We start from the raw sequence: 57671 nt of genomic DNA, 5'->3' as shown, positions 1-57671 counted from the left end.
CGCCGATCACGGCCACCTGCTTGATATCGCGCACCGGCGTATCGGAAGGCACATCGGGAATCTTGCTCGCCGCGCGTTCACCGAAGAACGCGTGACGCAACGCGCGGCTTTCCGGCGTCTGCACGAGTGCGATGAAGCAGTCGCGTTCGAAAGCGAGGCCCTTATCGAAGCCGTTTTGCACGCCCGCTTCCACGGCGTCGATACATTTCTGCGGCGCGGGGAAATTCTTCGCGACCGCCGCGACGCTGTTGCGCGCGAACTGAATGAAGCCGGCGGCGTTCGGATGCTCGATCTTGCGCTCGCGCACCTTCGGATGCGGGCCGGGTTTGGCACCCACCTTGCGGGCGAACGCGAGCGCGGCTTCGGCCAGATCGCCTTGCGCGAGTTCATCGAACAGACCGGAATCGGCGAGCTTCTCCGACATGACGGGCGCGCCGGAGACGATCATGTTGAGCGCGGCTTCGAGACCGATGGCGCGCGGCAAACGCTGCGTGCCGCCCGCGCCCGGCAGAATGCCGAGCTTCACTTCCGGCAGCGCGATCTGCGCACCGGGTGCGGCGATGCGGTAATGCGCGCCGAGCGCGAGTTCCAGACCGCCGCCCATCGCGACGCTGTGAATCGCCGCGACCACCGGCTTCGCGCTGCCTTCCACGGTCTTGATGACGGTGGCGAGCGTCGGCTCCTGCATCGCTTTCGGCGTGTTGAATTCGGTGATGTCGGCGCCGCCCGAGAACGCTTTGCCCGCGCCAGTCAGCACGATCGCCTTGATGGCCGGATCGTTCTGCGCGCGCTCGATCCCGTCGACGATGCCCGCTCGCGTCGACAGGCCGAGGCCGTTGACGGGAGGATTGTTCAGCGTGATGACGGCCACGCCGTCATGGGTTGTGTAGTCCACTGCCATCTGCCTGCCTCCATGCGATCCATGCAATAAGGCGTCGCTCAGGCGCGCCGCCCTTCCGGTTCATCGAGTCGGAGTGTCGATCCGATTCATTGTCTGATTTTCCGGGGTCAGCAGGCAGAATACACAAAAAAGCACGCTCGTTCAATTTGTCAGGAGACGGGGTTTCCCCTGGCAAGCGGCGTGAGCGGGCAGTCCTTTTCGTCTTCGAGCGCGGACGGCAGAACATGGTCGCGGAAGATGTCGCGCAGCTTGAGTTTTTGCAGCTTGCCGGTCGCCGTGTGCGGCAGTTCGTCGACGAAGGCGACGTCGTCGGGAATCCACCATTTTGCGACCTTGCCGTCGTAGAAGGCGATCAGCTCCTCGCGCGTCACGTTGAAGCCACGCCGCTTGACGACCACCAGCAGCGGCCGCTCGGTCCATTTCGGATGCGCGCACGCAATACAGGCCGCTTCGGCCACGGCCGGATGCGCGATCGCGACGTTTTCGATGTCGATCGAACTGATCCATTCGCCGCCGGACTTGATTACGTCTTTCGAGCGGTCCGTGATGTGCAGAAAGCTGTCGCGGTCGATGGTGGCGACGTCGCCGGTCGGAAACCAGCCGTCGATGAGCGGCGAGTCGTCCTTGCGGAAATACCGGTCGATCACCCAGGGCCCGCGCACATGCAGATCGCCGAACGCCACGCCGTCCCACGGCAGATCGCGGCCGTCTTCGCCGACGATTTTCATATCGACGCCATAGAGCACATGTCCCTGCTTCTCCAGCAATTTGCGCTGCTCTTCCAGCGGACGCTGGCTTTGTTCCCACGTCAGCTTCGCGAGCGTGCCGAGCGGCGACATTTCGGTCATGCCCCACGCGTGGATTACCTGCACGCCGTAGTCGTCTTCGAACGTGCGCAGCATGGCCGGCGGACACGCCGAGCCGCCGATCACCGTGCGATTGAGCGACGAAAAGCGCACCTTCGCCTCGCGCAGATAATTGAGCAGGCCGAGCCACACGGTCGGCACGCCGGCTGAATACGTGACGCGTTCGCTTTCCATCAACTCGTACAGTGACTTGCCGTCGAGATCCTTGCCGGGGAACACGAGCTTTGCGCCGGTCAGCGGCGCCGAGTGCGGAATGCCCCACGCGTTCACATGGAACATCGGCACGACGGGCAGCACGCAGTCGCGCGCGGACAGACTCATGGCGTCGGGCAAGGAGGCGCCGAACGCATGCAGCACCGTCGAGCGATGCGAATACAGCGCGCCCTTCGGATTGCCGGTGGTGCCGGACGTATAGCACAGGTACGACGCTTGCCGTTCGTCGAGCGGCGGCCATTCGTAATCGCCGTCCTGCGCGGTGACGAGCGTCTCGTAACTGAGCGCCGGGGTCTGCATGGCGGGCCGATGCGCTTCGTCCGCGAGCGCGATCCAGCCACGCACTCTCGGGCACTGCGGTGCGAGGACATCGACGAGCGGCGCGAACGTGGTGTCGAACAGCACGTAGGCGTCGTCCGCATGATTGATGATGTACGCGATCTGATCGGGAAAGAGACGCGGATTGATCGTGTGACAGACCGCGCCGAAGCCGGTCGTGCCGTAATACGCTTCCAGATGCCGGTAGCCGTTCCATGCGAGCGTGGCGACCCGTTCGCCGGGTTCGACGCCGAGCGCGATCAAAGCCTGCGCGAGCTGCTTCGCGCGCTTTTCGCAATCACGATAGGTATAACGATGCAGGTCGCCTTCGATCCGCCGCGATACGATTTCAGTGCTGCCGAAATGCCGCGCGGCGTGCGCGAGCAACGAAGGCACGGTGAGCGGCACGTCCATCATCTGGCCAAGCAGCGGCGTCGTCATAAAGGGTGGTCTCCTCGGCTTGATTGTTTCAATCGGTTTGCAGCTCGGGGGGCGCGCCTCAGCCTCGACGCGCCGTCAGCAAAATGCAGAGGAAATGCGGCAAACGGCTCCTGCAGGCTCGATGCGGCAGGGATACAGGGCCGGCCAGCAGCTCCGCGGGCGCGGACTTACAATATCGGTTAATCCAGAGGCGCTCAACATGTCGTTTTCCCCAAGCATTGCAGGGTTATCCGGGCCTTTGTCGGCTCTTTCCGACTCGCTCACCAATGTGCCCGAGAGCGCGTTCGCACGGCTCGGCAGCGTCTTTATGACGCGTCTGCCCGCGGCGCCGCTCAGCGCGCCGTACGTGGTCGGGTTCTCCGCTGAAACCGCCGCGCTGCTCGGATTAGAGCCCGGTCTCGAGAACGATCCGGGCTTCGCCGAGCTGTTCTCCGGCAACGCCACGCGTGAATGGCCGGAGCAGGCGCTGCCTTACGCATCGGTGTATTCAGGCCACCAGTTCGGTGTGTGGGCGGGCCAGCTCGGCGACGGCCGCGCGCTTGGCCTCGGCGAGGTCGAACATAACGGCCGGCGCTTCGAGCTGCAGCTCAAAGGCGCGGGGCGTACGCCCTATTCGCGCATGGGCGACGGCCGCGCGGTGTTGCGTTCGTCGATCCGCGAGTATCTATGTTCGGAAGCGATGCACCACCTCGGCATTCCGACCACGCGCGCGCTGTGCGTGATCGGCTCCGATCAGCCGGTGCGGCGCGAGACGGTCGAAACGGCCGCCGTGGTCACGCGCGTGGCGCCGAGCTTCGTGCGCTTCGGCCACTTCGAGCATTTCTATTCCAACGATCGCACCGATGCACTGCGTGCGCTCGCCGATCATGTGATCGAACGCTTCTATCCGCATTGCCGCGAAGCCGACGATCCGTATCTCGCGCTGCTGAACGAAGCGGTGATCTCGACCGCCGACCTGATGGTCGAGTGGCAGGCGGTCGGCTTCTGCCACGGCGTGATGAACACCGACAACATGTCGATCCTCGGTCTCACGATCGACTACGGCCCATTCGGTTTCATGGACGGCTTCGACGCCGGCTACATCTGCAACCACTCCGATTCACAAGGCCGTTACGCGTACAGAATGCAGCCGCAGATCGCTTACTGGAACCTCTTCTGCCTCGCGCAAGGCCTGTTGCCGCTGCTGGGCGAAAAGCATGAGGAAAGCGTGCGCGGCGACAAGGCGATCGAAGACGCGCAGCGCGTGCTCGGCGGCTTCAAGGACCGTTTCGCGCCGGCACTGGAGCGGCGCATGCGCGCGAAACTTGGCCTCGAAACCGAGCGTCCCGGCGACGACGCCCTCGCCAATCGCCTGTTCGAAGTGATGCACGCCAATCGCGCGGATTTCACGCTGACCTTCCGCAATCTGGCGCGCGTATCGAAGCACGACGCGAGCGGCGACGCCGCGGTGCGCGACCTGTTCCTCGACCGCGCCGCCTTCGACGCGTGGGTGAACGACTATCGTGCGCGGCTGTCCGAGGAAACACGCGACGACACCGCCCGCGCCATTGCAATGAACCGCGTGAACCCCAAATTCGTACTTCGCAATCATCTGGCGGAAACGGCAATCCGCCGCGCGAAAGAGAAGGATTTTTCCGAAGTGGAACGACTGGCGGCCGTGCTGCGCCGTCCGTTCGACGAACAGCCCGAGCATGAAGCGTATGCCGGGTTGCCGCCGGACTGGGCGAGTTCGCTGGAAGTGAGCTGCTCGTCGTGACGCGACGCATACCGGCTGATTTCGCGCGATTCCAGCCGATCGCAGCCGATTGTGTGTACACACGCAGCGAGCCGAATCCGCCTGAGCATCTAGCCTCCCCCAAAACAAGCCCGAGACAGGAACCCGACCATGAACAAGCCCGACGAACTCAATACCGACGCCCCCGCCGTGCAGAAAGACGACGCCGAATGGCGCAAGCAGCTCTCCGACATCGAATATCAGGTGACGCGCCACGCGGCCACCGAGCGCCCGTTCACAGGCCGCTATCACGACCACTGGGACCGCGGCATCTATGACTGCGTCTGTTGCGGCACGCCTCTGTTCGAATCGGACACCAAATTCGACGCCGGTTGCGGCTGGCCGAGCTACTTCAAACCGATCGACGGCGAAGTGATCGCCGAGAAAACCGACCGCTCGCACGGCATGCTGCGCATCGAGGTGCAATGCAAGAACTGCGGTGCGCATCTGGGCCATGTATTCGAAGACGGACCTGCGCCGACCGGCCTGCGCTACTGCATCAATTCGGCTGCGTTACAATTCGAGCCCAAGTAACGCAGCGCGGAGTCCGGCGCGTTGCCGGCCGGCGTCTGCTCGATCGCGCGCAAGCCGGCCGCGACACCCTCATCCGGCTTGCGAGCCGGTCGATCCGGTCGACCCGTTCCGCACCGCGTCCCTATTCTCCGACTCGCTCTCCGATTCCCCGACCAGATAATGAAATTCCTGTTCGATCTGTTCCCGATCATCCTGTTTTTCGTCGCCTTCAAGATCTGGGGCATTTTCACGGCGACGGCAGTGGCGATCGTCGCCACGCTGGTGCAGATCGCATGGGTGGCTTTCCGCCACCGTAAGGTCGACCCGATGCTGTGGGTGAGCCTCGGCGTCGTCACCGTGTTCGGCGGCGCCACGCTCGTGCTGCACAACGACACGTTCATCAAATGGAAGCCGACCGTGCTGTACTGGGCTTTCTCGGTCGCGCTGATCGTCTCGCAACTGGCCTTCAACAAGAACCTGATCGAGGCGATGATGGGCAAGCAGATCACGCTGCCGCATGCGATCTGGGGCAAGCTGAATGTGGTGTGGGCGATCTTTTTCGTGCTGCTCGGACTCGTCAATCTCTTCGTCGCGTACAACTACACGACCGACCAGTGGGTCAATTTCAAGCTGTTCGGCGCAACCGGCTGCCTCGTCGTGTTCATCGTCGGACAGAGTTTGTGGCTGTCGAAGTATATGAAGGAAGAATGACATGTCGAGCAACGCCGATGTATTCATGCACGCTACCACCGCCGAGCGCGCCGCGCTGATCGAGGCCCGCCTCGTCGCCGCTCTCGCGCCGGTCACTTCCATCCAGATCACCGACGACAGCGCGCAGCACGCAGGCCATGCCGGCGCGTCGGCCGGCGGTCATTTCAGTGTCACGATCGTGGCTGCCGCATTTGCCGGCAAGGCCCGCGTGGCGCGGCATCGCATGGTGTATGATGCGCTGGCCGATGCCATGCAGCGCGGCATTCACGCCCTTGCAATCACGGCGTACACGCCCGAAGAATTCGCTTTGTTGCCCCGCTAGGAAAATTTTCGATGACCTTGAAGAAAACCCGCCTCTGGGTATTGCTGGCTGCATTTGCGGCCGCACCTGCATTCGCACAGAACATCGCCGTCGTGAACGGCACGCCGATTCCGAAAGCGCGTGCCGATGCGCTGATCGATCAACTGGTCCATCAAGGCCAGCAAAATACGCCGCAACTGCAAACGGCTGTCCGCGAAGAACTGGTGAACCGCGAGATCCTGATGCAGGAAGCGCTGCGCCGTGGCTTGCCGAACCGTCCGGACATCAAGGCGCAAATCGCCGTCGCCCAGCAAACCGTCGTGCTGCGCGCGCTGATCGAAGATTTCGTGAAGAACAACCAGCCGACCGACGCCGAAGTCACCGCACGCTACAACGCGCTGATCAAGGACGCAGGCGGCAAGGAATATCACCTGCACCACATTCTCGTGGACAACGAACAGCAGGCCAAAGACCTGATCGCGAAGATCAAGGCCGGCGCGAGCTTCGAAGACCTGGCCAAGCAATACTCGAAGGATCCGGGATCGGGCAAGAACGGCGGCGATCTGGACTGGTCGGACCCGAAGGCCTACGTACCTGAATTCGCGGACGCAGCCACGCATCTGCATAAAGGCCAGATGACCGACACGCCGGTGCATACGCAATTCGGCTGGCACATCATCCGTGTCGACGACGTGCGCAGCATTACGCCTCCGCCGCTCGAACAGGTGCGCCCGCAGATCGTGCAACAGATCCAGCAGGAAAAACTGCAAGCGTTCGAAGAAGGTCTGCGTAAGAACGCGAAGATTCAGTAAGCGGGGTTGGCCGCTGGATCGACGTGGCGCTTCGGATTAGCGCTTCTGTTGATCAGCCGCATTCGATTCTGCGCAAAGCGCTGTTCGGTCAACGACTGAACAGCGCTTTTTCATTTGGGATTGGGATTGACCCGCCCGGCGTAACCGCCGCACCTATTTGCGCAAGGCTGCACTCATCTCCGCAAGCGGCATCGCCACGATCGAGTCGAGCAGCCGGACTTCGCCGGCATTCGGCCGCGCGATCTCGTCGACGGTGCGCCGTGTGTCGGCCACACGTGCGTCGAGCGTGACGAGCATGTCATCCAGCAACTTTTCCGAGCCCTTTGGCGCGAGACGAAGCGCCTCGCCGAATGCAAGCATGTTCTTTCTGGACATGTCTGCGAACTGCGTGGCGTCTCCCACCGGCATGGTCAGGTCGCAGCGCGGCCAACGGTCCCGCTGTTGCGGCTGGTAGGTCGGCGTATGGTAGACGACCGTGCTCACCAGATCGTAAAACGGAGCCAGCATGTAGCCGCGAGGGCTGACAAAGAACGAGAGGTTCTTCAGATGCGAGTCGGCGTTGCCAATCAGCACGTTGAAGACCGCCCATCGAAAAACGTCGAGACGCGCCATTGCCCGAGTGCTCGTTTTTTCGATGGCATCACTGAGTACCTGCGCCGTTGCGTTCTGATATTTGAAGCTGCGGTCGTAGTTCAACAACTGCATGGCGTCGACGGTATGCAGTCGCCGAGCCGGCTCGCTGGCCGTGTCACGGTCAAAGCGATCGATCACGTAACAGGCCGAAGGCACGCGCAAAAAATGCGTAGGCGGTACGCGCACACCCATTGCGCGGGCGAGACGCATGCAGAAAAATTCGTTGATCGCCGAATGCGGATAGCCCGTGCTTCGCATGTCGGGCTTGAGCAGATGCATGGACGGCTCACTTCCCACAGGCTCGAAGAGCGCGTAATCCGGCGCGTCGCCTCGCAAGGTCAGAAGCAGTTTCTGTTGGGCACCCGCCGCGGACATGCGTTTAGGTGCCGTGGCGGTAAGCGCATGCTGCGGCATGGCCTGGATGCGCGCCTCCAGATTCGCGTATGACAAAGGCTGCAGACCGCTCGATGCCTCCTGTTCACCCTCTGCAAGCAGCGTCAAGGCACCCGCCGATTCACGGCCGTAATAAGCAAGCAGCCCCCACGCATCGCTCGCATCGACTTTGGCTTCGCGAGCGAGCGCAATGCGCATTTCCTCTTCCGGCAACAGGTTGTCGAAGAACCATTGCACAGGCCGCTGGCTCGAGGCGTCTATGAAAGGCTGGGCATTCAGCGGGAATGCGGGTGAAAGCGCAAACGCGTCCTCACGACCCAGCCAGTCCTTGTCGTAGGTAAATGACCAGATACCGTTGTCATCGCTGACGGTGCCCACGCGCAGGCCGTTCGCATAGGCGACGAGCGTTCTAGCGGCCATGCGTAGTCCGCCTGCGATGAAGCGCCTTGGTGGCCGAGTCTGGGGAAATGTCCACGGAAACTTGCGCGCGCAGCCTGATGCCCAGTTCGCTGAGGAGATGCAGCACCTTGCCGATCTGCGCTGTCGGCTTACCGGCCTCGATATGCGTGATGAACTTGGGAGACAAACCCGTCGCAATGGCGACGTCGTCGCGTGTCAGCCCTTGGGCGAGCCTCGATGCCCGGACAAGATCGCCGAGCGCCGTCATGTCGTCAATGAAAACGTCGGATTGCTGCACTGTCACCCCTTTGTACGTTCGTACCCGCTCGGGAACATTATGCCACGGTACAAGGGTGTTGACCTGATTTCGTACCCGAGCGGGTACGAAATGGCGTATTAGCGGCTTATGCGTCGATTTCGTACCCGATCGGGTACGAACAGCAGAAGATTGTGGAGCGCACGCCTTTCACGTACCAGAGCGGATACGCGGCGGGTGTCGCTCGTCTTTCTCACTACTGCGGCAAGACGGGCGGCGCGGGCCCTGACCGGCTTGCTCGCGCCACGGCGGCGCAGCCGCCGCGGCGCGTCACATCATCAACCCAGCCAGCGGCGCGCGTTCTGGAATACGCGCATCCACGGGCTCGCGTCAGTGCCGCCCTCGCCCCAGCCTTCCGGATGCCAGCTCATCTGCACCGCGCGATGGACGCGCTCCGTGTGCGGCATCAGCACCGTGAAGCGACCGTCCGGCGTCGTCACCGACGTGATGCCGTTCGGCGAACCGTTCGGGTTGAACGGATACTGCTCGGTCGCCTGACCACGGTGATCGACATAGCGCATCGCCACCGCGACCTTCGACGCATCGCCTTGCTGCGAGAAGTCCGCGTAGCCTTCGCCGTGCGCGATCGCCACCGGAATGCGCGAGCCTTCCATGCCGTTGAAGAAGATCGACGGGGATGCCTGCACTTCGACCAGCGAGAAGCGCGCTTCGAATTTCTCCGACTTGTTGCGCGTGAACTTAGGCCAGGCTTCAGCGCCCGGAATCATCGAGGCGAGGCTGCTCATCATCTGGCAGCCGTTGCAGATGCCGAGCGCGAATGTGTCTTCGCGGCCGAAGAACGCGGCGAACATGTCGGCCAGTTGCGCGTTGAAGCGGATCGCCTTCGCCCAGCCTTCACCGGCGCCCAGCGTGTCGCCGTACGAGAAGCCGCCGCACGCCACCGCGCCGGCAAAATCCGCCAGACTGGCGCGGCCGGTCAGCAGGTCGCTCATGTGCACGTCGTGCGCGTCGAAGCCGGCGCGGTCGAATGCGTAAGCCGTTTCGAGGTGCGAGTTGACGCCCTGCTCGCGCAGAATCGCCACACGCGGACGCGCGCTCCTGCCGATGAACGGCGCGGCGACGTCTTCCGTCGGATCGAAGCTCAGCACCGGCGTGATGCCCGGATCGGCCGCGTCGGCGAGCGCCTCGTATTCGGCGTCGGCGCAAGCCGGGTTGTCGCGCAGACGCGAAATCCGCCAGCTCACTTCGCTCCACGTGCGATGCAGTTCGGTACGCGGCGCTTCGTAAATCTTCTTGGCGTCCCGATAGATTTCGATCGTGTCGCGCTCGTTGAGCTTGCCGATCACATGCGAGCACGCCGACAGGCCGTGTTCGCGCAGTGCGCCCAACACCGCGTCACGCTCGGACGCGCGCACCTGAACGACCGCGCCGAGTTCCTCGGTGAACAACGCGCGGATCGTGCGGTCTTCGCGGCGGCCGCTGGTCTGCTTCGCCCAGTCCTTGGCGTCGCCGTAATCGGATTCATGGGTCGGATCGAGCACCAGCATGTCGACGTTCAACGACACGCCGACGTGGCCCGCGAACGCCATTTCGCACACCGTCGCCCACAGGCCGCCGTCCGAACGGTCGTGGTAGGCGAGCAGCTTGCCGTCCTGGTTCAGGGCCTGGATCGCGGCGAAGAAACGCTTCAGGTCTTCCGGATCGTCCACGTCCGGCACCGTGTCACCGACCTGCTGCGTGACCTGGGCGAGAATACTGCCGCCCAGGCGATGCTTGCCGCGGCCGAGGTCGATCGCGATCAGCACCGATTCGCCCACGTCGCTCGCGCGGCGCAGTTGCGGCGTGAGATGGCGGCGCACGTCTTCGACCGGCGCGAACGCCGAGATGATCAGCGAGACCGGCGCGACCACTTCCTTCGCGATGCCGCGGTCTTCCCACTTGGTGCGCATGGACAGCGAATCCTTACCGACCGGAATGCTGATGCCGAGCGCCGGGCACAATTCCATGCCGATCGCCTTGACCGTGTCGTACAGCGCGGCGTCTTCGCCCGCTGCGCCGCACGCGGCCATCCAGTTTGCCGACAGCTTGAGCTTGTCGAGCGACGCGATCGGCGCCGCCGCGATGTTGGTCACCGCCTCGCCGACCGCCATGCGGCCCGACGCCGGCGCGTCGATCACGGCAAGCGGCGTGCGCTCGGCCATGGTCATGGCTTCACCACGGAAGCCCGCATAGTCCATGGTGGTGATTGCGACGTCGGCCACCGGGACTTGCCACGGGCCGACCATCTGGTCACGCGCGGTCGTGCCGCCCACCGAGCGGTCGCCGATCGTGATCAGGAACGACTTGCTCGCCACCGTGGGGTGACGCAGCACGCTAGTCGCCACATCCGACAGCGCGAGGCCGGTGACGTCGACCGGTTCGAGCTTCTGCTCGACGCGTTTGACGTCGCGATGCATGCGCGGCGCCTTGCCGAGCAGCACTTCCATCGGCATGTCCACCGGCTGGTGCGCCGCGTCGTCGTTCAGTTCGGAGTCGATCAGCTTGAGTTGACGCTCGGCGGTGGCCGTGCCGATCACGGCAAACGGGCAGCGCTCGCGCTGGCACATGGCTTCGAAGGCCGGCAGATCGGCCGGCGCGATGGCCAGCACGTAGCGTTCTTGCGCCTCGTTCGACCAGATTTCGCGCGGCGATAAACCGCTCTCTTCCAGTTGAATCTTGCGCAGGTCGAAGCGCGCGCCCTTGCCGGCGCCGTCGACCACTTCCGGGAAGGCGTTGGAGAGACCGCCCGCGCCGACGTCGTGAATGCTCAGAATCGGGTTCTTCTCGCCGAGCTGCCAGCACGCATTGATGACTTCCTGCGCGCGGCGTTCGATTTCCGGGTTGCCGCGTTGGACCGAATCGAAGTCGAGTTCAGCGGTGTTCGTGCCGGTCGCCATCGAACTCGCCGCGCCGCCGCCCATGCCGATACGCATGCCCGGACCGCCGATCTGGATCAGCAGCGAGCCTTCCGGCAGATCGTGCTTGTGCGTGTGCTGGTCCGAAATGTTGCCGATACCGCCGGCGATCATGATCGGCTTGTGATAGCCGCGCACCAGACCCGCGACATTCTGCTCGTAAGCGCGGAAATAGCCGCCCAGGTTGGGCCGGCCGAATTCGTTGTTGAACGCGGCGCCGCCGAGCGGGCCGTCGATCATGATCTGCAGCGGCGAAGCAATGCGGTCGGGCCGGCCATACGCTTCGTGCTTGTCGTCCGGATTGCGGTGCGCGAGCGGCTGTGCGGCATCGCGCGCGTTTTCCCACGTCTCGACGCCGTCCGGCAGTTCCAGATTCGACACCGTGAAGCCCGCCAGACCCGCCTTCGGACGCGCGCCGCGGCCGGTCGCGCCTTCGTCGCGGATTTCGCCGCCCGCGCCGGTCGCGGCGCCCGGGAACGGCGAGATCGCGGTCGGGTGGTTGTGCGTCTCCACCTTCATCAAGGTGTGCGTGAGTTCGGTGCTGCGGCGATAGTGCTCCGGCAATTCGCTCGCGCCGAGGTCGGCGGGCGTGCGCGGGAACCAGCGCTCGGCCATGCCGCCCGCCATGATCGCCGAGTTGTCCGAGTAGGCGACGATCGTGCCTTGCGGATTGAGCTTCTCGGTATTGCGGATCATGTTGAACAGCGAGATGTCCTGCTTTTCGCCGTCGATGGTCCAGTCCGCGTTGAAGATCTTGTGGCGGCAGTGTTCGCTGTTGGCCTGCGCGAACATCATCAGTTCCACGTCGGTCGGGTTGCGGCCGAGCTTCGTGAACGCGTCCACCAGGTAGTCGATTTCGTCCTCGGCGAGCGCGAGGCCCAGTTCCGTGTTCGCCGCCACCAGCGCGCCGCGGCCCTGGCCGAGCACGTCGACGGTTTGCAGCGGCTTGGCCGGCAGTTCGTCGAACAGGTGCAGCGCGTGGTCGCGCGACGGCGACACGCTCTCGGTCATGCGGTCGTGCAAGGCTGCCGCGACGGCCGCGCGGGCTTCGTCGGAAAGCGCCTTCTTCCCGCCCAGCAGGCCGCTTTTCAGCGTGACCGTGTACTCGACGCCGCGCTCGATGCGGCGCACCTGCGTGAGGCCGCACAGATGCGCGATATCCGTTGCCTTGCTCGCCCACGGCGACACCGTGCCGAAACGCGGCACCACGAGGAAGGTCTCGGCCGTGCCGCGCTCTTTGGTTTCTTCGAGCGGATCGCCGTAGTGCATCAGCGCTTCGATCTTCGCGTTGTCTTCAGCGGAGAGCGGCGTCTGGGCGTTGACGAAGTGCAGATATTGCCCGCGCACGCCGGTGATGTTCGGATCGATGCGCGTAAGCGTTTCGAGCAGGCGGGTTTGACGGAAATCGGAAAGGGCCGAAGCGCCGGGGAAACACGAGAAGTGGGCCATGGACTTGACGTTGCGTCGCTAATGATGCCGATGAGTGATGCCGATGAATCGCGCGTGAAGGCGACGTGAGGCGGAACGGAAGTCCGAGATTATACCCCGGGAACGGGCTTCCGGCGGCCACGGGGCGTGTCCGGGCGGCCGGCGGCCGCGTGCTTGCGAATGTGTTCTTCCGATACGACATCCCGTCGACATGCCGATGCTTTAATCGACGCGCAAGTGGGGCAATTCTTTCGCCCGGACGCGTCGGCGGGGCTGCGTGATGCGCGAACCCGCCCGCGGCGCGAACCGCAAACTCATCTGAACAGGCATGTCATGAACGTAAACCGCTATGGCAGTACCCATCAGACTTCGCATCCGCTGGCTTCGATGCAGCCGCCGCGGGGCATGGCCGCAGCACCCACGCGGCAGGCGCCTCGCATCCATGCGCCGGACGAGACACTGCGTGCGCCGGTTGGCAATGCGCCGGACTGGACTCCACACGGCAAGACGGACGACCGGGCACCGAGGGTTGGAGGCGGGGCTGAGCCGCTTGAGCGCATCGCCGGCACAGCGGTGCCGTATACGCTGGACGGTTCGGGTGAGCGGGTCCGGGACACCAAGGACGCCAAAGGCAATCCGGTTCGCGACACGTGGGACGCGGATGGCAAGCACACTCGCGACAGCGTGGACGTCAACGGTGCCCCCATTCACGACACGTGTGACTCGGACGGCAAGCACACCCGCGACAGCGTGGACGCCAAAGGTGCCCCTATTCACGACACGTGGGACTCGGACGGCAAGCACACTCGCGACAGCGTAGACGCCAAAGGTGCCCCTATTCACGACACGTGGGACTCGGACGGCAAGCACACCCGCGACAGCGTGGACGCCAACGGCGAACGCATCCGCGAGAGTTGGGACGCAGACGGCGAACACATCCGCGAGAGTTCGAACGAAAGCGGAAAACATGTTCGCGACAAATGGGATTCGAGCGGCAACCATATACGCGACACTTGGGACGCGAACGGCAACCACATCCGTGACGTCTGGGACGTAAACGGCAAGCACAAACGCATCGCCTGGCACGAAAAGCCCGACAACATACCTCCTTCGACAGACGCCGAGGGTCTCACGCCCGAACCTGCGGGCCGCAACGGACGCCCGATGCCTCCACCCGTGGCCGGCGGCGCTCCGGCGTCATCGCCACTCCCGGGTCATGGCGACGGCGGCAGCGAGCTGCCGGCAACTGGCGGCGGCGGCCAGCCCTCAGCGCCAATTGGCAACGGTGGTGGTCAACCCTCCGCGCCCATCGGCGATGGCGGCGGCCAGCCCTCCGCGCCTACCGGCAACGGCGGCGCCCAACTCCCAGCGCCCATCGGCGATGGCAGCGGCCAGCCCTCCGCGCCTATCGGCAACGGCGGCGCCCAACTCCCCGCGCCCACAGGCGATAGTGGCGGCCAGCCCTCCATGCCCACAGGCGGCGATAGTGGCGACATCCAGGCGCCCGACAACAACAACGACCACACCGACTACGATCAACCGGCCCCCGGCTCCGCGCAGACCCCGGCGCTGATCGGATTCACGCCGGCGCAAGGCGGCATAGTGAACCGCGCCTATCAACACGTGAAGCGCATGATCGACAGCGCACTCGACAAGCTCGAATCCGGTCATCCGGACAGCAACTTTGCGCGCTGGTTCGGCAGCCCGACTCAGCGGAACGTGCAGAAAGTCGAACAGGTCTTCACCCGCATGCAGCACGCCATGTCGCACGACCGGTTCACCTTCGTCCTCGGCGCGGCGCACGACAACTCGGAGCTGGCGCACGTGCAATCCAGTTCGCCGCATCAGATCAACCTCAAACCGCATTTCTTCGATCACGCGTTCGGCGCCAACACGCCGGAAGCGACGATCGCCCATGAATTGAGCCATTTCCCGTACATCGGCAACACCAAGGATCACCTGTATGGTCCGGCCGCCGTCGCCGGCCTCGCGGCACGGAACAGCGACATAGCCACCGACAACGCCGAAAACTACGGCATGTTCATTCGCGCGCAGGCAACGGCATGAGCCTCTGAGCAGCACCGGCACTCGCCGCGTCCGCGACGGATCACGAAGGACGACGACGCGTCCCGTACGCTCCAGGGCCCTCGCCGTTCCGCCCGCCGCGGCCGGAGCCCGCGCCGCGCGCGTGGCAGGCGGGCCGGTTTGACTGCTATCATTCGCCCTTTCACCAGATCGGCGCGGACGGCCCGAGCAGGCCGGGCAGCGCGCCGCATGTCACGCTCAATGGGAATACGCCGCTTCGGCGCCCCGTCGGCAAATCGAATCAGAACATGGATGTCATCGTCATTGGCGGCGGGATTGCGGGCGTCGCCACCGCTTATCAACTGCGCGCGGCCGGCCACCGGGTATGCGTCGTCGAGCGCCACGCCACTGTCGCGCAGGGCGCGACCTACGGACACGGCGGCACCGTCCTGCCCACCCCGCTGGACGTCTGGTTCGGCCCGACCTTCATGGCGAGCCGTCAAAACGCCAAGAACGGCGTAGTCAATAAAACCGGTTTCAACGGACCGGCGCGCCAGCTGGTCAAACAACTCGCCGAACTGCAGGACCCCGACGCTTTCGGCCATCAATTCGGACTGCTGCGACCGCTGATCGAGCTGTCGCGCGACACCATGGCCGACATGGAAGCGCGCTTCGGGCTCGAGTTCGAACAGGCAAGCGGCGTGCTCTATCTGGTGCGCTCTGAACAGGAGTGGCAACAGACGCGGCCGGCCCTCGGCCTGCTCCGGCTCTTCGAAGTGCCGCACCACGAGTTGACACCCGAGCAATGCGCCGCGTTCGAGCATTCCGTACGCACGGAGCCGGAATTCGCGGGCGGCGTGCTGTTCGACCAGGAGCGCACGGCCAACTGCCCGCTGTTCACGAAACTGATCAAACAGACGCTGGATACCCAGGGCGACGTCCAGTTCATGCTGGGCTGCGAAGTCTCCTCGATCCGCCTCGAAGGCCAGCGCGCCGCGGTGGAGTTGGCGCCGCGGCCGGGCGCGGCATCCCGCTCGCGCGAAGTGGATGTGATCCACGCCGACGCCGTGGTCGTGGCCGCGGGCCACGGCAGCCTGCCTCTTCTCGAGCGCCTTGGCTTGCGGCTGCCGCTGCATCCGCTGCGCCTGCACACGCTGGTCGCACCGATCGCGCATGAGGAATGCGCGCCGCACGTCGCCATCGTGGACGCGGTGAAGCGGATCGCGATCAGCCGGATGAACCATCGCCTGCGAATCGCGGGCGGCGCGGTTTTGCAAAGCGCCGGCCAGATCGACAAGCCGCTGGGCGAAGCCGTGACGAAAGAAGCGCTCGCCCTGCTCGGCCAGGCCACGCACGACTGGATTCCGGGCGCGGCGCGCATTTCCGCGGCCTTGCCGTGGGAAGGCGCCAAACTGCTGTCGCCGGACGGCTTGCCGGTGATCGGCAATGCGCTGCATCCGCGCCTTTTCGTCAATGTCGGTCACGGCCCTGCGGGCTGGGGCCTCGCCTGCGGGGCCGGCAAACTGGTTGCCGACCTGATTTCGGGCGGCACGCCGGACGTTCCCGCGGACACGCTGGCCGCATTGCGCGCGGACCGCTTCCACTGACCGAGGCAGGCGCGCGCATGAGCGGGCTGCTTCCACTGACTGTGAGGCGGGCGCGCGCATGAGCGCGCCGCAAGAGGCGCCCGCCGGGCGCCTATCGGCACTACCATAGCGATTCCCAAGCTTTCTCACCTGGCTCCAGGTGAACCGCCGAGCCCCGCCATGACAGATGCCGATCACACGCCGCCAACGCTCATCAGCCCGCACAACCGCGCATTGCCGCTACTGACGCTGACTGATCTGCGAATCGCGGAATCCCAGGCGGCGACAGCGTTGCCGCAGCACACGCTGATGTCGCGCGCCGGGAAATCCGCCGCGAGCTTCCTGCAGGAGCAGATCACCCGTGACACCTCGATCGGCAAATCCAGACAGAAGGTGTGGCTCATCGCGGGGCCGGGCAATAACGGCGGTGATGCGCTGATTCTCGCGACGGAACTGCACGAAGCCGGCATTGCCGTCGAACTGTGCATGCCGGTCGAAGTGAAGCCGGACGACGCCCGCTGGGCTCTCGATACGGCGCGCGCGGCGGGCGTCGCGATCACCGTAACAGTGCCCGCCTCGCTCGACGGCTATACGTGGCTCGTGGACGGCATGTTCGGCATCGGTCTGACACGTCCGCTGGAAGGTGTCTTCGCGGACGTCGCGCGCCGCCTCTCGCAACGAACAAAAACGCGCCCCCGCAAAGGCGGCGTGCTGGCGCTCGACGTGCCGAGCGGACTCGACAGCGACACCGGCACGGTCGTAGCCAATGGCGACGGCGCCGCCGTCCATGCCACGCATACGATCACCTTCATCGGCGCCAAGCCGGGACTTTTCACCGCGCAAGGCCGCGACCTCGCGGGCGCGGTCACTGTCGCGCCGATCGGCGTGAACACCAGCGGCCGTACGGCCGTCCAATTGAACGCGCCCGAACTCTTCGCCGCCTATTTGCCGCCGCGTGATTTCGCGACCAACAAAGGCAGCTTCGGCAGCCTTGCCGTGGTCGGCGGCGACACCGGCATGTGCGGCGCGCCGATTCTCGCTTCGCGCGCGGCGCTTTACAGCGGCGCGGGCAAGGTACATGTCGCGCTTCTGGGCGAAGGCGCCCCACCCTACGACCCGCCGCACCCCGAACTCATGCTGCATGGGATCGACGCTCTACCGCTCGATCAGATGGACGCGCTCGCAGTCGGCTGCGGCATGGGTCACCGTGACCGCGCCACCCAGGTCATGCACGACGTGCTGCGCCTCGACGTGCCCAAGCTGTTCGACGCGGACGCGTTGAACCTGATCGCGAAAGATCCCGCGCTCGCCGCCGAAGTCACCGCGCGCGGCGTACAGGGCGACCCGTGCATCCTCACGCCGCACCCGCTCGAAGCCGCGCGCCTGCTCGGCACCGACGCGCCGGGCGTGCAGCGCGACCGCCTCACCGCGGCACGCGCGCTTGCCGCACGCTTTGCCAGCGTCGTGGTCCTGAAAGGCACCGGCACGGTCGTCGCGGCACCGGACGGCCGTCTCGCGATCAATCCGACCGGCAACGCCGCGCTCGCGACGGGCGGCACCGGCGACGTGCTCGGCGGCATCATCGGCGCGCTGCTCGCGCAACATCTGCCGCGCTACGAAGCAGCGCTTGCGGGCGTCTATCTGCACGGCCTCGCCGCCGACACGCTGAGCGCACAAGGCCACGGTCCCGCCGGCCTGACCGCGGGCGAACTGGCGCCGATGGTGCGCACCTTGCTGAACCGTCTGTTCTATCCGGCAGCGGAGGCCTGAAAGCGTTCGTCCCAACCTATGGGCGCACCGTCCAAAGCGCTGCCGCCCGTCACGCAACGCCGTTATACTGACTGACTGCGCCGCGCGTCGGAGCCAGCACGGGTAACGGCGAAGTTTCTCCCGAGATTTCGGCCGAAGCTTCGCCGCCACCCGCGGCGAACCCGGCCGCGCGGCATCGCTCTAACAGCATCGTTGCATCATCCTCGGCAGCGCTTCACGCGCGCGCCTTTCTTCGTGCCCCTTGGTTAGACGGACGCTATGACCCAGAACTCGCTCCCCTCCTGGTCCTCGCTGCAAACGCATTACGAGAAGATTCGCGATGCGCACTTGCGCGACTGGTTCGCCCCCGAGAACGATCCCGCTCCTACCCGTGCCGAGCGCTTTGCGTTCGCGGGCGGCGGTCTCGCGGCCGATTTCTCGAAGAACCGCATCACCGACGAGACGCTGAAACTGCTCGTGCAACTCGCGCGCGAAGCCGGCGTCGAAAAACGCCGCGACGCCATGTTCGCGGGTGAAGTCGTCAACCCGACGGAAGGCCGCGCCGCGCTGCACACGGCACTGCGCGCCACGGATCCGAAAGCGCCGTTCTACGACCAGATTCAGGCCGAGCGCGCCAAGATGGCCGCGTTCGCCGATCAGGTGCGCAGCGGCGAGTGGAAAGGCTATACCGGCAAGCGGATTCGCTACGTGGTGAACATCGGCATCGGCGGCTCGGACCTCGGGCCGAAGATGGTCGTGCACGCGCTGCATCATCTGGCCACGCCGGAGATCACCACGCACTTCGTGTCGAACGTCGACGGCGCCGATCTGTACAACGTGATGCAGCAGATCGATCCGGAAGAAACGCTCGCGATCATCGTCTCCAAGACCTTCACCACGCTCGAAACCATGACCAACGCGCGCTCGCTGCGCGACTGGTTCGTCGAGAAAGGCTGCCCGGAAAGCGCGCTGGCGAAACACTTCGTCGGCGTGTCGGCCAATCCCACGGAGGTGGTCAAGTTCGGCATCGCGAAAGAGAACGTGTTCGAGATGTGGGACTGGGTCGGCGGGCGCTATTCGTTGTGGTCGGCGGTGGGGCTGTCGATCATGATCGCGATCGGACCGCAGCAGTTCGGCGAATTGCTCGCGGGCGCCAACGAGATGGACCAGCATTTCCGCGACGCGCCGCTCGAAAAAAATCTGCCGGTGCTGCTCGGCATGATCGGCATCTGGTATCGCAACTTCTTCGGCTCGCAAAGCTACCTGGTCGCGCCGTATTCGGAAGCACTGCATTTCCTGCCCTCGTATCTGCAACAGCTCGAAATGGAGAGCAACGGCAAGTCCGCGCGCCTCGACGGCGCGATGGTCGACTATCCGACCGCCGCGGTGACGTGGGGCGAACCGGGCACGAACGGTCAGCATGCTTTCTTCCAGATGCTGCACCAGGGTCCGACGATCGTGCCGATCGATTTCATCGCCGTGTTGACGCCGGAGCATCCGCTCGTCAGCCATCATCCGAAGCTGCTCGCCAATTGCTTTGCGCAGAGTGAAGCGTTGATGCTCGGCCGCACGCTCGAGGAAGCGAAGAAAGTGGCCGGCGCGGACAAGCCGGAGCTGGCGCCACACCTTGTGTTTCCGGGTAACCGCCCGACCAGCACGCTGCTGGTCGATGCACTGACCGCACGTTCGCTCGGCGCATTGATTGCGTTGTACGAGCACAAGGTGCTGGTGCAAGCCTCCGTGTGGGATATCAACCCGTTCGATCAATGGGGCGTCGAGTTGGGCAAGATCCTCGGCAAGGTGGTCGAGGCTGATCTGACCGCGCCGAGCGTCGATGAAAAGAAGCATGACTCTTCGACGTCCGCGTTGATCGCGCGGGCACGCGCGGCGTTGAAGAAGTGACGGTGAGCGGCACGGCGCATCGCGCCGTCTAGTCGGTGGTGAGTCGGTGATGAATTTGCGCTGAATGTGTTTCGACTCTGCGCTGAAGCTGTTCAGTGCGCTCACCTGCCGACACAGTAGCTTCCGCAATGAAAAAGCGGGCCCCTGTGGCCCGCTTTTGCTTTGGCAGCGACGCCCGTCGCGCCCACGGCTCGCTCACACGAGACGCCCCGCCTCGATCGTCACCGTTGTATCGCAGCGGCGCGCCAGTTCGATGTCATGCGTGACGAGAATCAACGTCGCGCCGTTCGCGCGGTTCATTTCGAACATCAGATCGATCACCGCGTGACCAGTGGCCGCGTCGAGACTGCCGGTCGGTTCGTCGGCGAACAGGATCGCCGGATGCGTGACGAACGCACGCGCGAGCGCCACACGTTGTTGCTCGCCACCCGACAGCAGCTTGGGGTAGTGACCGGTCCGCTTGCCGAGCCCCACCTGCTCCAGCAAGCCACGCGCACGCGTCGCAGCTTCGCGGGTGCTGATGCCGCCCTGCAGTTCCAGCGGCAAGGTGACGTTTTCGAGCGCCGTTAAATGCGGCATGAGTTGAAACGACTGGAACACGAAACCGACGGAGCCGCTACGCAATGCGGCCCGCTCGTCTTCGTTCAGCTCGCCGAGTTCTCGGCCGAGCAGCCGAACCGAGCCCGAACTCGCGCTGTCCAATCCTGCGAGCAAGCCGAGCAGCGTAGACTTGCCCGACCCGGATGCACCGACAATCGCCACACTGCTGCCGGCAGCGATAGCAAGATCGATGTCGTCGAGAATCGTCAGTTCGCCCGTTGCATCCTTAACCTTCTTGCACAAACCCCGCACTTCAATGACTGGATCAGTTTTGTTTAGCATGGTGAAGCGTAGGTTGAAAGTGCGTGCCATGACGTCTCGCGCCACGGCGCTGACGAAGGCTTGCGGCTGCACCGTGATGGCCGCCACCCTGTTTTCAGCGAGCTTCGCGGCCCGGACCGACAATGCGCCCGAACCGGTCAAGCCGGTGATCGTCGTGCTCGGCGACAGCATCTCCGCCGAATACGGCCTGCCCCGCGACACTGGCTGGGTTGCGTTGATGCGCCAGCGCCTCACCGACGAGCGAATCGATTATAGCGTCGCCAATGCGAGCATCAGCGGCGACACCACAAGCGGCGGACGCGCTCGCTTACCCGCGCTCATGCAACGCCTGAAGCCGAGCATCGTGATCGTCGAACTCGGCGCCAACGACGCATTGCGCGGCGTGCCGCTTTCCACCACCGAAGACAACCTGCGCACGATCATCGAGCAGGCTCAGCAAGGTCACGCGAAAGTCGTACTGGTCGGCATGTATGTGCCACCCAATTACGGCCCCGACTACACGCAAAAGTTCCACGGCCTGTACGGCGAGTTGTCAAAGCAACTGCGCGTACCACTCGTGCCGTTTCTGCTTGCCGGCATCGCCGACAAACCGGAGATGTTCCAGGCCGATCAGATTCATCCCACCCAGCAGGCACAGCCAGTGCTACTTAACAACGTGTGGCCCGCAGTCAAGCCACTCCTTCGCACAAGTTCGCCGCGCTGAAAAGCCTGCTAACAACTTGATTCCAGAACTTCGGGAACGCGGATCGGTAAGTTCTATCTGACACTTTCGTAATCCCGTGTAGCCCGGCTCGATTTTGAGCGACTTTTGAGGAGATAACGTGAAATATTTACCGTTAATCGCTTTGACCGTGGCAATTTCCGCCTGTGCCGCTCAACCGCCTGCTGGCGTTCAGTCCGTTGGGCAAAGCCAGCAGCCGCCTAAGGCTGTTGCAACCTGCATCGCGCAAAAATGGGCAGACAGCTCGCAGCAACAAGTCGTGTCGCAAGACACGCTGGCTAACGATCAAGCCATGGACGTGTATGTTCCGGGTCAGCAGCCGCCTAACGGCGCCGCGGCTGTCGTACGCCCCTCGTACACCGGCAAGGGCACCTGGGTCGGCTTCCGCGCCAATGGCGCCGCAGGCAGCGACGCCACGAGTGCAATCAGCGGCTGCCTGTAACGCGCTGCTGCCAACCGTTTGACGAGCTTGCGCTCGTCAAATGAAAAAGCCCCGCCATAGCGGGGCTTTTTTGCGTTCGCGCGTAGGCTTACGCGTGGGCGTTACTCGCCCCTTGCTTGCGCATTGCTGCTGTCGAGCGAACCGTAGAACTTCACCTTGGAACGCGCGCGCACGGCTGCGACATACGCCTCTGCTTCAGATTGCGCATCGACCTGCGCGATCTGTTGCTGTGCGGCGGCCAAACGCTGCGGATCGACCGTCGTGCCGGCTACCACCGCGTTCACACGATAGATCGCATAGCCGTCGTCACCCAGATCCACGCCGACATAAGCGGGCAATTTTTGCGCGTCCGCCTTGTAGATTGCACTCAATGCAGCCGGCGGCACGCCCTGCGCGTCGTTGCGCGATACCTTGAGTGACGACGAGAAGCCCGTGGTTGCCTTCGACTTTTCGAACTCGGCGAGTTTGGCCACGCCGTCTTTGTGAGCCGCGTCATTCGATTGAACCGCGATCACCTTTTGACGCACGGCGTCCTTGACGGCCTCGAGTGACGGCACCGCTGCCGCCTTGTAGTCGGTCACGCGCGCCGCGATCAACGTATTGCCGCCGAGGTCGATGGCCTGCGTGTTGTTGCGCGCCGTCACCGCGTCGTTCGCGAACACCGCGGCGAGGAATTTCGCGTTGTTCAGCGGGCTGTCAGGTGCAAGCTTCGGGTCCGGCTGCGGCGTGACCGTAGCGGTTTGCAATTGCAGCTTGTACTTGTCGGCAGCCGGCTGGAGGCTCTTCGCCTTTTCGTAGACGATCGACGTGAAGCCTTCTGAATCGTCGCTGAAAGCCTTGCTTGCCAACTGCGTCTTCAGGTCTTTCGAGATCTGATCTTTCACTTCGTCGAACGGCTTCGTAACGGCCGGCTTCACGTCTGTCACCTTGACGACGTGATAGCCGAAGTCGGTCTGCACGATGCCGCTGACTTCGTCTTTCTTCAGCGCGAATACAGCGTCGTCGAACGCCTGGCCGCCCGCGATCATGCCGCGGCCGAAGTAGCCCAGATCGCCGCCCTTCGACGCCGAACCCGGATCCTGCGAATTCTGCTGTGCGATCTGCGCGAACTGGTCCGGATGCGCCTTGATCTGCGCGAGCAACTCGTCGGCCTTCTGCTTCGCCTTGGCCTTGTCGGCCGCGCTCGCGTCTTTCGGCGCTGCGATCAGGATGTGGCTCGCACGCACCTGACCGTCGGTACGGTAGTGCGCGATGTTGTCGTCGTAGAACTTTTTCAGGTCGGCGTCGCTCGGCTGCACGGAAGCGGCGAGCGTTGCCGGCGACATCACGAGATACTGGATCGTGGCGGTGGCCGGCGTGGCGAATTCATTGCGATGCGCGTCGTAATACGCTTGCAGTTGCGCGTCGGTAGGCTGCACCTGCGCCGCGTAATCGCGCGGATGGAACGCGATGCCCTGCACTTCGCGCTGCTGTTCCGCGAGTTCGGTCAGATGCTGCGCGAGCGTCTTCGACGTGAACGCACTGCCTTGAATGCTGGCCGGCAACTGCTGCGTGGCGATGCTGTAGCGCACGCGTTCGTCGTACTGGTCGGGCGTCATGCCTTGCATGGCGAGCAGCTGCTTGTAGCGGTCGACGTCGATCGTGCCGTCAGGATTCTTCAGCGACGAGATCACCGGATCGTTGAGCAGCACGCGACGCACGGCGTCGTCAGATGCGGTCAGGTGCAGGCGCTGCGTTTCATCGGCCAGCACACGCTGTTCGATCAGGCCGTCGAGCATCTCGCTGCGACGCTCCGGCGTGTCGAACGACTTCATGTCGAACTGAGCGCCGAGCATCTGACGGGCACGGTCGAGTTGCTGACGCATCGCGTTATCGTATTCAGCGCGCGTGATCTTGTGACCGTTGACGCTCGCGACGTTTGCACTTTCGTCAAAGAAGCCGCGAAAGCCCTGAATACCCACAAAACCCAACCCCGGCACAATGACGAGGATGAGCATAAACATCATCAGGCGTTTGTGATTGCGGAAAAAATCGAGCATGCGTGAGGAGTGCCAAAAACAGAACGCCCGATCTTACAACAGCGGGCAATAAAAAAGGCGAACCGGAGTTCGCCTTTCGAGGATACTGGCGGAGTGGACGGGACTCGAACCCGCGACCCCCGGCGTGACAGGCCGGTATTCTAACCGACTGAACTACCACTCCTTATGCAGCAACTGCGCTGCGCTGAAACATTCAGCCGAATCTGAAACTGGTGGGTGCTGAGAGGCTCGAACTCCCGACCTACGCCTTGTAAGGGCGCCGCTCTACCAACTGAGCTAAGCACCCGTTTCACGATTCAGTGCTGCCGCTGCGTGACTTCTGTCTACCGACTTCCCTCAAGCAGCGAGCCCATTAGTTTAGCGCATCCTTCAGAGCTTTGCCAGGCCTAAATTTAGGAACCTTTGCTGCCTTGATTTTGATGGCGGCGCCGGTGCGCGGATTGCGCCCGGTGCGCGCGGTACGCTTGCCGACCGCGAACGTGCCGAAACCGACCAGCGTGACCGAACCGCCCTTCTTCAACGTACCTTTGACACCACCGATCACCGCGTCGAGTGCACGGCCTGCCGCTGCCTTCGAAATGTCGGCTTCCTGTGCAATGTGATCGATCAATTCCGTCTTATTCATCCCAACCCCCGAGAATGTTATGGCGATCGTGACGGCGCTCTATAGCGCCTGATATCACGCGGCCGGCGGCCAACGCCGGGCGCAATCATTAGAATTGGCCGAAACCCTTGTGTCAAGCGGGGTTGAGCCTGATTCGAGTGGTTTTCAAGCGGGCTTTTTATAACCGGATGTTGCCGCAATTCGATGCGCACACAACCAATCGGCCGACGCATCAAGGCTTTGCTCAATAGATGGGAAAACGTGTCTCACGAAACTACTGGCCGACATTGAGCGAACAATAAAAAACCCGCGGCCGTGACCGCGGGTTTTGTTCCAGCAAGCAGCTTCGTTGCAGAGTGCGTTAGTGCTTCACGACTTCAGTTGCTGCGGCGTCTTTGCCAGGCTCCGCTGCAACCGGCGCAGCAGGTTTCGGCTCTTCATCCGGCAACGCCGACGGCACACGTTCGAGCGCAAGTTCGAGCACCTTGTCGATCCACCGGACCGGCACGATTTCGATTGCGTTCTTCACGTTGTCCGGAATCTCCGTCAGATCCTTGACGTTTTCTTCCGGAATCAGCACCAGCTTGATACCACCGCGATGCGCCGCCAGCAGTTTTTCCTTCAGGCCACCGATCGGCAGAACTTCGCCACGCAGCGTGATTTCGCCCGTCATTGCGACATCGGCACGCACCGGAATACCGGTCAACACCGACACCAGCGCGGTCGTCATCGCGATACCGGCAGACGGACCGTCTTTCGGCGTCGCGCCTTCCGGCACGTGGATGTGAATGTCCTGCTTCTCGAACGCTTCGTCCTTGATACCGAGACGACGCGAGCGCGAACGGACCACCGAGCGTGCCGCTTCGACGGATTCCTTCATCACGTCGCCCAGCGAACCCGTGCGGATCACATTGCCCTTACCCGGCATCACCGCGGCTTCAATGGTCAGCAGATCGCCGCCCACTTCCGTCCACGCAAGACCCGTGACCTGGCCAACCTGATTTTCCTTCGCAGCCAGACCGAAGTCGTACTTGCGCACGCCAAGGAACGTGTCGAGGTTGCTGCCGTCCACCTTCACCGCGCCTTCCGCCTTCTTCAGCAGAAGCATCTTCACGACCTTGCGGCAGATCTTCGAAATTTCACGCTCGAGCGAACGTACGCCCGCTTCACGCGTGTAATAACGAATGATGTCGCGGATCGCGGTTTCCGTCACATCGACCTCGCCGTCCTTGAGGCCGTTGTTCTTCTTCTGCTTGGGCAAAAGATAACGTTGCGCGATGCTGACCTTCTCGTCTTCCGTATAACCCGACAGACGGATCACTTCCATCCGGTCGAGCAACGGCGGCGGAATGTTCAGCGAGTTCGACGTCGCCACGAACATCACGTCCGACAGATCGAAATCCACTTCGACGTAGTGATCGGCGAACGTATGGTTCTGTTCCGGATCGAGCACTTCCAGCAGAGCCGACGACGGATCGCCGCGGAAATCCTGACCCATCTTGTCGACTTCGTCGAGCAGGAAGAGCGGATTGCGCACGCCGACCTTCGTCAGGCTTTGCAGAATCTTGCCGGGCATCGAACCAATGTACGTACGACGGTGGCCGCGAATCTCGGCTTCGTCGCGCACGCCGCCGAGCGCCATACGCACGAACTTGCGGTTCGTGGCGCGAGCGATCGACTGACCCAGCGACGTCTTACCAACACCCGGAGGCCCAACGAGGCACAGGATCGGCGCTTTAACCTTGTCGACACGTTGCTGGACCGCGAGATACTCGAGAATGCGTTCCTTCACTTTCTCGAGACCGAAGTGGTCTTCGTCGAGCACGCGCTCCGCATTCGAGAGGTCGTTGTTGACCTTGCTCTTCTTGCGCCACGGCAGGCCGATCAGCGTGTCGATGTAGTTACGCACGACGGTCGCTTCAGCCGACATCGGCGACATCAGCTTGAGCTTTTTCAGCTCGGCGTCGGCCTTCTTCTTGGCTTCCTTCGGCATGCGGGCAGCCGTGATGCGCTTCTCGAGTTCTTCGAGGTCCGCACCTTCTTCGCCTTCGCCGAGTTCCTTCTGGATCGCCTTGACCTGTTCGTTCAGGTAGTACTCGCGCTGGCTCTTCTCCATCTGGCGTTTGACACGCCCGCGGATGCGCTTTTCAACCTGCAGGATGTCGATCTCAGCTTCGAGTTGCGCGAGCAGATGCTCGAGTCGCTCGATGACCGGGAACATTTCGAGGATGTGCTGCTTCTGGTCGAGCTTGAGCGGCAGATGCGCCGCGATCGTGTCGGCCAGACGACCGGCTTCGTCGATACCCGACAGCGACGTCAGGATCTCCGGCGGGATCTTCTTGTTCAGCTTCACATACTGGTCGAACTGCGACACGATCGCGCGGCGCAGCGCTTCGGTTTCAGCGCTGTCGGCGTGGTCGGGTTCGAGCGGCATGACTTCGCACGAGAACTGCGTTTCCTGTTCTTCGATGGAAAGCGTTTTCGCGCGCTGCAAGCCTTCGACCAGCACCTTGACGGTGCCATCGGGCAGCTTGAGCATTTGCAGGATGTTAGCAACGCACCCTACTTCGTACATGTCCTTTTCGGTCGGCTCATCTTTCGCAGCCGTTTTTTGGGCGACGAGCATGATGTGCTTGCCGCCTTCCATCGCTGCTTCGAGAGCCTTGATCGACTTCGGGCGGCCTACGAAGAGCGGAATCACCATGTGCGGGAAGACGACTACGTCACGCAGCGGGAGCAGCGGGAGCGTAATGCGTTCCGGCGGAAGGAGTTGGGTTCCTGACATTTCATTTCCCCATGAGTGGAATCAGTTCGTTCGATAGGTGAGGCCAGCAGAAAAGATTGCAAGCCTCCGCGTGTGGGAAAAGTTCAGTGACTCCGAAGGTTCAGTGACTCCATAGTGAAAACAACCATCCTGACCACACGATAAACGAAAAAAGCCGTTCACGTTGCCATGAACGGCTTTTTTTGCAAGAACCCGAAAGCCGATCAGTTCGAACCCGCGACCTTGGGCGCGTCTTCGTAGATCAGTAGCGGTTTGCCGTCGCCGTCAATAACGTTGTCGTCGATGATGACCTTGCTAACGCCTTTCATCTGCGGCAGGTCGTACATCACATCAAGCAACGCCTGTTCCAGGATGGAGCGCAGACCACGAGCACCCGTCTTGCGACGAATTGCCTTACGCGCCACAGCCTGCAACGCGGCCGGGCGAATTTCGAGCTCGACGCGTTCCATATTGAACAGCTTGTGGTATTGCTTCACCAGAGCGTTCTTCGGTTCGACGAGGATTTTCATCAACGCGACTTCGTCGAGCTTGCCGAGCGTGGCCACCACCGGCAGACGGCCGATCAGTTCGGGAATCAGGCCGAACTTGATCAGATCTTCCGGTTCCACTTCGCGCAGCACTTCGCCGGCGTCGCGGTCCTGCTTGCTCTTCACGCTTGCACCGAAGCCAATGCCGGTCTTCTCGGTACGATCGACGATAACCTTTTCGAGGCCGTCAAAAGCGCCACCGCAAATGAACAGAATATTGGTGGTGTCGACCTGGATGAAGTCCTGATTCGGATGCTTACGCCCGCCCTGCGGCGGCACCGACGCCATCGTGCCTTCGACCAGCTTCAGCAGCGCCTGTTGCACGCCCTCGCCCGAAACGTCGCGGGTAATCGACGGGTTGTCGGACTTGCGGCTGATCTTGTCGATTTCGTCGATGTAGACAATGCCGCGTTGGGCCTTGTCGACTTCGTAATTGCAGTTTTGCAGCAGCTTCTGAATGATGTTCTCGACGTCTTCACCGACGTAGCCGGCTTCCGTCAGCGTGGTTGCGTCGGCAATCACAAACGGAACGTTCAGAAGGCGCGCGAGCGTCTGTGCGAGCAATGTCTTGCCGGAGCCGGTCGGGCCGATCAGCAGAATGTTGCTCTTGGACAGCTCGATCTCATCCTTCTTGTCGAGATGCTTCAGGCGCTTGTAGTGGTTGTACACCGCCACGGCGAGAATTTTCTTCGCGCGCTCCTGACCAATCACATACTGGTCGAGGATTTCACGGATTTCCTGCGGACTCGGCAGATCGGACTTGGACAAGCCCGCCTCGATGCCCGCACCTGCAGCCTCATCGCGGATGATTTCGTTGCACAGGTCGATACATTCATCGCAGATGAACACCGACGGGCCGGCAATCAGCTTTTTGACTTCATGCTGGCTCTTGCCGCAAAACGAGCAATACAACAGCTTTTCGCTGTTAGAACCTTTCTTGTCCGCCATAGATGTGTGAGCCTCCGGACACTCGATTACATAATACGCCGTTTGCCCCCGCCTCGCAGTTTGGGCGCGGCAGGGACTGAGCCAAGGTGACGGCGTTTGCCGCAGGCGCTCGGACGAGTCTTGATTGTTTCACAATCGATCGGCTAACGGTTTTACCCCAATTCGGGGCAAAACCGCACCAGATCAAGGACGCTTGTGCGCCACCTGGTCAACCAGACCGTAAGCTTGCGCGTCGTCGCCGGACATGAAGTTGTCGCGGTCGGTGTCGCGTGCAATACGTTCGACCGGTTGGCCGGTGTGATGCGCCAGCAGATGATTCAGCCGTTCCTTCAAATACAGGATTTCGCGCGCCTGAATTTCAATATCCGACGCCTGACCGCGAGCACCGCCGAGGGGCTGGTGAATCATCACCCGCGAATTAGGCAGAGCAAAACGCTTGCCCTTCGCGCCCGCTGCCAGCAGGAACGCGCCCATACTGGCCGCGAGACCCATGCACAGCGTAGAGACGTCCGGCTTGATGAACTGCATCGTATCGTAAATCGCCATACCGGCGGACACCGAACCACCCGGGCTGTTGATGTAGAAACTGATGTCCTTGTCCGGGTTCTCGCTTTCCAGGAACAGCATCTGCGCAACCACGAGATTAGCCGTCTGATCGTTCACTTCGCCGACCAGGAACACAATGCGTTCCTTCAGCAGACGCGAATAAATGTCATACGAGCGCTCGCCCCGGCCGCTCGTCTCCACGACGATCGGCACCAGACCGAGCGCCTGCGCTTCGAGATCCCGCGACGACTGGGAGGTCAACGTGTCCAGCATTTGAGCGCGAAAGGTCATGCAGTGGATCCTTGTCTGAAATATTCTGAATATTACATGCTAGACAGGTGTGGTCGACGACCCCGTATTCAAGTGCGCGATCAGTGCGAGCGGGATGCCTGTGCCTCACACAACGCTCCACACTTTTGCAGCACAAAAAAACGGCGTGCGGGCCGTCGCTCCGACAGCCGGCACGCCGTTGCAGCGACGCTTACGCTTGCGCCGTTGCGCTTGCCAGTTCTTCGAAGCTCACTTCCTTGTCCGTCACCTTAGCCTTGCCAAGGACGAAATCGACGACGTTGGCTTCAACGACGTACGCTTCCATTTCGGCAAGGCGTTGCTGGTTGGAATAATACCAGCGGACGACTTCCTTCGGGTCTTCATAGCTTTTCGCGAATTCGTCCACTTCGGCACGAATCTGCTCCGGCTTGGCTTGCAGTTCATTGGCCTTGACCAGCTCGGCCAGCACAAGGCCCAGCTTGACACGGCGCTCAGCCTGTTCCTTGAACATGGCAGCCGGAATCGGTGCGTCTTTGGCGTTCGGCACGCCACGTTGCTCCAGATCCTGACGCGCCATCGCGACGAGGCGTTCCTGATCCTGCTCGATCAGCGCGTTCGGTACGTCGAGTTCCGAAATCTTCAGCAGCGCGTCCATCACCTGGTTCTTGACGATGGCTTGCGTGCGGCGCTTCGCTTCACGTTCGAGATTGTCTTTGATCTCAGCGCGCATCTTGGTCAGGTCGCCGTCTTCGATACCGAGCGACTTGGCGAATTCACCGTCGATTTCCGGCAGATGCGGCCACTCGATTTTCTTCATCGTGATCGTGAATTGCGCGGTCTTACCGGCGACTTCCTTACCGTGGTAGTCCTCGGGGAAAGCCAGGTCGAATTCCTTCGCTTCGCCGACCTTCAGGCCAGTGGCTGCCTTTTCGAATTCCGGCAGCATGCGGCCTTCGCCCAGCACGAACGCGAAGTCTTCAGCGCTGCCGCCCTGGAACACTTCACCGTCGATCTTGCCGACGAAGTCGACCGTCACGCGATCGCCTTCTTTGGCCGCCGTGTCCGCGCCGCCGTCACCGTGCTCGCCGGATTCACCGCGAGCGTGGAAGTGCACGCGCTGCTTGCGCAGGATCTCCAGCGTGCGGTCGATTTCCGCTTCGCTGATGGTGGTCGTGGTGCGCTCGATTTCCGCCGTGGCGACGTCGCCCAGCTTCACTTCCGGATACACCTCGAATGTCGCGTCGAACGCGTAGTCGCCTTCAGTGGCGTCGGTCTTCGGCGCAAAGCTCGGCTGACCAGCGACGCGCAGGTTTTCGGCGCGGCTGATGTCGAAGAATTCCTTGCCGACCTTGTCGCTCAGCACTTCGGCTTCCACCTGGCCCGAATACTGTTGCGTCACCATCTTGAGCGGCACCTTGCCCGGGCGGAAACCCGGCATGCGCACGTTCTTCGCGAGTTGACGGATACGCGAGTCCACTTCCTTCTGCACGGCGTCCTTCGGCAGGGAAATCGTGACGCGGCGTTCGAGCTTGCCGAGGTTTTCAACAACGTTAGCCATGGCTTCAATCGTCCTAAAATTATTCGAGCGAATCAGTTATCTTCTCCGTGCCGCTTTTCGATGCTGCGCGGTGTCGCGCAGTGTGGCGATCACGTCTTTAGCATCGATTGCGCGCCTGCGCCGCGGGCTTGCAGGCCACCGGCAGCACGGTTGGGTCCAAAGAGCCGAATATTTTAGCAAACTATTTGCGCGACTAGCCGGGATTCGATGAATGCGCGCTTTTTTATCGGGATTTTGATCGGTTTCCGGCCGCTTTCCGATCTGTTTGATGCCAGTTTCTGCCCCGTTCCGGTGCGCCCCCGGCGGCGTGCCGCCGCCCCTGCGCCACCTGCTCTCACGCGCAAGCCGGGCGCTTTGCGCCACTTCACATCGATCATTCAGCGTCGCCGGACTGATGCGCCGCGCGGTTGCGCGCGCCGCCGCCGACAATGCCCGCTATGCCGTTCGACATATTCAGTCGGCGCGCCCATGCTGATAAGCTAATGGACGCGCTCGGGGCTGCGCCCGCATCGTCATTTCACCCGCCCTCGCAACGACTCCAACCATTCAGAGACACCATGCCGAATTCGCCGTCCTCGCCCGTCGTCGTCATTGCTCCCGATTCCTTCAAAGGCTCGCTTAGCGCGGAACAGGTCGCGCAAGCGATCGCGTCGGGTATCCAGCGCGCCCGCCCCGACGCGAGCGTGCGCATCTGCCCGATGGCCGACGGCGGCGAAGGTACGCTCGACGCCATGCTCACGAGCGGCGGCGAGCGCCGCAAGCTAATCGTGCGCGGCGCGGCAGGGCCGGTGCGCGAAGCGCTCACGGGCCTCCTTGCGGATGGCAGCGCGATTATCGAAACGGCGGAGATCGTCGGCATTACGGATCCGGTGGGAATGGGCGTGCCCGTCGAGGCGCGTAGCACACGCGGCATGGGCGAAGCGATTCGCGCGCTGATGGACGCCGGCGTGCGGCGCTTTTTCGTCGCGCTTGGCGGCAGCAGCACGAACGACGGCGGCGCGGGCCTGCTGGCGGGCCTCGGCCTCAAGCTGTTCGACGCGCAGGACAAGGAACTCGACGCCACACCGGAACAACTCGCGCGGCTTGCGCGAGTGGACGTGTCGCAACTCGACGCGCGCCTGGCGGACACACTGTTCGTCGGCATGTCGGACGTCGACAATCCGCTTACTGGCGACCACGGCGCAACCGCGGTGTTCGGTCCGCAAAAGGGCGTGAAACCCGAGCAGATTGCTTCAATCGACGCAGCGCTTGCCCGCTTCGCCGATCTGCTCGAACCGGCGCTCGGCCGCACGGCGCGCGACCAGCCCGGCGCGGGCGCGGCCGGCGGCCTCGGCTTCGCGCTGCATATGCTCGGCGCGCAGTTCGAACCGGGCGCGGAAACCGTCGCGCGGCAAATCGGTCTGGACGCCGCGCTTGAAGGCGCGAACTGGCTGATCACCGGCGAGGGCCGCTCGGACGTGCAAACGCTGCACGGCAAAGCGCCCTTCATCGCGTGCCGTCATGCGCAGGCAGCGGGCGTGCCCGCCACGCTGCTCTCGGGCGGGGTCGACTCCGCGGCCTTGCCGCGCCTTGCCGAATATTTCAGCGGGTGCTTCTCGCCGGCACCCGGGCCGATCACGCTCGAGCTCGCGATTCGCGACGCGGCACGCCTTCTGGCGGACGAAGCCGAACAGTTGACGCGCCTGAAGTACGGCACGCGTTGACCGGCAGGACGGTTGCGGCAACAATCACAGCGCCGCGACCGCTCACTCACTACGGGAAGACCATGAAGGCACCCAAAGCCGGGCTCGAACAATTCCTCACGTACCGTCTGCATGTTCTCAACAAACTCGCCGAGCGCGGCATCAGCGAACGCTATCAGGACAAGCTCGGCGTCACCTTGCCCGAGGCGCGGGTGATTGCGTCGGTGGGATCGTTCGGGCCGTTCTCGATCATGGAACTGGCAAGGCATGCCAATCTCGACAAAAGCCAGGCAAGCCGCGCCGCTGAAGCATTGATCAAACAAGGACTCGTGAAGCGCGAAGCGAGCGCCGAAGACGGCCGTGTCGTGCTGGTCTCCCTCACGCCCGAGGGCCGCGCGTTGTATCGCAAGGTGATGCCGATCGCGCGCAAGTGGAACGGTGACATGTTCGGCTGCCTCGACGAGCAGGAACAACTCGCGTTCGGCCACGCGCTCGACAAGATCATCGGCACGATGACCGCGCGCGAGGAAGAGTGACCGGCGCGGCATAGGCGCGCGCCGAGTTCAACCGTTGCCGCCTTGCCCGTTTGTGTCACCCGTGGCGGCATCGTGAGTCGTCGCGCTCGCCACACCGGACCCTGCGGACCCACCAGACACACCACCAGACGCCACGCCCGCTCGAACCTGAGCGCGTCGCGCGAGTCGCCAGGCGATCGCCCCGAGCGAACCGACGGCCAGCAGCAGCGCCGCCCATAGCAAATAGCGGCGCGTCCCATCCGGATCGTGGCTCGCGGCCTGCGCGCTCGCCGCCTGCTCGGCAGATAGCGCGTCACCCAGACGGGCCGTCGCGGGCACTGCTGAGGCGCCCATCAACAACTCGCTCCGGCTCACCGCCGCCGACGCCGTCGCCGCGCTCCCGACCGCCAGCGTGAACGGCGCCGCGCCACGCGCGGCGAAAGTCAGCGTAGCCGGACGCCAGCCCGCGGCAATGGTTAGCGCTCCGCTGCCGAGCCCACCGTTGCGCGTGTCGACCACCACACGCCATTGCCGATCCGCGTCGGGCGTCAATTCGAGTGAAGGATTGCTCTGCTCCACCGCGCCGTTGTGCAAGCGGAACAGCATCGCACCGGCGACTTCGCGCCACGGCGCCTCCAGCCCCGAGCGGGAATAGACGACGGCAGGCGCGACGGTATTTGGCTGAGGCAGATTCAGCCGCAGCCGGTCGACGGGATACGGGCCACCGGTGTTGAAGAAGTACTCGCCGGGCTTCACGCCCGCGTGGGCGACGATGCCTTCGCGCCACGCCCGCTCCGCGCGTTGCACGGGCTCGACGGCAACCGCCTGCACCTCCATCTCCATCGAGTCGACGTACGGCGCGCCGTCGAGCCAGCGCAAACGCAGGTACCGCGCAGGTGTGCCGCCCAGTTCGATCCTGTCCTGACTCAGCGTGCTGCCGTTGTAGCTGACCTTGAGGAGTTGTGCGTCGCCCGCGGGTTGCCAGTGACGCAGATCATCACTGGCTTCCACGCCCACGCGCCCCTGGTAATTGTCGTCGCGCAGATGCACGAGCAACGCGCTCACGCGACTCGTGCGCGACAAGCGCCCGGTATCGATTACGTCCGTGTCGTGCTGCGCGCGGGACGGCGGCGCCGACGTTGCACGCAACGAACCATCGCCGGCAATCGTCACCCCGAGCGGCGCGCCAGCGCTTTTGGCGGCCGTGGACGGCAACGGAAACCAGCGCGCCGGACGCAGCGTGGGCGGCGTGCGAGCGGGTTCGCGAGGCGCGTCGAGCGAGTACGGCACCGGCTCGCCCGCACCGTTGAAGATGCGCACGTCACCCAGATCGCTGCGCTGGCTTGCCGCGTAGACGGCTGCCGGCAACGTCATGCTGTAATGCGCGGCGCCCTCGTCGAGTTGGAGCGCGAAGCGTTGTGCGAAATCATCCGCCGCAAATGCGGGCGCGCACGTCCACGCCGCGACGATCGCAACACCCCAGCCAGTCAATGCGAAGACATGTTTCATTGTTCAGTTTCCAGGACCATAGCCTTGGGCGGCAACGGCGAGAAGAAGCCGATGAAGCCGATCAATAGCAACATCGACCCGATGCCGATAAACGATGCGGTCCTCCCGATTTCCGTCACGAGGGACAGGTCGAACAGAACCCGCTTGAGCAAAGTCGCCGCGAGCAGCACGGCGCCAATGAGCCAGAACAGCCGGCTCAACCGGCTCACCCGGCGCCTCACCCAGATCGTCACGGCGAAGCGCGCACACCGTCCAGAATACCGATATTGACGCCTGCACGAGCATGAAGTGACATTGCATCGAGCGCATACGGCAGGCGGCCACGATAAGGCGCCAACCATGTCAAAATTCGGCACCGGCCATCGAGCCTTCATCTCCCACATTTCATCCAAGGAAGTTGCAGTGGATATCAACAAACAGGTCGCGGCCCTCACCGCTTCGGAACTCCAGACGGCCGGCGCAAGCCAGGCTACGGCGATCGCGGTCAGTGTGCTGCTGCGTCATCTTCGCTCGCCTGAGCTCGCGAAGCTATTGTCGTCGGCCTTCGAAAATCACCAGGCGGTCATGCTGCAAACGCCGTGGCCCGATCAGATGTTGCAGGCGTTCGAATCGACCCGTCGTTTTCTCGAAGGCGCCGCACAAGCGGATCTGCCAGGCACGCAAGCGCCCGCGCAAACGCCGGACGCCTGAGCGCGGCCGAATAGCGCCGGCGGCATTGCCGAAAAAGCAAAAAACCCCGTCAGCCCAAAGACTTGACGGGGTTTTTCACTACGAATAAATGGTGCGAGGGAGGGGACTCGAACCCCTACACCCTTGCGGGCGTCAGGACCTAAACCTGGTGCGTCTACCAATTTCGCCACCCTCGCAGCCGGGCAATGCGCGATGCGTTTGCCCGTTGTCCTGCATACTGTCGGCCGCGTCTGAAACACGCGCCCGAAAGCGTAAGCGCGAGATTCTAACCGATTGATTCGCGCTTGTCTGCATTTGCCCGGCATCTGTCGAAGCGGCGCCGATGCTACAATTTTTGGCTTGATGCACGCACGACGTGCCCCCTCTTCGCCTGCCCTTCCCCACATTCCCAATCCAGTGAATTTCGAAGAATATTGCCAGCAGAAAGCGGCGCCGCCCGGATCGAGCACTTACTATGCGCTTCGGCGGGCGCCCGCGGCCAGCCAGCCGCTGTTGACCGCGCTGTTCGCGCTGCGCCGCGAGTTCGAGGAAACGGTCAAGGAGACGAGCGATCCGGCCATTGGCCGCACGAAACTCGCGTGGTGGCAAAACGAAATCGCCGCGCTGGCTTCGGGTTCGCCGTCGCATCCGGTGTCCAAGGCGCTGGCCGCGCATCTGCCCGACGTGAAAGCCGAGTATCCGGCGCTGCAAACGTTGCTCGCCGGGTTCGAAATGGACCTCGACCAGGCCCGTTACCTCGATTACCCGAATTTGCGGCGCTACGTGCAAGGCGTGGGCGGCACGTTCGCCTCGCTGGTCGCGCGCGCCACGGCGAAAGACGCCGCTCAGGCGTCGAACTGGTCCGCACCGCTCGGCGAGGCGCTAATGCTTGCGCAATTCGTCGTGGAAACGGGCCATGACGCGCGCCACGGCCGCATCTATATTCCGATCGACGAAATGCAGCGCTTCAATGTGACCGCCGCGGATCTGATCAATCGGAAATACACCGAGGCATTCACGGAGTTGATGCGCTTCGAGACGAAGCGCGCCCGCGATGCACTGCAAAACGCCCTCGGCGCCGTGCCCGCCAACGAGCGCCGCACGCAGCGCACGCTCGTCGCGCAAGCCGCCTTGGCGTTGGCTCTGCTGGATGAAATCGAACGTGACGGCTATCACGTGCTGCATCAACGCATCGCATTGACGCCGATTCGCAAGCTTTGGATCGCGTGGCGCGCAAAGTGACCGGGCGGCGCGTCGATCTGGCGGCGGTCTGGCGTCGGAAGCGGTCGGCGCGTCACTCACCGCGTCGCTAGAAAAAGACGTCGGTAGATGGGCTCCCAAAAACCGTTGCCAAGGTGTCGTCAAAGGGTGTCGACAAAAGCTGCCGTCAAACCCGTAGCAACGGCAGCGGCTCGAACCGCTGCTGCAGAATCGCCGGCGCGTCGAGCCCCCACCACGGCCCGAGCACCGTGGCATAAAGCTGCCGGAAATCGACACCGACCGGCAAGTTGCCATTGCCGTCGAGCCGCGCCAGCACCGGCGGGACGCCGTATAGACCACCTCGCACGCGTCCGCCCATGACGAAATGCGGCGCCACGGTGCCGTGGTCCGTGCCGTTGCTCTGGTTCTCACGCGGACGCCGGCCGAACTCGGCATAAGTCATCACCAAGGTATCGTCCCAGCGACCGAGTTCGACGAGCGCGGATTTCATCGACGCCACTCCTTCCGCCAGTTGCTTGAGCAGCACCGCCTGCTGACCCGGCTGATTCTGGTGTGTATCGAAACCGTTCAGCGTCAGGCGGATCACCGCAACGCCGTGGTCGTTTTTCGGTGCGTCGCCGGCCGCGAGCACTTGCATCGCTGCCTTGATCGAACTGCCGAAGGCTCCACCCGGAAAGACGGTTTTCAACTGAGGCTGGCCTTGCGTTGGACGCAGCCGGTCGGCGGCTCTCACAATGTCGTTTTCGACGTCGAGAATATGCGCCAGCTCCGGATTGCGCTCGTGCAGCGATACGGGCGTGGCGAGCCGCGAAGCCGCTACGAACTGCGCCGGATTGACCAGCGCGATGGCGCGCGCGCCGTTCGCGAGCGGCCCCATCTCGGCGCTGCCGATCACCACGCCGTCGGCGGCGAACCCGACGGGCACCGGCATTTGTGCAAACGCGCGGGTGAGCCATCCTTCGTGCAGATACTGGTCGGAACGCGACGCGGTGTCCCAGATCTCGATCGAACGGAAATGCGACAGGTTGGGCTGGGCATAGCTCACGCCCTGCACGATCGCCAGTTGCCGGTCGCGCCACAGCGGCATGAGCGGTTGCAAAGACGGATGCAATCCGGTGCGCTCGTCGAGTTGAATCGCCTGCTCGCGTTTGATTCCAATGTTCTTGCGCAACTGATAGTAAGCAGGATCGGCAAACGGAATCACGGTATTCAAACCGTCGTTACCGCCTTTCAATTCGATGAGGATCAACAGGTTCTCGTAGCCGCGTGCCGACGATGCGCGCGGCTCCGCCGACTGCGCGCCGTATGCGTGCGGCAGCCAGAACGTGACGCTCGAAGCCGCGCACATCGAGAGAAAGCTGCGTCGTTTCATCCTGCACCTCGTTCGATTGTCACGGCGCGGGTCATGTCCGCTTCGACAGTCCCGTCTTTTTCACCGTTTGGCGCGTGCCTGTTTCAATGGCTCACTTCAATTGATACGCCGGGTCCATCAGCAATGCTTGCAGATAGGCGCCCGCGGTCGAATCGGTCTCGATCGCGTCCACCGGCGTGAGCGGCAAGACCGCGTGTTGCAACTGCAACTCGGCCGACAATCCGGGGCGGGCCGTCGGTGCGGTGTTGTAACGCGCGAGCCATGTTCCAATGTCGAAGCGTACGCCACCTTTGCCACCCTGAGCGGCATGCGCCGTTGCGCGCTGCAGCGGCGCTGTGGTCTGCATGCCGGACATCGCGTCGCTTGCCGCGATCCTCGCGCCCGCCAGATTCGCCGTACGCAGTGGACCCGCGGCCTCGGTGGCGCGGAACAACTGCTCGACGAACTGCTTGCGGGCAAGCAGTGTGGAACTGTTGATCCATGTCGTGCCGCCCGGCCATCCTTTGACGTTCGGCGGATAGAACAGGTTTTCGCCGAGCGTGCGGATTTGCGCGGCAAACGGCGCGGTATTCTCATAGCCGATGTCGAATGCGCGCAGCGTGCCGACCACGAACTCCGCCGGCGACTTCACGAGGACGCCGCGATGATCGTCCTCCCAGAACGCGTCGCTCAGGAAAATGCCGCGCAACGCCACCTTGATGTCGTAGCGGCTCGCGCGGAAGCGCGCCGCGATCGGCGCGATACTCTGCGGGTCCGGCGTATCCGAGACGAACTCGCGCCACAATTTCGTGGTCACGAAGGTGGAGGTCTCTGGCTGCGCCAGCAGAATATCGAGCACCTGATCGCCATCGAACGGCCCGGTCTTGCCAAGCACGGTCTTCTCACCTTCGTCATGCTGGTTGGAGCGCCACACGTAGGCCTGCGTGTCGGGATCGAGACTCCACCCGGTGTAAGCGCGCGCCGCCTCGGACACGTCACGTTGCGAGTAATGCCCCTCGCCAAGCGTGAATAACTCCATCACCTCACGGGCGAAATTTTCGTTGGGCTTGCCCTTGCGATTACTCGCGCCATCGAGGTACTGCAGCATCGCAGGATCTTTCGCGACGTCGTGCAGAAGCTCGCCGAAATTGCCGAGCGCGTTTCGGCGCAACAGCAGGTTCTGCAGCGCCATTTGCTGCGGATACTGCACCTTGTCCTGCCCCGACGTGAAGTGGTTATGCCAGAACAGCGTCATGCGCTCGGTAAGCGGCGACGGCGTGGCCAGCATCTCGCGCACCCACCATGCGCGTAATAGTTCGTAACGCTGTCCGCGCAATCGCTGCGCTTCGCGACGCTGATCATCGGTCCATGCCTTGCGCGTTTCGCGTGTCGGTATCGGCTCGAGGACCCAGTCGGGCAGCGGCGTGACCGCCTCGGTTCTGGCGCTCGCGAGCACTGTGTCGACGGCCTGCACTCGCGTGAGTCCGACGTATTGCGCGAGCTCGGCGGCATCTGGTGCGAAGCCGACGCGCGTCAGAAAGAAGCGCGCGTCGTCGGCATCGAGAATGCTCTGCTCGCGTTCGGAAGCCGCACTGTCGCCTGCAGTGGGCGCATGATGAGTGCGATGTCCGACATGCGACGCTGCCGACGGCACGGCGGCGGGCGGCAAACCCACGGCCGCAGCCGGTAAACCGATTGCCAGGACCGTCATGGCAGTGGCCCATGCTGCCAACCTGCGGCGGCAATTACCACCTGTGAGCAATCTCATCATCGATCATCCGGATTGACGGGACACGTTGAACAAGCGGCGGCGCACGCAATGCATGCACGGCGCGCTTCGCATTGACGATTCAACGGCAGACGGGGCGGGAAGTTGACGAGGGAAGTGCAACGAATTTTTTCACGCACGGCGGAACGCGAAAGATGTTGCGGGACGAAGAGTGAAGCGCGTGCCAACGCAGGCACGAAAATAGCTATCGCTTATAGAGTTCGCGGACAGCGTCTTCGATATGCTGCCGTAACAGACGCCGTTCGTCGGGCGTCATATGACCATCACGACGGCGTTGATCGAGATCGGGGGGAACAGCGGTGCGCATAATCACATCCGACGCGGGGCGTTCGGTCGCGGGATCGTGGCGATTGGATCTGCCTGGCTTAGGCGAGCGCTCGCTCGCAGCTCTGTCGGCCGAAGGCTGGGCATGGGCGAGCGTTGGTACCAGTGAGCCTGCAAGCGTACCGGCTACCGCCAGTGCAATCACGCTGAGGCGCACATTCGGCCAAACCCCTCCCTTCATGTTGTTCCCTTCGTGGCGCGGCAACCGGCTACCTCAAATGCGTATACAGACCCCGGTAACGGGCCGGGTACGAGAGTTTTATTCGAGTGAAGTATCCACCGAACAGCCGCATTCAGTAAAGGAGTCTACCTGCCCCCGCTTTACGTCGTGCCACACTGCGGGTAAATTTTGTAACTGACTGTAACCCCGAAAACGATGCAAACGCGCACCACTTTCTAATCGCGCTAAGATGCCGACCATGGAAACCAAAAACCCTTCGAAAATTCTCGTCGTCGACGACGATCCGCGCCTGCGCGATCTGCTGCGCCGCTACCTCGGTGAACAGGGCTTCAATGTCTATGTCGCCGAGAACGCTCCTTCCATGAACAAGCTCTGGGTGCGTGAGCGCTTCGACCTGCTGGTGCTCGATCTGATGCTGCCCGGCGAAGACGGTCTGTCGATCTGCCGCCGTCTGCGCGGCAGCAACGACCGTACGCCCATCATCATGCTCACGGCCAAGGGTGAAGACGTCGATCGTATCGTCGGGCTCGAGATGGGCGCCGACGACTATCTGCCCAAGCCGTTCAATCCGCGCGAACTGGTTGCGCGGATCCACGCGGTGTTGCGCCGCCAGTCGCCTTCGGAGTTGCCGGGCGCGCCGTCCGAAACCACCGAGGTGTTCGAGTTCGGCGAGTTCGCCTTGAATCTCGCTACCCGCACGCTCACCAAGGCCGGCCAGGAAATTCCGCTGACCACGGGCGAGTTCTCGGTGCTCAAGGTGTTCGCGCGTCATCCGCGCCAGCCGCTGTCGCGTGAAAAGCTTATGGAACTCGCACGCGGCCGTGAGTACGAAGTCTTCGACCGCAGTCTCGACGTGCAGATTTCGCGTCTGCGCAAGCTGATCGAACCTGATCCGGGCAGCCCGCGTTTCATTCAGACCGTGTGGGGTCTGGGTTACGTGTTCATCCCCGACGGTGCAGCCTGAGTTTGCTCTCACCTCCAGTGTCGACCAGAGTTGGCGCTTCAGCGCTAACTCTGGTCCCATGCAAGGCCATTGCCTGCTTTGATTTCAGATAAGAAGGGCCCATGCGGATCGACCGGCGCCTCCTGACGCTCGCGTTCGGTGGCCTTTTCTGGCGGACGTTTCTGTTGATCGCGCTGTTGATCGCAGTCAGTCTCGCCGCGTGGTTCCAGAGCTTCCGGGTGATCGAACGCGAGCCGCGCGCGCAGCGCGTGGCGTTGCAGCTCGTCGCCATCGTCAAGCTCACGCGCACCGCACTCCTCTATTCCGATCCCGACCTGCGGCGCGCCCTGCTGCAGGATCTGGAGAGCAATGAGGGTGTGCGCGTGTACCCGCGCGAAACCACCGACAAGTACAAGCTTCAGCCCGACGAGTCGCTGAACCGGCTGATCGAACACGACATTCGCGGCCGCCTCGGCGACGACACCGTAATCGCGCAAAGCGTGAACGACATTCCCGGCGTGTGGATCAGCTTCAAGATCGACGACGACGATTACTGGGTCGCGCTCGACCGCGATCAGCTCGACAACGCCACCGGCTTGCAGTGGGCGGGCTGGGGCGTGTTCGCGCTGGCGTTGTCGCTGTTCGGCGCGGCATTCATCACGAGTCTCGTGAATCGTCCGTTCGCGCGCCTCGCCATGGCCGCTCGCAAAGTCGGCTCGGGGCAATCGCCAGAGCCGCTGCCCGAACGCGGCATGGGCGTGGCCGCGGAAACCAATCGCAGTTTCAACCAGATGGTGCAGGACCTCGAACAGCTCGAGGCCGACCGCGCACTGATGCTTGCCGGTATCTCGCACGACCTGCGCACGCCGCTTGCGCGGCTGCGTCTCGAAACCGAAATGAGTCCGTCGGATCAGGCCACCAAAGACGCAATGGTCGACGACATCGAACAGATGGACATGATCATCGGCCGGTTCCTCGATTACGCGCGGCCGGTGCAGCGCGTGCCGGAACCTGTCGACCTTTCCGTGATCGCAGGAGAACTGGCCGCGCGCATGCAGAGCGAAGACAGCATGCGGCTGATTACGCGGCTCGCGCCGTCGGCGGTGATCGAGGCCGATGAAACCGACATGCGGCGCGTGGTCGGCAACCTGCTGGAAAACGCGCGCAAATACGGCCTGAGCGACGGCGACGGCATTCCGCACGTGATTCTCGAAACGCGGGTGTCGCACTCACGGGTTGAACTGTCCGTGGTCGATGAAGGGCCGGGCATACCAGAAGACCAACTGGCGCTTGTCACACGGCCGTTCTATCGTGTGAATTCGGCACGCACCCAGGCGAACGGCACCGGCCTTGGCATGGCCATCGTTCAGCGCCTCGTGGGCCGATACCGCGGCGCGCTGCGCTTGCGTAACCGCACGCCAGGACCGGGGCTCGAAGTGACTATCGAGTTTCCGCTGGCCAAGGGTGTCTGAGCGCAGCAGTCTCATCCGCCCTTTTCCGCCATCTGCCGCACTGGATAACAACTACTCCGATAATTAGTTAAAAACTATTGGATTAATAGGTCAATAGAGTTATAGTGAATCACGTGTAACGCGCTCGTCTGCACGAGCTGGTAGCCTCAACATGCTGTTTTTCCAACACACGAAGGAGCATTCGCATGAAAACCGTTGGCGATAAACTCGAAGCGTTCACCGTCACTGCTGCAAAGCCGGGCTTCAACCATCCTGAGGAAAACGGCGTCTCGGCGTTCGAAGACATCACGGAGCAGTCGTTCCCGGGCAAGTGGAAGATCATCTATTTCTACCCGAAGGATTTCACGTTCGTGTGCCCGACGGAAATCGTCGAGTTCGGCAAGCTGGCCAAAGATTTTGAGGAACGCGACGCAGTGCTGCTGGGCGGCAGCGTCGATAACGAATTCGTGAAGCTGGCCTGGCGCCGCGAGCACAAGGATCTGGACAAGCTGAACCATTACGCGTTCGGCGACGTGAAAGGCGAGTTGATCGACCAGCTCGGCGTGCGTGACAAGGAAGCAGGCGTCGCGCTGCGCGCCACCTTCATTGTCGATCCGGACAATACGATCCAGCACGTTTCGGTGAATAACCTGAACGTCGGCCGCAACCCGGAAGAAGTGCTGCGTATTCTGGACGGCCTGCAAACGGACGAGCTGTGTCCTTGCAACCGCGCAGTCGGCGGCGCAACGCTCTAAACCGTGCGACCTGTCAAAAGCCCGCTAAGCTTGAACGAGCCGCGGGCTTTTTTATCGACGAACTGATAGGAGATCTCAATGGAATTCCTGGCTTCGATTAAGGCGCGTGTGCCTGACTATGCGAAAGACATCCGGCTGAATCTGGATGGGACGATCGCGCGCTCATCGCTCGAAGGCAATGACGCCGTCGGGGTCGCGCTAGCGGCCGCCTTCGCGGCGAAGAGCACGGTGATCGTCGACGCGATTCGCAATGCCGGCGTGTTGTCGCCGGAAGAGACCCAAGGCGCGCTGACGGCCGCTGCGCTGATGGGCATGAATAACGTCTGGTATCCGTACGTCGAGATGACGGAAAGCGCTGACCTGAAGTCGCAGCCGGCGCAGTTGCGCATGAACGCTTATGCGTCGCACGGCGGAGTGGATAAGCGGCGCTTCGAGATGTATGCGTTGGCGGCGTCGATCATCGGCAAGTGCCATTTTTGCGTGAAGTCGCACTTCGACACGCTGGTCGCCGAAGGCATGAGTTCCACGCAATTGCGAGACGTTGGCCGGATCGCCGCGGTGATCAACGCGACCGCGCAGTGCATTGCCGCCGAAGACAAGTAAGCCTCGATATGCGCGCAGTGCGATGCCGTTCCCGCTGCTGCGCGCGTTCTCAAACCAATCAGTTCTTGACCAGCAGAACCGCGGCCTGAGCCTCAATGCCCTCGCCTCGGCCCAGGTAGCCGAGCTTCTCGTTGGTCTTGGCCTTGACGTTGACGCGCTCGACCGGCAAACCCAGGTCGTCGGCGATATTGGCGCGCATGCCCTCGATATGCGGCGCCAGCTTCGGCGCCTGCGCCACCACGCTGCTATCCACGTTGGCGATGGAAAAGCCCGCCGCCTTCACGCGCGCGACGCATTCGCGCAGCAAAACCCGGCTGTCCGCGCCGGCGAACTTCGCATCGGTATCGGAGAAATGGCGGCCGATATCGCCCATCGCGGCCGCACCGAACAGGGCATCGGTAATGGCGTGCAGCAGCACGTCCGCGTCCGAATGACCGAGCAGGCCACGCTCATAGGGAATCGTCACGCCGCCGATAATCAACGGTCGTCCCGGCACCAGCGCGTGCACGTCATAGCCTTGCCCAATTCTGAAATCCATATGCGTCAAATCCTCAAGTCCGCTCGTTAAATTTGAAATTGCCCGTCATGAAGCCGCGGGGCGGCTGAGAATCGCCTCGGCCAGATCGAAGTCTTCCGGATAAGTCACCTTGAAGTTGCGCAAGCTGCCCTGCACCAGTTTCGGTGCATGACCCAGCCACTCGATCGCGCTTGCTTCGTCGGTCAGGTCGTGACCGTCGGCCTGCGCGCGCAGGATCGCCTCGCGCAACATGCCGATGCGGAACATCTGCGGCGTCTGCGCCTGCCACAAGCCGTCGCGCGCCTCGGTGCGCGCGATCCGGCCGTCGGTCGAGTTCGCGTCGATCCGTTTGAGCGTGTCCGCGACCGGCAAGGCCATGATGCCGCCCACCGCGTCGTCCTTCAGCGCGCCGATCAGCGTGCGGATCAGCGCGGGGGTAATGCCGGGGCGCGCCGCGTCGTGCACCAGCACCCAGTCGTCGTCGTGGGCGCCGAACTCGGCGAGCGCGTGCAGGCCGTTGAGCACCGAGGCCTGGCGCGACGCTCCACCGCTGCGGCGCACGGCGAAACGCAAGCCGCCGAAGCGGCGGGCGTCGAAATGGGCGTCATCAGGGGCGATCACGACGAGGGTTTGCGCAAACTCGCTGCAGGCGTCGAACGCCGCCAGCGAGTAATGCAACATGTCGCGGCCGGCGACAGTGCGATATTGTTTGGGCATCGCGGCGCCGGAACGGCTGCCGGTGCCTGCGCACGGAATCAGGGCAAATAGACGGGAAGTCACGAGTGCGGATGCCGCGAAGTCAAAGTAAAGGACGGATTTTATAATAGGTCCTTCGCATCCACGCCCCGACACGCGTAAACTTGCCGGTCACGTGTGAGCCTGAGGCCGTTTTTTCTCATCTATGCCAGACATCGCCGCATCATCGCAGTACTCCCCGCCCGTCGCGCTCGTCAAGGCCGGCCAGCGTTTCGCCTTCGACGGCACGCACGGCTCGTCCGACGCGCTGCTGATCGCCCGCTACCATCTCGCCTATCGCGAGAAGGTGCCGCTGCTCGCGGTCGTGTGCGAAAGCGCCGTCGATGCGCAGCGTCTGGCGCAGGAAATCGGCTTCTTCGCGCCCGAGGCGCGCGTGCGCCTGCTGCCGGACTGGGAAACGCTGCCTTACGATACCTTTTCACCGCACCAGGATCTGGTCTCGGAGCGTCTCGCCACGCTGCACGATCTCGGCGAAGGCCGTTGCGACATCCTGCTGGTGCCCGCCACCACGGCGTTGTACCGCATGCCGCCCGCGTCGTTCCTCGCGGCTTATACGTTCTCCTTCTCGCAGGGCCAGCGCCTCGACGAAGCCAAACTCAAGGCCCAGTTGACGCTGGCCGGCTACGAGCACGTGAGCCAAGTGGTGCGCCCGGGCGAGTACTGCGTACGCGGCTCGCTGCTCGATCTCTATCCGATGGGCTCGCCCTTGCCCTACCGGATCGACCTGTTCGACGACCAGGTCGACTCGATTCGCGCGTTCGACCCGGACACCCAGCGCAGCCTGTACCCGGTGAAAGACGTGCGCCTGCTGCCGGGCCGCGAATTTCCATTCGATGAAGCCGCCCGCACCGCTTTTCGCAGCCGCTGGCGCGAGACCTTCGAGGGCGACCCGAGCCGCGCGTCGATTTACAAGGACATCGGCAACGGCGTGCCGTCCGCGGGCATCGAATACTATCTGCCGCTCTTCTTCGACGAAACCGCCACGCTGTTCCACTATCTGCCAGAAGGCGCGCAACTGGCATTCGTCGGCGATCTGGACGCGGCGATCCGGCGCTTTACCAACGACACGAAGCAGCGCTACAACTTCCTGTCGCATGACCGCGACCGGCCGATTCTGGAACCGCAGCGGCTGTTCCTGTCGGACGAAGATTTCTTCACGTTCGCCAAGCCCTTCGCGCGGCTCGCGCTGCCTGCCAACGCCGGCGGCGGCTGGTCCACTCCGTTGCCGAACCTCGCTATCGACCGTCACGCGGAAGATCCGGTAGCGGCCTTGCGCACGTATCTCGACACCACGCCGAATCGCGTGCTGTTCGCCACCGAATCGGCAGGCCGGCGCGAAACGCTGCTGCAGTTGCTCGCCGACAATCACCTGAAACCGGCGTCGAGCGACAGTTTTCAGGACTGGCTCACGAGCGACGAGCGCTTTTCATTGGGCGTCGCGCCGCTCGCCAACGGTTTTGCCGTGCCGGTCGACGGCATCGCGATCATCACCGAGACCGAGCTCTATGGTCCGCTTGCGCGTCGTGCGGGGCGCCGCCGCCAGGAACAGGCGAGCAACGTCGATTCGATGGTGCGCGATCTGTCCGAGCTCAAGGTCGGCGATCCGGTCGTGCATTCGCAGCACGGCATCGGCCGCTATATGGGCCTCATCACCATGGATCTCGGCGAAGGCGAGACCGAGTTTCTGCACCTCGAATACGCCGGCGACAGCAAGCTGTATGTGCCGGTCGCGCAGTTGCACGTGATCTCGCGCTATAGCGGCGCCGATCCGGAAAGCGCGCCGTTGCACTCGCTCGGCTCGGGCCAGTGGGAAAAAGCCAAGCGCAAGGCGGCGCAGCAGATTCGCGATACCGCCGCCGAATTGCTGAACCTGTATGCCCGTCGCGCGCTGCGCGAAGGCCATGCGTTCGCACTCGAACCGAAAGACTACGTGAAGTTCGCGGAGAGCTTCGGCTTCGAGGAAACGCCGGACCAGGCCGCCGCGATCGCGGCCGTGATCGGCGACATGACGAGCGGTAAACCGATGGATCGGCTCGTGTGCGGCGACGTCGGCTTCGGCAAGACGGAGGTCGCGTTGCGGGCCGCGTTCATCGCGGTGATGGGCGGCAAGCAGGTGGCACTGCTCTCGCCCACCACGCTGCTCGCCGAACAGCACACGCAAACTTTCAGCGACCGTTTCTCCGACTGGCCGGTGCGGATCGCCGAACTGTCGCGCTTCAAGTCGACCAAGGAAGTCAACGCGGCGATCCAGCAGATCAACGAGGGCACGGTCGATATCGTGATCGGCACGCACAAGCTGCTCTCGTCCGACGTGCAGTTCAAGCGGCTGGGCCTCGTGATCATCGACGAGGAACACCGTTTCGGCGTGCGCCAGAAAGAAGCGTTGAAGGCGTTGCGCGCCGAAGTAGACGTGCTCACGCTCACGGCCACGCCGATCCCGCGTACGCTCGGCATGGCACTCGAAGGCCTGCGCGATTTCTCCGTGATCGCCACCGCGCCGCAAAAGCGCCTTGCGATCAAAACCTTCGTGCGCCGCGAAGAAGACAGCGTGATTCGCGAAGCCATGTTGCGCGAGTTGAAGCGTGGCGGCCAGGTGTACTTCCTGCACAACGAAGTCGAGACGATCGAGAATCGCCGGCAAATGCTCGAAGCGTTGGTGCCCGAAGCGCGTATTGCGGTCGCGCATGGTCAGATGCATGAACGCGAACTCGAACGCGTGATGCGCGACTTCGTTGCGCAACGCGCCAACGTATTGCTGTGCACGACGATTATCGAAACCGGTATCGACGTGCCGAGCGCCAACACGATCCTGATTCACCGCGCCGACAAGTTCGGTCTCGCGCAACTGCATCAGTTGCGTGGCCGTGTGGGCCGCTCGCACCACCAGGCGTATTCGTATCTGCTGGTCCACGATCCGCAAGGGCTCACCAAGCAGGCGCAGCGCCGCCTCGAAGCGATCCAGCAGATGGAGGAACTCGGCTCGGGCTTCTATCTGGCCATGCACGACCTGGAAATTCGCGGCACGGGCGAAGTGCTTGGCGACAAGCAATCGGGCGAGATTCACGAGATCGGCTTCCAGCTTTATACCGACATGCTGAACGACGCCGTGAAGGCGCTCAAGGAAGGCAAGGAGCCCGACCTCACCGCGCCGCTCGCCGCGACTACGGAGATCAACCTGCATGCGCCGGCAATTTTGCCAGCGGACTATTGCGGCGATGTGCAGGAGCGTCTGTCGCTCTACAAGCGGCTGGCTAATTGCGAACACAACGATTCGATCGACAGCATTCAGGAAGAGTTGATCGACCGTTTCGGCAAGCTGCCGCCGCAAGCGCACGCGCTCGTGGAGACGCATCGTTTGCGGCTTGCCGCGAAGCCGCTGGGCATTTCGAAGATCGATGCCGGCGAAGCCGTGATCGGCTTGCAGTTCATTCCCAATCCGCCAATCGACGCGATGCGGATCATCGAGATGGTGCAGAAACACAAGCACATCAAGCTCGCGGGCCAGGACAAGCTGCGTATCGAAACGCGCAGCCCCGATCTTGCGGTACGTGTCGCCACGGTCAAGGAAACCTTGCGTGCGCTCGGCACTCCGAGCCGCGGCACCGCCGCGAGTGTCGCCGCACGCTGAGACCGTGGACGGCGACGGCCTGGCGCCGCGTTGAAAAACCGCGGTACGTGTAGCATTTTTCGTTCATGCTGCGGTGCGCAAACGCGCACCGCAGCGTACGGACGGGTTTTTTTTGGGTATGATCGAAAGACTCAAATGCCGGAGCCTTGTCATGTCGCACGTCGCTGAATCAGCGCAGTCTTCCCCGTCTCCCGACTCTGTTTCGAATCCCGCCTCCTCTGCGTCACTACCCGCTTCACTGCCTTGGGTCACCCGTCTCGTGTCGATGGACACGGTCAGCCGCAATCCGAATCTCGGCCTGATCGAAACCGTGCGCGACGAGCTGCGCGCCGTCGGTATCGAGGCCACGCTCACGCACGACGAAAGCGGCAAATGGGCCAACCTGTTCGCGACGATTCCCGCACACGACGGCGAAACGAACGGCGGCGTGGTGCTGTCGGGTCACACGGACGTCGTACCCGTGGACGGCCAGAAATGGGACAGCGATCCGTTCAAGCCGGAAATTCGCGGCGACAAACTCTACGGCCGCGGCACCTGCGATATGAAAGGCTTTATCGGCGCGGCGCTCGCGCTCGTGCCGGACATGCAGCGCACCAAACTCGCCAAGCCGATTCACTTCGCCCTGTCGTTCGACGAGGAAGTGGGCTGTGCTGGCGCGCCCCTCCTGATTGCCGACCTGATGAAGCGCGGTGTGAAGCCGGACGGCTGCATTGTCGGCGAGCCGACCAGCATGCGGCCCATCGTGGCGCACAAAGGCATCAACGCCTACCAGTGCTGCGTGCGCGGTCAGGCCGCGCACTCGTCGCTCACGCCGAAGGGTTTGAACGCGATCGAATACGCCGCGCGTCTGATCTGCTACATCCGCGACATGGCCGACCAGTTCCGCGCGCAAGGCCCGTTCGACGAACTGTACGACGTGCCCTTCACCACCGCGCAAACCAGCACGATCGTGGGCGGCAATGCGATCAACACGGTGCCGGCCGAATGCAAGTTCCAGTTCGAATTCCGCAACCTGCCCACGCTCGATCCCGAGCCGATTTTTGCGCGCATCGATCAATACGCGCGCGAAACGCTGCTGCCGAAAATGTTGCGCGAGCATCCATCGGCGGCAATCGAGATTACGAAGATTGCCGCGGCGCCCGGCCTCGATTCGTCTGAACAAGCCGCCATCACGCAACTGGTGCGCGCGTTGACCGCCGATCAGGACAAGCGCAAGGTCGCTTACGGCACGGAAGCCGGTCTCTTCTCGCTGGCGGGGATTCCGAGCATCGTCTGCGGTCCGGGCAACATCGAACAGGCGCACAAGGCCAACGAATTCGTCGCGCTGGATCAGCTGGTGGCGTGCGAGCGCTTCTTGCAGAAATTCATTCACAGCATGTCGGTCGACGCGCACGCGCACTGAAACCGAGCCGCCTGAAAACAGTCTTACTCATACCGACCCTCGCACGCCCACGCCATGTCAACTGCCGCGCCGCAACACACCGACCATACGATCGACGGCGAGCCGATCCCCACGCTCGACGACATCGCCGCGCAGCATTTTGCGTTGACGCCGTGGGTGACGCGAACGCCGGTATTCGACAGAGTGGACTTTCCATCGCTGGAAGGCACGCTGGTGAATTTCAAGTTCGAACTGCTGCAGGCGGGCGGCAGCTTCAAGGCGCGCGGCGCGTTCACCAATCTGCTCGCACTCGACGAAGCCCAACGCAGCGCGGGCGTCACGTGCGTGTCGGGCGGCAATCATGCGGTGGCGGTCGCGTATGCGGCCATGCGCCTTGGCATCAGCGCCAAGGTCGTGCTGTTTCGCGCGGCCAATCCGGCGCGCGTGGCGCTGTGCCGGCAGTATCGCGCCGAGATCGTATTCGCGGAGAACATTGCCGAGGCATTCGAACTGGTGCGCCGCATCGAGGCGGAAGAAGGCCGCTATTTCGTGCATCCGTTCAACGGCTATCGCACGGTGCTGGGTTCGGCCACGCTCGGCTACGAGTGGGTCACGCAAACGCCCGATCTCGAAGCGGTGATCGTGCCGATCGGCGGCGGCGGCCTCGCCGCCGGTGTCGCGACGGCCATGCGGCTCGCGAATCCGAACGTGCATATCTATGGTGTGGAGCCGGAAGGCGCGGACGTGATGGGCAAGAGTTTCGCCGCCAATCACACGGTCAAGATGGGCCAGATGCACGGCATTGCCGATTCGCTCATGTCGCCGCACACCGAGGAATACAGCTACGAATTGTGCCGCCGTCATATCGATCAGCTCGTCACGGTATCCGACGACCAGTTGCGCGCGGCGATGCTCACCTTGTTCGGACAACTGAAGCTTGCTGTCGAACCGGCCTGCGCGGCAGCCACCGCCGGCTTGCTCGGCCCGCTGCGCGAACAGTTGCAAGGCAAGCGCGTGGGCGTTCTGTTGTGCGGCACCAATACCGACCCGGTTACATTTGCAGCGCATATCGAGCGCGCGCGGCATAGCGAGTCACTGTTTCCTCAATTTAAAAAAAACGTCGCGTTCCTGGCCAAAAGACTAGCCTATCCTTCTCAGGTTGGTATCATTCGAACATCGACTTCTGGGAGGAACCTCTATGAGCATGGTCAAGGAATTCAAGGAATTTGCCCTCAAGGGCAACGTGATGGATCTCGCGGTCGGTGTGATTATCGGCGGCGCGTTCTCCACCATCGTCAATTCGATTGTCAAAGACCTGATCATGCCGGTTGTCGGGGTTGCCACCGGCGGCCTCGATTTCTCCAATAAGTTTGTTCGCCTCGGCGACATTCCTCCCAGCTTCAAAGGCAGCCCCGAGTCGTATAAAGACTTGCAAACGGCGGGCGTCGCCGTATTCGGTTATGGCTCGTTCATCACCGTACTGATCAACTTCCTGATTCTCGCGTTCATCATTTTCCTGATGGTCAAGTTCATCAACAATCTGCGCAAGCCGGCTGAAGCCGCACCGGCAGCACCGCCGCCGACACCGGAAGACGTGCTGCTGCTGCGCGAAATCCGCGATTCGTTGAAGAACTCACCGCGTTAAACGTTCCGGCACGTCAGCCGCCGGCAAAGCAAAAGGCCTGTTGCGAGTCAATCGCAACAGGCCTTTTTCATATCGTGAGCCGATGCGCGCGGCGCGCACCCTCAAACCTCTTTCTGCTCCTTCCGACTGACCGCGCCTTCGATCATCGTCTCGAGCTGGCTGAAATTGACAGGCTTGGTTAAATGCGAAGTAAAGCCGGCACTGAGGCAACGACGCACGTCTTCGTCGGTGCCGAAGCCGGTCAACGCCACCGCGGGCGCGTCCGAGTGTTCGCGGAACGCCTTGATGAAGTCGAGGCCCGTGCCGTCGGGCAAACCCACGTCGCTGACAACCAGATCGAAATTCTGCACTTGAGTAGCGGCCAGCGCGTCGTCCACCCGGCCCACCGTCGTCACCTCGTGGCCGAGGCTGCGAATCAGTTGCGCCATGACCTCGGCGGTGTCCACGTGATCTTCGATCAGCAGGATGTTCAGCAGGCCGGCCGGATGCACGGCGTCCGGCACTACGACGGGTGAAGTTACCTCCGGCGGCATGGCCGTCGGCAAGGTGATCGTGAAGGTTGCGCCGCAATGTGCACCGGGGCTTTGCGCGGTCACCGTGCCGCCGTGCACGTCGGTCAGCGCCTTCGTGATCGCGAGCCCGAGGCCGAGACCGCCGAATTGCCGCGTCATGTTCTGGTTGCCCTGCTCGAAAGCATTGAACAGTTTGCCGATCTGCTCCGGCTCGATGCCGATCCCCGTATCTTCGACCGAGATCTGCACATGCATGCGTTCGTCGCGCGTGCGTACGTAAATATGGCCGCCGTCCGGCGTGAACTTGGCGGCATTGCGAATCAGGTTCCACAGCATCTGTTGCAGCCGGGCGCGATCGGCCAGCACGTAATGATGCCGGGCGTTCTTGTGAACATGCACGTCCTGCTGCTTGACCTGGATCTCGCTGCGAAACAGTTCGAGCACGCTGTCCATCACGTCGTGCACGTCGACGGTTTCCAGCGTCAGGCGCAATTTGCCGTTCGCCACTCGCGTCAGGTCGAGCAGGTCGTCGATCAACCGCGCTTCGAGTTCGACGTTGCGGCGGATCATGCGCACGCTCGCGCGCGCCTGATCGGGCAGCCCCGGAATCATCTCCAGCACGCTGGCGCCCGCGAGCACCGGCGTGAGCGGCGTACGCAATTCATGCGACAGCATGGCCAGAAAGCGGTCCTTGGCGCGGTTCGCTTCTTCGGCAATCTGGCGCGCGGCCTGCTCCGACGCGAGCAGCCGCTCGCGCTCCTCGATCGCCTCGCGCTGCGAATGAATGTCCGTGCAACTGCCGAACCATTTGCTGATGTTGCCTTCGGCGTCGCGCATCGCCACCACCCGCGCGTCGAACCAGCGGTATTCGCCGTCGTGGCGGCGAATCCGCAGCTCGTGCCGGTAGTCGCCGGCGTTGCCCGACACCGCCTTGAGCCAGCTGCGGCGAATCGCTTCGCGGTCGTCCGGATGCACCGCGTCGAGCCAGGCGAGACCATGCGAGCTGCCTTCGGCAAGGCCCGTGTAGTCGTACCACTGCTTCGACAGAAAATCGCAGTCGCCCGCGGCGTTGCAGGTCATGACAAGGTGCGGCAACGCCTCCGACAAGGTCCGGTAATGCTGCTCGCGATCGCGCAACAGCAAGGCTTCGTCCGACGCTCGCTGCAGACGCACTTGCGAGAGCACCCGTTCGACGGCTTCGGGAAGGTAATCGAGGTAATCGCCGGATTTCGGCACCACGTCCGACACGCCCGCGCGCAGCGCTTCAATGACGCGCGATTCGTCGGTAAAGCCGGTCACGAGGATGGCGGGAATCCGCACGCCTTCCGCGCGCAACCGGCGAAAGAAGTCGAGGCCGGTCTCCGGCCCGCTGAGTTGATAGTCGAGCACCAGCAAATCGGGGCCGCCGCCCGCGAGCCGCTCACGGGCCGCGTCGACGCCGGCGCAGATGGCGACCCGGCAGCCGGCGCGCTCGAGCGACTTGCGCGCGAGCCGCAGGATGCCTTCGTCGTCATCGACGACGAGCACGTAGGCGGCATGCTGCGTGGACACGTCTTCGGTCATGCGGAGTCTTCTCTGGCTAGGATCTTCAAGTGGTCTCTATCTTGTCACGAGCGGCTTTCGGCCACCTTCATGCGAGTGTTGCATTACGGCGCCGCGAGGCGCTGCCCGGACGGCAGTTTGACCACTTGCAGGAAAAACCCGAGGCGGCGCACGGCTTCGATGAACGCATCGTATTCGACCGGCTTCGTAATGTAGACGTTGCAGCCGAGTTCGTAGCAGCGCGCGATTTCCCGCGGATCGTCGGTGGTGGTCAATACGATCACCGGCACGGCGGCCGTCTGTGGCGATTCTTTGAGACGTCGCAAGACTTCGAAGCCGTCTACCCGCGGCATTTTCAGATCGAGCAGGACGACGAAATTCATCAGATCTTCGCGCGCCGGGCAAGACTTGCCCGCCTGGTCGACGCCGGCACTCGCGGCGGCGTCCGCCGGCGCCGGGCCGAAGAAATAATCGAGGGCCTGCTGGCCGTCGTGAAAACGCACGAAACCGTTCGAAATGCCGGCACGGCGCAAATTGCGCTCCACGAGCGTGGCGTGGCCGTCGTCATCTTCGATCAGAACGATGCTGACCGTTTCCCCGTGACTCATATGCTCTCCGTGCTGAACGATGCGTGGATGCCTGCCCGCCCGTGATTATCTTCGCTGCCGCCGCGTCTGCGCGCTCATGTCATGTTCAAAGGCGTGCGGGCTGTTCCGGCAATACGACGAAAAAGGTCGAACCCGCGCCTTCCGCCGATTCGACCCACACCCGCCCGCCATGCCGCTCAACCATGCGCCGCACCACGGCGAGGCCGATGCCGTCGCCTTCGGCGACGTCGCCGTGCAGGCGCTGAAATGCCCTGAACACTTTCGACATATACGCAGCCGGAATGCCGAGGCCGTTGTCGCGCACATAATACGTGCGCATGCGCACCGCGCGCGGCTCCGTGTCCTCGACCGGCTCGGGTTCCAGCGCGCCGACTTCGATGCGTCCGTTGCGCGCCGGATCCAGATAATTCAGTGCATTGCCGATCAGGTTGCTGAAAATCTGCTCGATCGCGCCCGGGTCGCCCCATGCGGGCGGCAACTCGCGCACGGTCACCACGGCCGAGCGTTGGCCGATCACGCCTTGCAGCGCGTCGACCACCCGGCCCACCACGCGCCCGACGCTCACGCGCTGCCACTGATATTCGAGCCGGCCGGCGCGCGAAATCCGCAACAGCGCGTCGATGATGGCGGCGGCTTGCGTCACCGCGGTGCGCAAATAGTGCAAGGACTCGCGCACGTCGCCATCGAGAATATGCACCATACGTTTATGCTCGGCTTCCGGCAATCTGGCCGCCTCGACGACGCTATCCAGTTCATTACAGGAGACCTGCAACTCCTTCGAGAAACCTTGCAGATTCACCAATGGCGAGCGCAGATCGTGCGACACGCTGTAGATGAACATTTCATTGTCTTGCGTCTCCTGACGCAACTCCTCGTTGACGCCGGCCAGTTCGCTCGCGCGCGCTTCGAGCCGCGTTTTCAACATGGCCTGCTCGGCCTCGGCCTCGCGCAGACGCGTACCGGTCTGATGCAGCACCGTGTCGAGCGCGGCGATTTCGTCGCTGCCCGACAAAGGCGCGGCGAGCGTGCGCCCGCTGCCCAGACGCTCCGCGTTACCGGTCAACACTTCCAGCCGGCGGCCGATGCTGCGCGCAAACACCATGGCGGTCGCCGCCCAGATCAGCATCGAGCCCAGCACGGCGCCGATCAGCGCGTATTGCTGACGCGCCCGCCGTCGCGCGAGCGCCGCCGAGCGGTCCGCGTCGAGCCGCGACGCTTCGTCGCCGAACGCCGCGAGTTCCTCGCGAAATAGCGCGATCTGCTGCGGCAACGCGCCGGTCTCCAGCGCGGCGAACGAATTCGGCGCCCGTCCCGCATGCAGCGCCTGCGAGATCGCGACAGTCTGCGCGCGATAGGCGTCGATCGCCCGCTGCATCTTGTGCACGCGCTCGACCTGTTGCGGCGCATCGGCAACCAAAACTTCGAGCTTCGACAGACGATCGCCGAGATCGACCCAGACGGTATGGCGGTCGATCAGCGACGCGTCGCCGATCACCATGGCGGTGCGAACCCGCGCCGCCTGACGCAACAACGGATCGACAATGGCCGACGACTGATAAAGGATCTGCTTGCTGTTGGTAACCCACTGCGCGGCCTGCGCTGTCTGCTCCTGGGTATCGAAGACGACGCCGAGAAGCGCCAGTTCGACCGCGCTTGGCACGGCGATCAGCAGCAGACCCTTCGTGAATAGTTTCATGTTCGCCCGAAGGGTCGCAAAGGGTCGCTCAAGCCGCGGCGCTCGTAATGCCGGCCATGCCGCGCCGCGCTGGCGGCCTTGGCGGTGACGGGATCGGCGAGCATGGCGCAGTGCAGCCGGACGGGCCATTATCGACGTGAATTGGAGATATTTCAACGTAGCGGCAAGATGCGCTCGCCCACACAAAAATGACTTTTTTATTGGTATGAGATGTTTTTTCCGCGCCTCGTGCGTCTATGATGGAGACAGATGTGCTGGGAAGCGAAAGCGCGCGGCGAGGCGGTTCGGCATGATTCGTGCGGGAGGCGGTGGGGCGGCGCAGTCGTCGAATCACCGTGAATCCGGCCTTGTCGTATGCTATAAAAGATCGACGTGCGGCGCGCGAAGCCGGGAGTGGTCGCATGAGGACGCTGCGTTTCTTGCAATTCTTTTTCAGGCGAATTTTTATGTCCTTCCCGAAAAAGCGTAGACGCGCGAAGGTGGACGGCGATGAGTCGTTCCTCGCGGTACTACGGCATTTCAAGCCGTTCGGTCAGCTCGACACCAAAATTGCGCGTGCTCGCGCGCAAGACGAGCCGGTCCTTTATGCGCACGTGCTGCCTGGGCTCGACGTACTCTTGTGCAGTGTGCGTGGCGCACAACCGCCCTATCCGGCTCCCGCCGAATTGCGGCGCCGCTGCATCGAATCCATTACCAATGCACTGGAGCAACCGCTCGACGGGCTCGAGAACGGCGGTTACTGGTATGAGGCGGATGGCTTCGGTTTCCTGGTGTTCGCCAGCCGGGCTCGCGGCAAGATTCTCACGGAATTCGGCGCGACCCGCATTGGCGGCGCCCGTCGTGGGGTTCGCCGTCAGGACGCGGCCGGGGATGCG

44 protein-coding genes, 3 tRNA genes and 2 pseudogenes (1 of these 49 running past the window's edge) are annotated in these 57671 nt (G+C 63.1%); 24 read left to right on the top strand and 25 right to left on the bottom strand.

Translation table 11 applies throughout. The features are described 5' to 3' along the window. Positions 1-901: part of a 3-hydroxyacyl-CoA dehydrogenase NAD-binding domain-containing protein coding region (locus tag P0D71_RS32700; RefSeq protein ID WP_408483585.1), annotated on the bottom strand (this coding region is incomplete at its 3' end). 1173 nt of the annotated region lie to the left of the window's left edge; the window shows 901 of its 2074 annotated nt. Between the two features lie 149 nt (positions 902-1050). Next, positions 1051-2739, bottom strand: coding sequence for a 3-(methylthio)propionyl-CoA ligase (locus tag P0D71_RS32695; protein WP_408483584.1), 1689 nt, complete (start codon positions 2737-2739; stop codon positions 1051-1053). A 199-nt stretch (positions 2740-2938) separates the two neighbouring features. Between P0D71_RS32695 and P0D71_RS32690 the strand changes: the two genes are divergently transcribed. The 5 genes from P0D71_RS32690 to P0D71_RS32670 all read left to right on the top strand — a co-directional run bounded on the left by P0D71_RS32690 (position 2939) and on the right by P0D71_RS32670 (position 6850). Beyond that, positions 2939-4495: a protein adenylyltransferase SelO gene (locus tag P0D71_RS32690; protein WP_408184671.1), complete on the top strand. Its 1557-nt coding sequence runs from the start codon at positions 2939-2941 to the stop codon at positions 4493-4495. A 129-nt stretch (positions 4496-4624) separates the two neighbouring features. Further along, the gene (gene msrB, locus P0D71_RS32685) at positions 4625-5047 is read left to right on the top strand and encodes a peptide-methionine (R)-S-oxide reductase MsrB (protein ID WP_091794360.1); all 423 of its coding nucleotides are present in this window, start codon (positions 4625-4627) and stop codon (positions 5045-5047) included. Positions 5048-5206: 159 nt separating this feature from the next. Next, positions 5207-5737: a septation protein A gene (locus P0D71_RS32680; RefSeq protein ID WP_091794362.1), complete on the top strand. Its 531-nt coding sequence runs from the start codon at positions 5207-5209 to the stop codon at positions 5735-5737. A 1-nt stretch (position 5738) separates the two neighbouring features. Then, positions 5739-6059 carry a BolA family protein gene (locus P0D71_RS32675; protein ID WP_091794364.1) on the top strand — a complete coding sequence of 107 codons (321 nt, stop codon included), beginning with the start codon at positions 5739-5741 and terminating at the stop codon, positions 6057-6059. A gap of 11 nt (positions 6060-6070) precedes the next feature. Beyond that, positions 6071-6850: a peptidylprolyl isomerase gene (locus P0D71_RS32670; RefSeq protein WP_408483583.1), complete on the top strand. Its 780-nt coding sequence runs from the start codon at positions 6071-6073 to the stop codon at positions 6848-6850. A 153-nt stretch (positions 6851-7003) separates the two neighbouring features. On the opposite strand, the gene P0D71_RS32665 is transcribed toward P0D71_RS32670, so the two are convergent. From P0D71_RS32665 to purL, 3 genes are all read right to left on the bottom strand, one after another. Next, positions 7004-8296 carry a HipA domain-containing protein gene (locus tag P0D71_RS32665; protein ID WP_408483582.1) on the bottom strand — a complete coding sequence of 431 codons (1293 nt, stop codon included), beginning with the start codon at positions 8294-8296 and terminating at the stop codon, positions 7004-7006. Then, positions 8286-8543, bottom strand: a complete 258-nt coding sequence (locus P0D71_RS32660) for a helix-turn-helix domain-containing protein (RefSeq protein WP_408483586.1) — start codon at positions 8541-8543, stop codon at positions 8286-8288. The genes P0D71_RS32665 and P0D71_RS32660 overlap by 11 nt, the downstream gene beginning before the upstream one ends. Positions 8544-8869: 326 nt before the next feature. Next, positions 8870-12955: a phosphoribosylformylglycinamidine synthase gene (purL, locus tag P0D71_RS32655; RefSeq protein WP_408483581.1), complete on the bottom strand. Its 4086-nt coding sequence runs from the start codon at positions 12953-12955 to the stop codon at positions 8870-8872. Between the two features lie 312 nt (positions 12956-13267). On the opposite strand from purL, the gene P0D71_RS32650 reads away from it, so the two are divergent. The 4 genes from P0D71_RS32650 to pgi all read left to right on the top strand — a co-directional run bounded on the left by P0D71_RS32650 (position 13268) and on the right by pgi (position 20196). After that, positions 13268-15001: a M35 family metalloendopeptidase gene (locus P0D71_RS32650; RefSeq protein WP_408483580.1), complete on the top strand. Its 1734-nt coding sequence runs from the start codon at positions 13268-13270 to the stop codon at positions 14999-15001. A 266-nt stretch (positions 15002-15267) separates the two neighbouring features. Beyond that, positions 15268-16566 carry an FAD-dependent oxidoreductase gene (locus P0D71_RS32645; RefSeq protein WP_091800543.1) on the top strand — a complete coding sequence of 433 codons (1299 nt, stop codon included), beginning with the start codon at positions 15268-15270 and terminating at the stop codon, positions 16564-16566. Positions 16567-16725: 159 nt separating this feature from the next. After that, entirely contained in the window at positions 16726-18315 is a 1590-nt protein-coding gene (locus P0D71_RS32640; RefSeq protein WP_408483579.1) for an NAD(P)H-hydrate dehydratase, read from the top strand. Positions 18316-18573: 258 nt separating this feature from the next. Further along, positions 18574-20196, top strand: coding sequence for a glucose-6-phosphate isomerase (gene pgi / locus P0D71_RS32635; protein ID WP_091794376.1), 1623 nt, complete (start codon positions 18574-18576; stop codon positions 20194-20196). A gap of 195 nt (positions 20197-20391) precedes the next feature. On the opposite strand, the gene P0D71_RS32630 is transcribed toward pgi, so the two are convergent. After that, positions 20392-21078 (bottom strand): ABC transporter ATP-binding protein, encoded by a 687-nt coding sequence (locus P0D71_RS32630; protein WP_007182003.1) that lies wholly within the window; start codon positions 21076-21078, stop codon positions 20392-20394. A gap of 28 nt (positions 21079-21106) precedes the next feature. Here P0D71_RS32630 and P0D71_RS32625 point away from each other — a divergent pair, with 28 nt between their 5' ends. Further along, entirely contained in the window at positions 21107-21781 is a 675-nt protein-coding gene (locus P0D71_RS32625) for an arylesterase (protein WP_408483578.1), read from the top strand. Positions 21782-21899: 118 nt separating this feature from the next. Then, positions 21900-22241, top strand: a complete 342-nt coding sequence (locus P0D71_RS32620; protein WP_091794382.1) for a hypothetical protein — start codon at positions 21900-21902, stop codon at positions 22239-22241. Positions 22242-22342: 101 nt separating this feature from the next. On the opposite strand, the gene P0D71_RS32615 is transcribed toward P0D71_RS32620, so the two are convergent. The 8 genes from P0D71_RS32615 to tig form a co-directional block, all read right to left on the bottom strand. Beyond that, positions 22343-24280 carry a SurA N-terminal domain-containing protein gene (locus P0D71_RS32615; protein WP_408483577.1) on the bottom strand — a complete coding sequence of 646 codons (1938 nt, stop codon included), beginning with the start codon at positions 24278-24280 and terminating at the stop codon, positions 22343-22345. An 86-nt stretch (positions 24281-24366) separates the two neighbouring features. Beyond that, positions 24367-24443 (bottom strand) — tRNA-Asp (locus P0D71_RS32610). 47 nt (positions 24444-24490) lie between these two features. Further along, positions 24491-24566, bottom strand: a tRNA-Val gene (locus P0D71_RS32605). Between the two features lie 66 nt (positions 24567-24632). Continuing rightward, positions 24633-24905, bottom strand: coding sequence for an HU family DNA-binding protein (locus tag P0D71_RS32600; protein ID WP_091794386.1), 273 nt, complete (start codon positions 24903-24905; stop codon positions 24633-24635). Positions 24906-25245: 340 nt separating this feature from the next. Beyond that, positions 25246-27669, bottom strand: a complete 2424-nt coding sequence (gene lon / locus P0D71_RS32595; RefSeq protein ID WP_091794388.1) for an endopeptidase La — start codon at positions 27667-27669, stop codon at positions 25246-25248. Positions 27670-27872: 203 nt separating this feature from the next. After that, complete coding sequence (clpX, locus tag P0D71_RS32590) at positions 27873-29144, bottom strand: ATP-dependent Clp protease ATP-binding subunit ClpX (protein ID WP_007182009.1); 1272 nt, start codon at positions 29142-29144, stop codon at positions 27873-27875. A 183-nt stretch (positions 29145-29327) separates the two neighbouring features. Then, entirely contained in the window at positions 29328-29981 is a 654-nt protein-coding gene (clpP, locus tag P0D71_RS32585; RefSeq protein WP_007182010.1) for an ATP-dependent Clp endopeptidase proteolytic subunit ClpP, read from the bottom strand. 190 nt (positions 29982-30171) lie between these two features. Then, a complete protein-coding gene (gene tig / locus P0D71_RS32580; RefSeq protein ID WP_091794390.1) occupies positions 30172-31518 on the bottom strand; it encodes a trigger factor in 1347 nt (448 codons plus the stop codon). A gap of 557 nt (positions 31519-32075) precedes the next feature. On the opposite strand from tig, the gene P0D71_RS32575 reads away from it, so the two are divergent. Both P0D71_RS32575 and P0D71_RS32570 read left to right on the top strand, forming a co-directional pair. Beyond that, complete coding sequence (locus P0D71_RS32575) at positions 32076-33221, top strand: glycerate kinase (protein WP_408292862.1); 1146 nt, start codon at positions 32076-32078, stop codon at positions 33219-33221. 62 nt (positions 33222-33283) lie between these two features. Then, positions 33284-33736: a MarR family winged helix-turn-helix transcriptional regulator gene (locus tag P0D71_RS32570; protein ID WP_091794395.1), complete on the top strand. Its 453-nt coding sequence runs from the start codon at positions 33284-33286 to the stop codon at positions 33734-33736. A gap of 27 nt (positions 33737-33763) precedes the next feature. Here P0D71_RS32570 and P0D71_RS32565 read toward each other — a convergent pair whose 3' ends face one another. After that, the gene (locus P0D71_RS32565; RefSeq protein ID WP_408483576.1) at positions 33764-35224 is read right to left on the bottom strand and encodes a DUF3999 domain-containing protein; all 1461 of its coding nucleotides are present in this window, start codon (positions 35222-35224) and stop codon (positions 33764-33766) included. Beyond that, positions 35221-35509, bottom strand: a pseudogene (locus tag P0D71_RS32560) (DUF2339 domain-containing protein); the annotation flags it as partial. The gene P0D71_RS32565 and the pseudogene P0D71_RS32560, both read right to left, overlap by 4 nt. 117 nt (positions 35510-35626) lie before the next feature. Between P0D71_RS32560 and P0D71_RS32555 the strand changes: the two are divergent. Further along, the gene (locus tag P0D71_RS32555) at positions 35627-35914 is read left to right on the top strand and encodes a hypothetical protein (RefSeq protein WP_091794399.1); all 288 of its coding nucleotides are present in this window, start codon (positions 35627-35629) and stop codon (positions 35912-35914) included. Positions 35915-36003: 89 nt separating this feature from the next. On the opposite strand, the gene P0D71_RS32550 is transcribed toward P0D71_RS32555, so the two are convergent. Then, positions 36004-36090, bottom strand: a tRNA-Leu gene (locus P0D71_RS32550). Positions 36091-36310: 220 nt separating this feature from the next. Here P0D71_RS32550 and P0D71_RS32545 point away from each other — a divergent pair. Next, positions 36311-37135: a squalene/phytoene synthase family protein gene (locus tag P0D71_RS32545; RefSeq protein WP_408483575.1), complete on the top strand. Its 825-nt coding sequence runs from the start codon at positions 36311-36313 to the stop codon at positions 37133-37135. A gap of 145 nt (positions 37136-37280) precedes the next feature. Here P0D71_RS32545 and P0D71_RS32540 read toward each other — a convergent pair whose 3' ends face one another. The 3 genes from P0D71_RS32540 to P0D71_RS32530 form a co-directional block, all read right to left on the bottom strand. Next, on the bottom strand, positions 37281-38486 hold the full coding sequence (locus P0D71_RS32540; RefSeq protein WP_408483574.1) for a DUF1501 domain-containing protein: 1206 nt from the start codon (positions 38484-38486) through the stop codon (positions 37281-37283). 91 nt (positions 38487-38577) lie between these two features. Beyond that, the gene (locus tag P0D71_RS32535) at positions 38578-40176 is read right to left on the bottom strand and encodes a DUF1800 domain-containing protein (protein WP_408483573.1); all 1599 of its coding nucleotides are present in this window, start codon (positions 40174-40176) and stop codon (positions 38578-38580) included. A gap of 262 nt (positions 40177-40438) precedes the next feature. Beyond that, a complete protein-coding gene (locus P0D71_RS32530) occupies positions 40439-40759 on the bottom strand; it encodes a hypothetical protein (protein ID WP_091794408.1) in 321 nt (106 codons plus the stop codon). Between the two features lie 229 nt (positions 40760-40988). Here P0D71_RS32530 and ompR point away from each other — a divergent pair, with 229 nt between their 5' ends. The 4 genes from ompR to P0D71_RS32510 all read left to right on the top strand — a co-directional run bounded on the left by ompR (position 40989) and on the right by P0D71_RS32510 (position 44511). Then, positions 40989-41723, top strand: coding sequence for an osmolarity response regulator transcription factor OmpR (gene ompR / locus P0D71_RS32525; protein WP_006048917.1), 735 nt, complete (start codon positions 40989-40991; stop codon positions 41721-41723). 101 nt (positions 41724-41824) lie between these two features. Continuing rightward, positions 41825-43174 carry an ATP-binding protein gene (locus tag P0D71_RS32520; protein WP_007182020.1) on the top strand — a complete coding sequence of 450 codons (1350 nt, stop codon included), beginning with the start codon at positions 41825-41827 and terminating at the stop codon, positions 43172-43174. A 185-nt stretch (positions 43175-43359) separates the two neighbouring features. Further along, complete coding sequence (locus P0D71_RS32515) at positions 43360-43908, top strand: peroxiredoxin (RefSeq protein ID WP_091794410.1); 549 nt, start codon at positions 43360-43362, stop codon at positions 43906-43908. 78 nt (positions 43909-43986) lie between these two features. Next, the gene (locus tag P0D71_RS32510; RefSeq protein WP_091794412.1) at positions 43987-44511 is read left to right on the top strand and encodes a carboxymuconolactone decarboxylase family protein; all 525 of its coding nucleotides are present in this window, start codon (positions 43987-43989) and stop codon (positions 44509-44511) included. 58 nt (positions 44512-44569) lie between these two features. Here P0D71_RS32510 and ispF read toward each other — a convergent pair whose 3' ends face one another. Together ispF and ispD are read right to left on the bottom strand one after the other, a co-directional pair. Further along, complete coding sequence (gene ispF, locus P0D71_RS32505) at positions 44570-45049, bottom strand: 2-C-methyl-D-erythritol 2,4-cyclodiphosphate synthase (RefSeq protein ID WP_408483572.1); 480 nt, start codon at positions 45047-45049, stop codon at positions 44570-44572. Positions 45050-45094: 45 nt separating this feature from the next. Further along, positions 45095-45808 (bottom strand): 2-C-methyl-D-erythritol 4-phosphate cytidylyltransferase, encoded by a 714-nt coding sequence (gene ispD, locus P0D71_RS32500; RefSeq protein ID WP_091794416.1) that lies wholly within the window; start codon positions 45806-45808, stop codon positions 45095-45097. 121 nt (positions 45809-45929) lie between these two features. Between ispD and mfd the strand changes: the two genes are divergently transcribed. The 4 genes and pseudogenes from mfd (at position 45930) to mscL (ending at position 52438) form a co-directional block, all read left to right on the top strand. Then, complete coding sequence (gene mfd / locus P0D71_RS32495) at positions 45930-49412, top strand: transcription-repair coupling factor (protein WP_408292883.1); 3483 nt, start codon at positions 45930-45932, stop codon at positions 49410-49412. A 151-nt stretch (positions 49413-49563) separates the two neighbouring features. Continuing rightward, entirely contained in the window at positions 49564-50814 is a 1251-nt protein-coding gene (gene argE, locus P0D71_RS32490; protein ID WP_408483571.1) for an acetylornithine deacetylase, read from the top strand. Positions 50815-50868: 54 nt separating this feature from the next. Beyond that, positions 50869-51897, top strand: a pseudogene (locus tag P0D71_RS32485) (threonine/serine dehydratase family protein); the annotation flags it as partial. Positions 51898-51991: 94 nt separating this feature from the next. Beyond that, positions 51992-52438, top strand: a complete 447-nt coding sequence (mscL, locus tag P0D71_RS32480; protein ID WP_091794425.1) for a large conductance mechanosensitive channel protein MscL — start codon at positions 51992-51994, stop codon at positions 52436-52438. A 101-nt stretch (positions 52439-52539) separates the two neighbouring features. Here the strand turns inward: mscL and P0D71_RS32475 are convergent, their stop codons facing one another. From P0D71_RS32475 to P0D71_RS32465, 3 genes are all read right to left on the bottom strand, one after another. Continuing rightward, positions 52540-54513 carry a hybrid sensor histidine kinase/response regulator gene (locus tag P0D71_RS32475; protein WP_408184649.1) on the bottom strand — a complete coding sequence of 658 codons (1974 nt, stop codon included), beginning with the start codon at positions 54511-54513 and terminating at the stop codon, positions 52540-52542. Between the two features lie 83 nt (positions 54514-54596). Continuing rightward, entirely contained in the window at positions 54597-55100 is a 504-nt protein-coding gene (locus tag P0D71_RS32470) for a response regulator (RefSeq protein ID WP_408184648.1), read from the bottom strand. A gap of 85 nt (positions 55101-55185) precedes the next feature. After that, positions 55186-56796, bottom strand: a complete 1611-nt coding sequence (locus tag P0D71_RS32465; protein ID WP_408343460.1) for a sensor histidine kinase — start codon at positions 56794-56796, stop codon at positions 55186-55188. 401 nt (positions 56797-57197) lie between these two features. Here P0D71_RS32465 and P0D71_RS32460 point away from each other — a divergent pair. Next, positions 57198-57671 (top strand): hypothetical protein (locus P0D71_RS32460; RefSeq protein ID WP_408483570.1); only part of this gene is annotated, 474 nt, incomplete at its 3' end.

The organism is Paraburkholderia sp. RL17-383-BIF-A (assembly GCF_046028015.1).
GTDB lineage: Bacteria > Pseudomonadota > Gammaproteobacteria > Burkholderiales > Burkholderiaceae > Paraburkholderia.
This window is presented reverse-complemented; position numbering and strand designations above follow the sequence as displayed.

Excerpts from the sequence above, each read along its gene's own strand:
- P0D71_RS32650 (WP_408483580.1), top strand. The coding sequence starts at position 13,268 with ATGAACGTAAACCGCTATGGCAGTACCCATCAGACTTCGCATCCGCTG.
- tig (WP_091794390.1), bottom strand. The coding sequence starts at position 31,518 with ATGGCTAACGTTGTTGAAAACCTCGGCAAGCTCGAACGCCGCGTCACG.
- P0D71_RS32575 (WP_408292862.1), top strand. The coding sequence starts at position 32,076 with ATGCCGAATTCGCCGTCCTCGCCCGTCGTCGTCATTGCTCCCGATTCC.
- P0D71_RS32640 (WP_408483579.1), top strand. The coding sequence starts at position 16,726 with ATGACAGATGCCGATCACACGCCGCCAACGCTCATCAGCCCGCACAAC.
- P0D71_RS32665 (WP_408483582.1), bottom strand. The coding sequence starts at position 8,296 with ATGGCCGCTAGAACGCTCGTCGCCTATGCGAACGGCCTGCGCGTGGGC.
- P0D71_RS32675 (WP_091794364.1), top strand. The coding sequence starts at position 5,739 with ATGTCGAGCAACGCCGATGTATTCATGCACGCTACCACCGCCGAGCGC.
- P0D71_RS32475 (WP_408184649.1), bottom strand. The coding sequence starts at position 54,513 with ATGACCGAAGACGTGTCCACGCAGCATGCCGCCTACGTGCTCGTCGTC.
- P0D71_RS32510 (WP_091794412.1), top strand. The coding sequence starts at position 43,987 with ATGGAATTCCTGGCTTCGATTAAGGCGCGTGTGCCTGACTATGCGAAA.
- pgi (WP_091794376.1), top strand. The coding sequence starts at position 18,574 with ATGACCCAGAACTCGCTCCCCTCCTGGTCCTCGCTGCAAACGCATTAC.
- P0D71_RS32565 (WP_408483576.1), bottom strand. The coding sequence starts at position 35,224 with ATGAAACATGTCTTCGCATTGACTGGCTGGGGTGTTGCGATCGTCGCG.
- P0D71_RS32680 (WP_091794362.1), top strand. The coding sequence starts at position 5,207 with ATGAAATTCCTGTTCGATCTGTTCCCGATCATCCTGTTTTTCGTCGCC.
- P0D71_RS32530 (WP_091794408.1), bottom strand. The coding sequence starts at position 40,759 with ATGAAGGGAGGGGTTTGGCCGAATGTGCGCCTCAGCGTGATTGCACTG.
- P0D71_RS32695 (WP_408483584.1), bottom strand. The coding sequence starts at position 2,739 with ATGACGACGCCGCTGCTTGGCCAGATGATGGACGTGCCGCTCACCGTG.
- purL (WP_408483581.1), bottom strand. The coding sequence starts at position 12,955 with ATGGCCCACTTCTCGTGTTTCCCCGGCGCTTCGGCCCTTTCCGATTTC.
- P0D71_RS32535 (WP_408483573.1), bottom strand. The coding sequence starts at position 40,176 with ATGACGGTCCTGGCAATCGGTTTACCGGCTGCGGCCGTGGGTTTGCCG.
- msrB (WP_091794360.1), top strand. The coding sequence starts at position 4,625 with ATGAACAAGCCCGACGAACTCAATACCGACGCCCCCGCCGTGCAGAAA.
- P0D71_RS32660 (WP_408483586.1), bottom strand. The coding sequence starts at position 8,543 with ATGACGGCGCTCGGCGATCTTGTCCGGGCATCGAGGCTCGCCCAAGGG.
- clpP (WP_007182010.1), bottom strand. The coding sequence starts at position 29,981 with ATGACCTTTCGCGCTCAAATGCTGGACACGTTGACCTCCCAGTCGTCG.
- P0D71_RS32520 (WP_007182020.1), top strand. The coding sequence starts at position 41,825 with ATGCGGATCGACCGGCGCCTCCTGACGCTCGCGTTCGGTGGCCTTTTC.
- P0D71_RS32630 (WP_007182003.1), bottom strand. The coding sequence starts at position 21,078 with ATGCTAAACAAAACTGATCCAGTCATTGAAGTGCGGGGTTTGTGCAAG.
- ispF (WP_408483572.1), bottom strand. The coding sequence starts at position 45,049 with ATGGATTTCAGAATTGGGCAAGGCTATGACGTGCACGCGCTGGTGCCG.
- argE (WP_408483571.1), top strand. The coding sequence starts at position 49,564 with ATGTCGCACGTCGCTGAATCAGCGCAGTCTTCCCCGTCTCCCGACTCT.
- P0D71_RS32615 (WP_408483577.1), bottom strand. The coding sequence starts at position 24,280 with ATGCTCGATTTTTTCCGCAATCACAAACGCCTGATGATGTTTATGCTC.
- lon (WP_091794388.1), bottom strand. The coding sequence starts at position 27,669 with ATGTCAGGAACCCAACTCCTTCCGCCGGAACGCATTACGCTCCCGCTG.
- mscL (WP_091794425.1), top strand. The coding sequence starts at position 51,992 with ATGAGCATGGTCAAGGAATTCAAGGAATTTGCCCTCAAGGGCAACGTG.
- P0D71_RS32645 (WP_091800543.1), top strand. The coding sequence starts at position 15,268 with ATGGATGTCATCGTCATTGGCGGCGGGATTGCGGGCGTCGCCACCGCT.
- P0D71_RS32465 (WP_408343460.1), bottom strand. The coding sequence starts at position 56,796 with ATGAAACTATTCACGAAGGGTCTGCTGCTGATCGCCGTGCCAAGCGCG.
- P0D71_RS32540 (WP_408483574.1), bottom strand. The coding sequence starts at position 38,486 with ATGAAACGACGCAGCTTTCTCTCGATGTGCGCGGCTTCGAGCGTCACG.
- P0D71_RS32470 (WP_408184648.1), bottom strand. The coding sequence starts at position 55,100 with ATGAGTCACGGGGAAACGGTCAGCATCGTTCTGATCGAAGATGACGAC.
- P0D71_RS32625 (WP_408483578.1), top strand. The coding sequence starts at position 21,107 with ATGACGTCTCGCGCCACGGCGCTGACGAAGGCTTGCGGCTGCACCGTG.
- ompR (WP_006048917.1), top strand. The coding sequence starts at position 40,989 with ATGCCGACCATGGAAACCAAAAACCCTTCGAAAATTCTCGTCGTCGAC.
- mfd (WP_408292883.1), top strand. The coding sequence starts at position 45,930 with ATGCCAGACATCGCCGCATCATCGCAGTACTCCCCGCCCGTCGCGCTC.
- P0D71_RS32515 (WP_091794410.1), top strand. The coding sequence starts at position 43,360 with ATGAAAACCGTTGGCGATAAACTCGAAGCGTTCACCGTCACTGCTGCA.
- P0D71_RS32690 (WP_408184671.1), top strand. The coding sequence starts at position 2,939 with ATGTCGTTTTCCCCAAGCATTGCAGGGTTATCCGGGCCTTTGTCGGCT.
- P0D71_RS32600 (WP_091794386.1), bottom strand. The coding sequence starts at position 24,905 with ATGAATAAGACGGAATTGATCGATCACATTGCACAGGAAGCCGACATT.
- clpX (WP_007182009.1), bottom strand. The coding sequence starts at position 29,144 with ATGGCGGACAAGAAAGGTTCTAACAGCGAAAAGCTGTTGTATTGCTCG.
- P0D71_RS32670 (WP_408483583.1), top strand. The coding sequence starts at position 6,071 with ATGACCTTGAAGAAAACCCGCCTCTGGGTATTGCTGGCTGCATTTGCG.
- P0D71_RS32570 (WP_091794395.1), top strand. The coding sequence starts at position 33,284 with ATGAAGGCACCCAAAGCCGGGCTCGAACAATTCCTCACGTACCGTCTG.